The organism is Sphingomonas cavernae, from assembly GCF_003590775.1.
Taxonomy (GTDB): Bacteria; Pseudomonadota; Alphaproteobacteria; order Sphingomonadales; family Sphingomonadaceae; genus Sphingobium_A; species Sphingobium_A cavernae.
The window spans coordinates 1,250,319-1,305,658 of the sequence record NZ_QYUM01000002.1 but is presented as its reverse complement, the minus strand read 5'-3'; the positions used below and the strand labels follow the sequence as shown (position 1 = coordinate 1,305,658).

General features: G+C 64.6%; 54 protein-coding genes and 1 tRNA gene (2 of these 55 cut by a window edge). 24 read left to right on the top strand and 31 right to left on the bottom strand.

What is annotated here, in order from left to right:
• Positions 1 to 1,451, top strand: the final stretch of a protein-coding gene (locus tag D3876_RS06395) for an autotransporter domain-containing protein (protein ID WP_182911892.1). 4,204 nt of this gene lie to the left of the window's left edge; the window shows 1,451 of its 5,655 coding nt (coding positions 4,205-5,655); its start codon lies beyond the left edge, outside the window; the stop codon is at positions 1,449 to 1,451.
• A gap of 82 nt (positions 1,452 to 1,533) precedes the next feature.
• Here the strand turns inward: D3876_RS06395 and D3876_RS06390 are convergent, their stop codons facing one another.
• From D3876_RS06390 to D3876_RS20200, 9 genes are all read right to left on the bottom strand, one after another.
• A complete protein-coding gene (locus tag D3876_RS06390; protein WP_119760427.1) occupies positions 1,534 to 2,874 on the bottom strand; it encodes a DUF1552 domain-containing protein in 1,341 nt (446 codons plus the stop codon).
• The gene (locus tag D3876_RS06385; RefSeq protein WP_119760425.1) at positions 2,871 to 4,586 is read right to left on the bottom strand and encodes a DUF1592 domain-containing protein; all 1,716 of its coding nucleotides are present in this window, start codon (positions 4,584 to 4,586) and stop codon (positions 2,871 to 2,873) included. The genes D3876_RS06390 and D3876_RS06385 overlap by 4 nt, the downstream gene beginning before the upstream one ends.
• Entirely contained in the window at positions 4,583 to 5,797 is a 1,215-nt protein-coding gene (locus D3876_RS06380; RefSeq protein ID WP_119760424.1) for a hypothetical protein, read from the bottom strand. Before D3876_RS06380 ends, D3876_RS06385 begins: the two co-directional genes overlap by 4 nt.
• A 58-nt stretch (positions 5,798 to 5,855) precedes the next feature.
• Positions 5,856 to 6,671, bottom strand: a complete 816-nt coding sequence (locus D3876_RS06375; protein ID WP_182911891.1) for a COG4315 family predicted lipoprotein — start codon at positions 6,669 to 6,671, stop codon at positions 5,856 to 5,858.
• Between the two features lie 31 nt (positions 6,672 to 6,702).
• On the bottom strand, positions 6,703 to 7,173 hold the full coding sequence (locus tag D3876_RS06370; protein WP_238475267.1) for a c-type cytochrome: 471 nt from the start codon (positions 7,171 to 7,173) through the stop codon (positions 6,703 to 6,705).
• 72 nt (positions 7,174 to 7,245) lie between these two features.
• Complete coding sequence (locus D3876_RS06365) at positions 7,246 to 7,908, bottom strand: cytochrome b/b6 domain-containing protein (protein ID WP_119761116.1); 663 nt, start codon at positions 7,906 to 7,908, stop codon at positions 7,246 to 7,248.
• Between the two features lie 5 nt (positions 7,909 to 7,913).
• Positions 7,914 to 8,264: a high-potential iron-sulfur protein gene (locus D3876_RS06360; protein WP_238475266.1), complete on the bottom strand. Its 351-nt coding sequence runs from the start codon at positions 8,262 to 8,264 to the stop codon at positions 7,914 to 7,916.
• 13 nt (positions 8,265 to 8,277) lie between these two features.
• Positions 8,278 to 8,589 carry a hypothetical protein gene (locus D3876_RS06355; protein ID WP_119760419.1) on the bottom strand — a complete coding sequence of 104 codons (312 nt, stop codon included), beginning with the start codon at positions 8,587 to 8,589 and terminating at the stop codon, positions 8,278 to 8,280.
• Between the two features lie 233 nt (positions 8,590 to 8,822).
• Positions 8,823 to 9,011 (bottom strand): hypothetical protein, encoded by a 189-nt coding sequence (locus D3876_RS20200; RefSeq protein WP_147417597.1) that lies wholly within the window; start codon positions 9,009 to 9,011, stop codon positions 8,823 to 8,825.
• On the opposite strand from D3876_RS20200, the gene D3876_RS06350 reads away from it, so the two are divergent.
• From D3876_RS06350 to acnA, 3 genes are all read left to right on the top strand, one after another.
• Positions 9,010 to 9,750, top strand: a complete 741-nt coding sequence (locus D3876_RS06350) for a response regulator (RefSeq protein WP_119760417.1) — start codon at positions 9,010 to 9,012, stop codon at positions 9,748 to 9,750. The two genes, D3876_RS20200 and D3876_RS06350, sit on opposite strands and share 2 nt — an antisense overlap.
• Complete coding sequence (locus D3876_RS06345) at positions 9,750 to 11,123, top strand: sensor histidine kinase (protein WP_119761114.1); 1,374 nt, start codon at positions 9,750 to 9,752, stop codon at positions 11,121 to 11,123. The genes D3876_RS06350 and D3876_RS06345 overlap by 1 nt, the downstream gene beginning before the upstream one ends.
• A gap of 239 nt (positions 11,124 to 11,362) precedes the next feature.
• Positions 11,363 to 14,035, top strand: coding sequence for an aconitate hydratase AcnA (gene acnA, locus D3876_RS06340; protein WP_119760415.1), 2,673 nt, complete (start codon positions 11,363 to 11,365; stop codon positions 14,033 to 14,035).
• A 103-nt stretch (positions 14,036 to 14,138) separates the two neighbouring features.
• On the opposite strand, the gene D3876_RS06335 is transcribed toward acnA, so the two are convergent.
• Positions 14,139 to 14,684 carry a hypothetical protein gene (locus D3876_RS06335; protein ID WP_119760413.1) on the bottom strand — a complete coding sequence of 182 codons (546 nt, stop codon included), beginning with the start codon at positions 14,682 to 14,684 and terminating at the stop codon, positions 14,139 to 14,141.
• A gap of 66 nt (positions 14,685 to 14,750) precedes the next feature.
• Between D3876_RS06335 and D3876_RS06330 the strand changes: the two genes are divergently transcribed.
• The gene (locus D3876_RS06330) at positions 14,751 to 15,380 is read left to right on the top strand and encodes a hypothetical protein (RefSeq protein WP_119760412.1); all 630 of its coding nucleotides are present in this window, start codon (positions 14,751 to 14,753) and stop codon (positions 15,378 to 15,380) included.
• Between the two features lie 290 nt (positions 15,381 to 15,670).
• On the opposite strand, the gene D3876_RS06325 is transcribed toward D3876_RS06330, so the two are convergent.
• Together D3876_RS06325 and ygfZ are read right to left on the bottom strand one after the other, a co-directional pair.
• Positions 15,671 to 17,296, bottom strand: coding sequence for a M28 family metallopeptidase (locus D3876_RS06325; protein ID WP_119761112.1), 1,626 nt, complete (start codon positions 17,294 to 17,296; stop codon positions 15,671 to 15,673).
• 99 nt (positions 17,297 to 17,395) lie between these two features.
• Entirely contained in the window at positions 17,396 to 18,115 is a 720-nt protein-coding gene (ygfZ, locus tag D3876_RS06320) for a CAF17-like 4Fe-4S cluster assembly/insertion protein YgfZ (RefSeq protein ID WP_119760410.1), read from the bottom strand.
• A gap of 47 nt (positions 18,116 to 18,162) precedes the next feature.
• On the opposite strand from ygfZ, the gene pyrC reads away from it, so the two are divergent.
• The gene (gene pyrC, locus D3876_RS06315; protein ID WP_119760408.1) at positions 18,163 to 19,221 is read left to right on the top strand and encodes a dihydroorotase; all 1,059 of its coding nucleotides are present in this window, start codon (positions 18,163 to 18,165) and stop codon (positions 19,219 to 19,221) included.
• Positions 19,222 to 19,381: 160 nt separating this feature from the next.
• Positions 19,382 to 21,754 carry a TonB-dependent receptor gene (locus tag D3876_RS06310; RefSeq protein ID WP_119760407.1) on the top strand — a complete coding sequence of 791 codons (2,373 nt, stop codon included), beginning with the start codon at positions 19,382 to 19,384 and terminating at the stop codon, positions 21,752 to 21,754.
• Between the two features lie 55 nt (positions 21,755 to 21,809).
• Here D3876_RS06310 and D3876_RS06305 read toward each other — a convergent pair whose 3' ends face one another.
• Positions 21,810 to 22,580: a DUF1134 domain-containing protein gene (locus D3876_RS06305; protein ID WP_119761110.1), complete on the bottom strand. Its 771-nt coding sequence runs from the start codon at positions 22,578 to 22,580 to the stop codon at positions 21,810 to 21,812.
• A gap of 187 nt (positions 22,581 to 22,767) precedes the next feature.
• Here D3876_RS06305 and D3876_RS06300 point away from each other — a divergent pair.
• From D3876_RS06300 to D3876_RS06285, 4 genes are all read left to right on the top strand, one after another.
• Positions 22,768 to 22,860, top strand: a tRNA-Ser gene (locus D3876_RS06300).
• Positions 22,861 to 23,078: 218 nt separating this feature from the next.
• Positions 23,079 to 24,023 carry a UbiA family prenyltransferase gene (locus D3876_RS06295; protein ID WP_182911889.1) on the top strand — a complete coding sequence of 315 codons (945 nt, stop codon included), beginning with the start codon at positions 23,079 to 23,081 and terminating at the stop codon, positions 24,021 to 24,023.
• Between the two features lie 77 nt (positions 24,024 to 24,100).
• Positions 24,101 to 25,417 (top strand): hypothetical protein, encoded by a 1,317-nt coding sequence (locus D3876_RS06290; RefSeq protein WP_147417596.1) that lies wholly within the window; start codon positions 24,101 to 24,103, stop codon positions 25,415 to 25,417.
• Positions 25,414 to 26,535 carry an acyltransferase gene (locus tag D3876_RS06285; protein ID WP_119760401.1) on the top strand — a complete coding sequence of 374 codons (1,122 nt, stop codon included), beginning with the start codon at positions 25,414 to 25,416 and terminating at the stop codon, positions 26,533 to 26,535. The genes D3876_RS06290 and D3876_RS06285 overlap by 4 nt, the downstream gene beginning before the upstream one ends.
• A gap of 14 nt (positions 26,536 to 26,549) precedes the next feature.
• On the opposite strand, the gene D3876_RS06280 is transcribed toward D3876_RS06285, so the two are convergent.
• The 3 genes from D3876_RS06280 to D3876_RS06270 all read right to left on the bottom strand — a co-directional run bounded on the left by D3876_RS06280 (position 26,550) and on the right by D3876_RS06270 (position 30,653).
• Complete coding sequence (locus D3876_RS06280) at positions 26,550 to 27,953, bottom strand: lipopolysaccharide biosynthesis protein (RefSeq protein ID WP_119760400.1); 1,404 nt, start codon at positions 27,951 to 27,953, stop codon at positions 26,550 to 26,552.
• A 169-nt stretch (positions 27,954 to 28,122) separates the two neighbouring features.
• Positions 28,123 to 30,102, bottom strand: a complete 1,980-nt coding sequence (locus D3876_RS06275) for a hypothetical protein (RefSeq protein ID WP_147417595.1) — start codon at positions 30,100 to 30,102, stop codon at positions 28,123 to 28,125.
• A gap of 248 nt (positions 30,103 to 30,350) precedes the next feature.
• Complete coding sequence (locus tag D3876_RS06270) at positions 30,351 to 30,653, bottom strand: WYL domain-containing protein (protein ID WP_119760396.1); 303 nt, start codon at positions 30,651 to 30,653, stop codon at positions 30,351 to 30,353.
• Between the two features lie 148 nt (positions 30,654 to 30,801).
• Between D3876_RS06270 and D3876_RS06265 the strand changes: the two genes are divergently transcribed.
• Together D3876_RS06265 and D3876_RS06260 are read left to right on the top strand one after the other, a co-directional pair.
• The gene (locus D3876_RS06265) at positions 30,802 to 32,070 is read left to right on the top strand and encodes a metal-dependent hydrolase family protein (RefSeq protein WP_119760395.1); all 1,269 of its coding nucleotides are present in this window, start codon (positions 30,802 to 30,804) and stop codon (positions 32,068 to 32,070) included.
• Positions 32,067 to 32,753, top strand: a complete 687-nt coding sequence (locus tag D3876_RS06260) for a prolyl hydroxylase family protein (RefSeq protein WP_119760393.1) — start codon at positions 32,067 to 32,069, stop codon at positions 32,751 to 32,753. Before D3876_RS06265 ends, D3876_RS06260 begins: the two co-directional genes overlap by 4 nt.
• Positions 32,754 to 32,784: 31 nt before the next feature.
• On the opposite strand, the gene D3876_RS06255 is transcribed toward D3876_RS06260, so the two are convergent.
• On the bottom strand, positions 32,785 to 33,138 hold the full coding sequence (locus D3876_RS06255) for a DUF427 domain-containing protein (protein WP_119760391.1): 354 nt from the start codon (positions 33,136 to 33,138) through the stop codon (positions 32,785 to 32,787).
• A 173-nt stretch (positions 33,139 to 33,311) separates the two neighbouring features.
• On the opposite strand from D3876_RS06255, the gene D3876_RS06250 reads away from it, so the two are divergent.
• The 3 genes from D3876_RS06250 to D3876_RS06240 all read left to right on the top strand — a co-directional run bounded on the left by D3876_RS06250 (position 33,312) and on the right by D3876_RS06240 (position 37,024).
• Positions 33,312 to 33,815, top strand: a complete 504-nt coding sequence (locus tag D3876_RS06250) for an RcnB family protein (protein ID WP_119760390.1) — start codon at positions 33,312 to 33,314, stop codon at positions 33,813 to 33,815.
• Positions 33,816 to 33,925: 110 nt separating this feature from the next.
• Positions 33,926 to 35,764, top strand: a complete 1,839-nt coding sequence (locus D3876_RS06245) for a DUF885 domain-containing protein (RefSeq protein WP_119760388.1) — start codon at positions 33,926 to 33,928, stop codon at positions 35,762 to 35,764.
• Between the two features lie 150 nt (positions 35,765 to 35,914).
• Positions 35,915 to 37,024 carry a S41 family peptidase gene (locus tag D3876_RS06240; protein WP_182911888.1) on the top strand — a complete coding sequence of 370 codons (1,110 nt, stop codon included), beginning with the start codon at positions 35,915 to 35,917 and terminating at the stop codon, positions 37,022 to 37,024.
• A gap of 3 nt (positions 37,025 to 37,027) precedes the next feature.
• Here the strand turns inward: D3876_RS06240 and D3876_RS06235 are convergent, their stop codons facing one another.
• Positions 37,028 to 37,549 carry a GNAT family N-acetyltransferase gene (locus tag D3876_RS06235; RefSeq protein WP_119760385.1) on the bottom strand — a complete coding sequence of 174 codons (522 nt, stop codon included), beginning with the start codon at positions 37,547 to 37,549 and terminating at the stop codon, positions 37,028 to 37,030.
• The gene (locus tag D3876_RS06230; RefSeq protein ID WP_119760384.1) at positions 37,546 to 39,144 is read right to left on the bottom strand and encodes a lysine--tRNA ligase; all 1,599 of its coding nucleotides are present in this window, start codon (positions 39,142 to 39,144) and stop codon (positions 37,546 to 37,548) included. The genes D3876_RS06235 and D3876_RS06230 overlap by 4 nt, the downstream gene beginning before the upstream one ends.
• Before the next feature lie 108 nt (positions 39,145 to 39,252).
• Here D3876_RS06230 and D3876_RS06225 point away from each other — a divergent pair, with 108 nt between their 5' ends.
• Positions 39,253 to 41,979, top strand: coding sequence for an ATP-dependent DNA helicase (locus D3876_RS06225; protein WP_119760382.1), 2,727 nt, complete (start codon positions 39,253 to 39,255; stop codon positions 41,977 to 41,979).
• The gene (locus D3876_RS06220) at positions 41,976 to 42,524 is read left to right on the top strand and encodes a SixA phosphatase family protein (protein ID WP_119760381.1); all 549 of its coding nucleotides are present in this window, start codon (positions 41,976 to 41,978) and stop codon (positions 42,522 to 42,524) included. Before D3876_RS06225 ends, D3876_RS06220 begins: the two co-directional genes overlap by 4 nt.
• Positions 42,525 to 42,584: 60 nt before the next feature.
• Here D3876_RS06220 and D3876_RS06215 read toward each other — a convergent pair whose 3' ends face one another.
• The 5 genes from D3876_RS06215 to rpmF form a co-directional block, all read right to left on the bottom strand.
• Entirely contained in the window at positions 42,585 to 42,947 is a 363-nt protein-coding gene (locus D3876_RS06215) for a MerR family transcriptional regulator (protein ID WP_119760380.1), read from the bottom strand.
• Positions 42,948 to 42,954: 7 nt separating this feature from the next.
• Entirely contained in the window at positions 42,955 to 43,254 is a 300-nt protein-coding gene (locus D3876_RS06210) for an integration host factor subunit alpha (protein WP_119761108.1), read from the bottom strand.
• 69 nt (positions 43,255 to 43,323) lie between these two features.
• The gene (locus D3876_RS06205; RefSeq protein ID WP_119760378.1) at positions 43,324 to 44,283 is read right to left on the bottom strand and encodes a beta-ketoacyl-ACP synthase III; all 960 of its coding nucleotides are present in this window, start codon (positions 44,281 to 44,283) and stop codon (positions 43,324 to 43,326) included.
• Complete coding sequence (gene plsX / locus D3876_RS06200; protein ID WP_119760377.1) at positions 44,280 to 45,329, bottom strand: phosphate acyltransferase PlsX; 1,050 nt, start codon at positions 45,327 to 45,329, stop codon at positions 44,280 to 44,282. Before plsX ends, D3876_RS06205 begins: the two co-directional genes overlap by 4 nt.
• Positions 45,330 to 45,358: 29 nt before the next feature.
• Complete coding sequence (rpmF, locus tag D3876_RS06195; RefSeq protein WP_119760375.1) at positions 45,359 to 45,538, bottom strand: 50S ribosomal protein L32; 180 nt, start codon at positions 45,536 to 45,538, stop codon at positions 45,359 to 45,361.
• Between the two features lie 217 nt (positions 45,539 to 45,755).
• Here rpmF and D3876_RS06190 point away from each other — a divergent pair, with 217 nt between their 5' ends.
• Both D3876_RS06190 and D3876_RS06185 read left to right on the top strand, forming a co-directional pair.
• Positions 45,756 to 46,181 (top strand): MAPEG family protein, encoded by a 426-nt coding sequence (locus D3876_RS06190; RefSeq protein WP_119760374.1) that lies wholly within the window; start codon positions 45,756 to 45,758, stop codon positions 46,179 to 46,181.
• A gap of 15 nt (positions 46,182 to 46,196) precedes the next feature.
• Positions 46,197 to 46,619, top strand: a complete 423-nt coding sequence (locus D3876_RS06185; protein WP_119760372.1) for an MAPEG family protein — start codon at positions 46,197 to 46,199, stop codon at positions 46,617 to 46,619.
• 164 nt (positions 46,620 to 46,783) lie between these two features.
• On the opposite strand, the gene D3876_RS06180 is transcribed toward D3876_RS06185, so the two are convergent.
• Positions 46,784 to 47,452, bottom strand: coding sequence for an MBL fold metallo-hydrolase (locus D3876_RS06180; RefSeq protein WP_119761106.1), 669 nt, complete (start codon positions 47,450 to 47,452; stop codon positions 46,784 to 46,786).
• A gap of 137 nt (positions 47,453 to 47,589) precedes the next feature.
• On the opposite strand from D3876_RS06180, the gene D3876_RS06175 reads away from it, so the two are divergent.
• Together D3876_RS06175 and D3876_RS06170 are read left to right on the top strand one after the other, a co-directional pair.
• Positions 47,590 to 48,930: a dicarboxylate/amino acid:cation symporter gene (locus D3876_RS06175; protein WP_119761104.1), complete on the top strand. Its 1,341-nt coding sequence runs from the start codon at positions 47,590 to 47,592 to the stop codon at positions 48,928 to 48,930.
• 80 nt (positions 48,931 to 49,010) lie between these two features.
• Positions 49,011 to 49,823: a hypothetical protein gene (locus D3876_RS06170; RefSeq protein ID WP_119760371.1), complete on the top strand. Its 813-nt coding sequence runs from the start codon at positions 49,011 to 49,013 to the stop codon at positions 49,821 to 49,823.
• Here D3876_RS06170 and egtD read toward each other — a convergent pair.
• The 5 genes from egtD to gluQRS all read right to left on the bottom strand — a co-directional run bounded on the left by egtD (position 49,820) and on the right by gluQRS (position 53,991).
• The gene (gene egtD / locus D3876_RS06165) at positions 49,820 to 50,803 is read right to left on the bottom strand and encodes an L-histidine N(alpha)-methyltransferase (RefSeq protein ID WP_119760369.1); all 984 of its coding nucleotides are present in this window, start codon (positions 50,801 to 50,803) and stop codon (positions 49,820 to 49,822) included. The two genes, D3876_RS06170 and egtD, sit on opposite strands and share 4 nt — an antisense overlap.
• 1 nt (position 50,804) lies before the next feature.
• Positions 50,805 to 52,088, bottom strand: coding sequence for an ergothioneine biosynthesis protein EgtB (gene egtB / locus D3876_RS06160; RefSeq protein WP_119760368.1), 1,284 nt, complete (start codon positions 52,086 to 52,088; stop codon positions 50,805 to 50,807).
• Between the two features lie 75 nt (positions 52,089 to 52,163).
• Positions 52,164 to 52,733 (bottom strand): cob(I)yrinic acid a,c-diamide adenosyltransferase, encoded by a 570-nt coding sequence (locus tag D3876_RS06155; protein ID WP_119760366.1) that lies wholly within the window; start codon positions 52,731 to 52,733, stop codon positions 52,164 to 52,166.
• Positions 52,734 to 52,737: 4 nt separating this feature from the next.
• Positions 52,738 to 52,968 (bottom strand): twin transmembrane helix small protein, encoded by a 231-nt coding sequence (locus tag D3876_RS06150; RefSeq protein ID WP_119760365.1) that lies wholly within the window; start codon positions 52,966 to 52,968, stop codon positions 52,738 to 52,740.
• 129 nt (positions 52,969 to 53,097) lie between these two features.
• Positions 53,098 to 53,991 carry a tRNA glutamyl-Q(34) synthetase GluQRS gene (gene gluQRS, locus D3876_RS06145; protein ID WP_119760363.1) on the bottom strand — a complete coding sequence of 298 codons (894 nt, stop codon included), beginning with the start codon at positions 53,989 to 53,991 and terminating at the stop codon, positions 53,098 to 53,100.
• Between the two features lie 113 nt (positions 53,992 to 54,104).
• Between gluQRS and D3876_RS06140 the strand changes: the two genes are divergently transcribed.
• Entirely contained in the window at positions 54,105 to 54,671 is a 567-nt protein-coding gene (locus tag D3876_RS06140) for an HNH endonuclease (RefSeq protein ID WP_119760362.1), read from the top strand.
• A 4-nt stretch (positions 54,672 to 54,675) separates the two neighbouring features.
• Here D3876_RS06140 and D3876_RS06135 read toward each other — a convergent pair whose 3' ends face one another.
• Entirely contained in the window at positions 54,676 to 54,996 is a 321-nt protein-coding gene (locus D3876_RS06135; protein WP_119761102.1) for a DMT family transporter, read from the bottom strand.
• 172 nt (positions 54,997 to 55,168) lie between these two features.
• Between D3876_RS06135 and ppc the strand changes: the two genes are divergently transcribed.
• Positions 55,169 to 55,340, top strand: the 5' end (the start) of a protein-coding gene (ppc, locus tag D3876_RS06130; RefSeq protein ID WP_119760360.1) for a phosphoenolpyruvate carboxylase. It continues 2,504 nt past the right edge of the window; the window shows 172 of its 2,676 coding nt (coding positions 1-172); its start codon is at positions 55,169 to 55,171; its stop codon lies beyond the right edge, outside the window.

Here is a 55,340-nt window from a genome sequence, read left to right as displayed (position 1 = left end):
CCGTCACGGTCGACGACGGCGGCACGCTCGGCGGCAACGGCACCGTGGGCGGCGTGGTCGCCGTGTCCAACGGCACCGTGGCGCCGGGCAACTCGATCGGCCGGCTCCAGGTCGCGGGCAATGTCAGCTTCGCGGCGGGATCGGTCTATGAGGTCGAGGTCGAGGCCAGCGGCGCTGCGGATCGTATCGACGCAACGGGCACCGCAACGCTGAGCGGCGGCACCGTCGAGGTGCTCGCGGCGAACGGCCAGTATCGCGGCCGCACCGATTACACGATCCTGACCGCGGCGCAGGGCGTCAACGGCCGGTTCGGCACGGTGACGTCCAACCTTGCCTTCCTAACCCCAAGCCTCGGCTATTCGGCCAATGCGGTGACGCTGACGCTGCTGCGCAACGACATCGACTTCGCTGCGGTCGCCGCGACGTCCAACCAGACGAGCACTGCGAACGCAGTCGAAGCGCTGGGCGTGGGCAACACCCTGTTCGAGGCGGTTTTGGTTCAGAATGCTACGGGTGCGCGAACGGCCTATGACGCGCTGTCGGGCGAGATCCACGCAAGCGTCGCGTCGGGCCTGATCAACGACAGTCGCCATGTGCGCGATGCGTTGCTCGCCAATGGCGGTGGTGAAGGCGTTTCGATCTGGGGGCAGGGGCTGGCGAGCTGGGGCCAGGCCGACGCGCAGAACGGCACAGCCAAGGTCTCGACCGACCAGCGCGGGCTGATCGCGGGCGTCAATTGGGGCGGCAACGGCTTCAGTGTCGGACTGGCGGGCGGCATCGGCAACGCCGATTACCGCGCCGACGCCCGCTCGAGCGACGCGGATGCAGACAGCAGTTTTGTCGGCGGCCAGGCCGGTTACACGGCCGGGCGTTTCTCGATCCGCGCGGGTGCGGCCTTCGGCTGGCACGATATCAAGACCACGCGCTCGGTGATTTTCCCCGGCTTCAACGAAACTGCTGCCGCCAGCTACGATGCTACCAGCCGGCAGTTCTTCGGTGAGATTGCCCATGCGTTCGATACGGGTCCGGTCGCCATCGCGCCCTTCGCGCGCTTTGCGCATGTCCGTACGCATACCGAAGGCTTCACCGAAGCTGGCGGCGCGTCGGCGCTCACGGTTGAGGATGATGCCCGCAAGGTCGATTTCCTTTCGCTCGGCCTCAAGCTGGACGGCGCGGTCGAGCTCGGCGGCGGCGCCCGCTTCCTGCCGCGGCTGACCGCCGCCTGGCAGCATGGCTGGGGCGATCTCGAAGGCCGCGCCGGCTTGCGCTTCGCCGCTTCCACCAACGTCTTTACGGTCGTCGGCGCGCAATTACCGCGCAACGCGGTGATGATCGATGGCGGCTTCGCGGTCGAGTTCGGCGCATTCAGCATCGGCGCTGCCTATGTCGGATCTGCCGCCGAGCATTGGGCCGATCACGGCGGGAAGCTGAGCTTCGGCTGGCGCTTCTGATCTGATGGATTGGCGGCGGACCCGAGCCCGGGCCGCCGCCATGCCCCAGTCCGTGCCAGTGGAAAGGGCGTAGCGATACCCTTCAAATCATCAATTCTCTCAGCGGTTTGTTGGTTTCGAGGCTTTCGGTCCCCCAGCGATCGACCGCAACGCCCATCGCCTGCTGCAGCGTCAGCCCCACGCGGCTGACGGGGGTTCCCTCGCCGGCTATGTGCAGCCCGGTGCGGACACGCCCGCCGCCCGAACCGGCTGTCATCATCGGGATGTTGTCGATCGTGTGGAACTTGGCGAACTCGGTCTCGCTGTGCGCGAAGACCAGCGTGTTATCGAGCAGCGTCCGGTCGCCCTCCTTCACCGCGTCGAGCGCCTTGATGAAATAGACCCACGCCTCCATGCACTTGTTGACGAAGAAGGTCGCTTCGGGCTGGTAGCCCAGTCGGTTGTCGAGAACTTCCTCGTGCGTGAGTTGGTGATGCGTGATCGTGCTGCCGATCCGCGTCAGCGACGACGCGCCATTGTTGAAGTTCATGTTGAAGACACGGGTGTTGTCGCAGGCCATCGCCATGACGAGCAGGTCCGCCATGATTTCGTGGTTGCGCATCACATTCTCGATTTCGGCATTGACCGGCAGCTCGGGCACCTTGCCCGGCACCACGCAGCCCTGCATCGGCTCAGGTTTGGTGAGCTGGACGTCGAGCTGCTTTTCGAGCTGGCGCAGCGAAGTGAAATACTGGTCGAGCCGCTGGCGATCCGAGGCGCCCAGCCGCGATTCAATCGCCTGACGCTGTTCGGTGACGCCTGAAAGTACGCTGCGCCGCGCGAGCACCGCCGGGTCTGGCGTGAAGCTTGCGCTGTTGGGATCTCGAAAGCCGGGGCCGAAGATCCGCGTATAGAGCGCGGCGGGCGACACTTCCGCGGGATTGAGGTTGCCGTTGCCGCGCCCCGACAGCGAGTTGCGCGGATCGCCGGTCGCCGAAATCTCAAGCGAGCGGAAGCGCGTGCGCGTGCCGATCACGTCGCCGATCGAGACGTCGAAGGATGTTCCCGGCAGGCCGCGATCGGACGCGATCGCCATGCCCGTGCGGATGCCGATGCCACCGCTGATGTGCGGCAGGTTGGGTTTGCCGTCGAGCGGAAGCGTGAAATCGCTTAGGATATTGATCTTGTTCTTGAAGGGCTCGATCGGTGCGAGTTCTTCCTTGAGGTCGTAGTCCGCGCCGATCTTGCTGGGAAACCAGCGCGGCGGGTTGACGCCCAGCCCCCAGAACCATGTCCCGAAGCGGACGGGCACCGGCGCGCCCGTCGCCGCCATCGCCTCGCCATTGACGTCGAGGAATATGTCGAGAAGCGGCAGGCCGATGGCGACGGCCATGCCGTTGACTGCGCCTCTCAGCGCGGTCCTCCGATCGAGCGTGAAGGTCATGGCTTGGCTCCCGTCTTGCTGCGGTTGGGGGACATCATCGCTATCGTCGTGCTGCCGATCGGGCCGGACGTGATCCGATAGGCTTCGGGCATGGTGGCGACGCGCAGGAAAAGCGCCTGGATGCGATAGCCATCCGCCTCGAAACCCTGCTCGATCGCGCCAGCCAGCGCGCCTTCATCCTCGGGCACGCGCCCGGTCGCATACTGGAACGCGCGGCCGGCCACGCATTCGGTGGTGGATTTGCTCGCGGCCATTGCCTTGCCGAGGCCGGTATTGCCCTGGAATGCCGCGCCCTCGAATACGCCGCCGGTGTCGATGACGGCGCCGTTCTCGCGCGGACGAAAGGCGCCGATGCCGTCAAAGCGTTCGAGGGGAAGGCCGAGCGGGTCGGTTATCTTGTGGCAGGCGGCGCAGACCGGATCGGTGTTGTGCGCATCGAGCCGGATTCGCGCTGTCGGCATTGCCTTGCTGTGCACTTCCTGCACGGCGGTGAAATTGACGTTGCCGGGTGGATTGGGAACGGGCTGGCAGAGCAGCAGCTCCCGGATCGCGCGTCCACGCAACGTGGGTGAGCTCCGCCCCGAATGCGAATAGAGCGCAAGGAACCCGGCCTGACCCAGCAGGCCGGCGCGATCGTCATCGGCGTCCAGCTCAAGCGGCACCCAACCCTGTGAGGCGCTGACCTGCGTCTGGTAGAGCGGCCCCAATGCGCGATTGATGAAGGTCTTTCGCGTCGTGAACAGCTCGCGATAATCGCCCTGCCGCGCGACCAGATGGTCTACTATCGTCCGCAGCATCTGTTCGGGCATCGCCGCCGCGACATCGCCGTTGAATCGCGGATAGACGACCTGGTCCTTCGCCATCTCGTCGAACTTCTCGAACAGCAGCATGTCCGCGAAGAAGGCACGCACGCCGTCTTCCAGCCGGGGCGACCGAACCATGCGTTCGGCAACCCTTGCAAGTTCGGCCTGATCGGTAAGTCGCCCCTCTGCCGCCGCCTGAAGCAGCGCCTCATTGGGTGTCGTGTTCCACAACAGGAAGCTCAGCCGGGCAGCGCGCGCGTAGTTGTCGAGGCGAAGGTTGCCGGGGCTCGTCGGATCGGGTTCGGCGCTTTCGATGACATAGAGGAAATTGGGCGACACGAGCATCGCCGCGAGCGCGAGCTCCAGCCCCTTGTGGAACGACCCGGCGGGGGCGACCGCATCGCCTGCGATCTTCACATAGCCCGCGACCTCGCTTTCGGTAAGCGGCCTGCGGAACAGATAGCGACCGATCGGGACGAGGACCCGGGCGGCGCAATCGGGATCGGGCGCCGTCGCGTCCCTCGGCGTGCAGGCCATGAACTGCGCGCGATTTTCCTCCGCGAAGACCTGTAACGCGATGTTGCGTGCCATCGCGTCGAACTGCTCGAGGCCGGCGGGCGAGATCGTGGAGGCCGCGGCTCCCGTGGCGATCAGTTCGTGGACGGGCCGCACAATGGGCTCAAAGCGCCCGGCGACCGTGATGTCCGGGCCGAAGATGTCGGCGATGCTGTTGCGATACTGCGCCTCGGTCAGCCTCCGCATCGCCACGATCTGCCCGAGTGGGTCCTTGAGCGCGGCGAGCCATGGCTCGGTGGCTGCAACTTGCGGGGTATTTTCGGCGGTACAGGCCGCCAGCGCGAACGCTATGAGAAGTGCGCCGCGCGCGCGTTTGAAGCGAGTGAGCGTCATTTGCGCGCCACCTTCGCTTCGGGCAGCCGGTCGTTGACGAAGGCGGGGACCGCGGTCGCCTCCAATCCGCTGGAAATCGTCGTGCACTGGCCGGTGTTTGGATCGCGGTCGCCATCGGCCATGTTGCGGAGCGCCGCGTACATTGCCGCGCAGTCATAGCCTGCGGTCGTTGCCGCCCCTATGCCACCGATCGAGGCGCTGGCCATCACGTTCCAGAAAGGCTGGTAGCCGCCCACCAGCCCCTTGAGCGTCCCGTCGGGCTGGAAAGCGAGGCGAAGACGTCCGCGCCGCAGGTCCCATTCAGTACGCATGCCCCTTATATCGCGCGCCGATCCCTGACCCCAGGTCTGCCGCAGTCGGATGTCGGTGGGCTCGGTCATCAGCACGCCCTTCGCGATCCGCCCACGCAACACGTTGCGATGGCGCGCATTCCCGGTGACGGTGTAGCTGGCGCCGAAGATGAATTTCTGGCGCGAATCGACGATCGCGCGATCCTCGCTATTGGCGTAGATCACCTCGACATCAGGATCGTCGGTCAGGCTGTCGACACCACGCAGCAGCAGCACTTGCGTGTGCTCGCCACTCACCAGGAACTGGTCGAGCCCGCGGACGATATCTCCGCCCATGCCGTCGACCCCGCGCCAGGTGCGCACGCAGCCCATGGCGCGCCACATCTGGTTGTCTATTCCCGCTTCGCCCGCGGGGCTGGTGAAATTGTCGTGCGCGCAGCCCCCGGCATTCCCACCGCCATTCGCGCCGTCATTGCCGGTGTCGTCATCGAGGTTCAGCCCATAAGCCACTTTGCCCCGGACCGTGCGCTGTGGCGGCCGATCGAACTTGTCGGGATGCGAGCAGATGTTGAGCCCATCGGGACCGAATGCGGTGCGCTGCCAGTTGCTGGTCAGCTCCTTTTCGTTCGCCTTGTCGAGCAACCGCGTGCGCTCGGCCGGGGCGACGGTCTGCAGATAATTGTCGCGCAGCGTGCCGGCGAGCCCTTCGGGACAGTCGCCCTCGCCCTGATGGACGGCGGGGGCGAAATGGGTGACGATGAAGCCCATCTCGCCATTGGCGGGCGGCGCGGGCAAGGCCGGCGCGGCGGCGTGCGCGGACGTCGTCAATTCACCGCCGCCCGATCCGGGCGAGAGCGCAATCACCGCCACCGGGAACACGCCCAGCGCGATAGCTCCTTGCAGTTTCCTTCGCCGTTGCATCTCTTGCCATCCTCTTCGTTACTGTCGCCGCTTGCGGCGCTGTTCTGCGGGCGGTGCTTCAGGGATTGAGCAACACGGCTTCGGCAGGGATGTCAGCCAGGTTGCTACTCCTGATCCGGTAGACGGGCTTGCCGCCATACACCCATTGGGCATGGTCCTCGCCTTGCCGCACGGCCCATTCACCCATGCCCCGGCGCGCCATGCCCGATGCGAAGACCAGCCAGCCGGCGCATGGCTCGGCGCATGATTTCGCTTTGGGGCTGAAGAGCAGATTGCCTTGCGTATCGGCCAGAACATAGGCACCGTCGATGAAGCGCGCCTCGACATTCGGCGGTGCTGCAAACTCGGGCACGGGCGGAACATATTTCAGCGTGTTCCACGTATAGCTGTCATCGCCGTCATGCGCGGTTGAACCCGGCCGGTCGCCCTTGCGCGTGAAGACCAGATGGACGCGCTTGTAAGTCCATTGCGGTCCTGCGGGCCCCGGCATGACCGTCCAGTCACCGCCATCGCTCGCTTTTTGGGCGTCCTCTCCACCCGGAGCGATGCGCGATCCGCCGAATTCGGGAGACACGGGCGCTTGCGTTGATCCGGGCGGCGCCAGCAATGGCTGCCATTCGTCAAGGCACGGCCCCGAACAATAGACAAAGGGCTTGCCGGTGCGGCCGGTGACGGCGCGAACGTCCATGCCGTAGAGCGTCAGGCCCCGACGATCGACATAAACGCTGTCACCCTCGACTGCCTTCACCGATATGCCCTCGGGAAAGCGATCCGAGGCGGCCGCCAAAATGTCCATGTCCGACGCCTGCCCCCAAAGCTGGGCGGGCTGCGCGGCCATGGCGACCACCGCCAGACAATTGCGGATATTCTTCATCACGCGTCTCCTTCCTGCCCGACCGCGTCGATCAGCGCCGTTCCTCGATCCGGAAGCTGCGATGACAAACGGTGCAGGTTTGCCCCAGCGCCTTGGCCTGCGCGCGCATCCTGGCGACGTCGCCACTCGCGGCGACCGTCGCAAAGGCATTGGCCTGCTTCGCAAAACCGTCCTGCGCGGTCTTGAACGCCGCCGCCTGGCTCCAGATTTCGGGCTTGGCGGCGGTCTTCACACCCGGCTTTGAGCCGCTGCCCGCCGGAAACCAGCCATAATGCTGGCGCGCATAGTCCCTGATCTGGCGCGCCGAGAGCTGGATCACATATTTTTGCGGTGTGCTCGACTTCAACTCGTCATTAATGTTCTTGAACGCCGCGCCGACCTCCCGGAACCCCGCAACACGCATCGCCACGATATCGTTCGGTGCAGCAAGCAATGGTGCAGCCAACGCACAGATCACGACGAGAGCGCCCGCTTTCCAACCCGGTTTCATGCCTGCCGCCATTCGTCTCTTCCTTGTTTAACTTACTATTCTTGTTCGCATGCCCGGCCCGAGGCAGGCCGGTCCGCGCCACGTTCAGAAAGCGGGATCCGCAAATATCCACCAGGCAGCCGCGCCCGCCAGCGTCAGCGAGCAGAGCAACTGGACGACACCGCCACGACGAACGGGTACGGCTGGTTGCAAGGCAGCCTTGGTGCCCGTCAGCATCGGCCCGACCAGATTTTGGCGACGCACGAGGAGATAGAAGACGACCGCCGCGACGTGCAGCGCAATGAGCGCGAGCAGGATATTGAAGCTCGTGTCGTGAATCGCCGAGGCCAGCCGGCCCTGCTCGAAGTCGACAAGGTGGGAAAGCGGCCCGGACTCGATCCCGTCGATATCGACAGCGAACAGGCCGGTGACGACCTGCGCACCGAGCGCGAGAAGCATCGCGACCACGCTCCACCCGCCCAGCGGGTTGTGTCCGATTTGCTCCGGCGCGGACTGGTCCCCCTTCCACCACGCCCGGATTGCGCGGGGTCCTTTCAGGAAATGCCTGAAGCGCGCGGTCTGCGTGCCCAAAATTCCCCAGATTACCCGGAAAATGAGGAGAAACAGCACCGCCTGTCCCGACAGACGATGCCAGTCCATCCGGTAGTTTTCCGCGCTCCACCATGAGAAGGCCAGCAGTCCGACCAGCGACCAGTGAAAGATGCGGATCGGAATGTCCCAGACAAATTGCCGGTGCGGATCTGGCATGGCGATCAGCCTTTCGCCGCCCATGAATCGCACACCGCATCAGGCGACACGACGCCGCCGCTCAGCAACGCGCATTTGCCGCAGCCATTGCCCGACGCGGTAAAGAAGGAGCACGCGCCGCATTTCTTTTTCGGGTCGGGCGACGGCGCCTTGAAGCCGAGCGATTTGCGCATGCTTTTCTGCGCCGCGGAGAGCGTGGCTTGGTTGACGCAATCCGCCGCCCGAGCTGCCCCGGAAAGGCCGGCAAATCCCAGCGGCAGGCAAGCGAACAGCGTGAGCGCGGATCGGCGCGTCCACGACGCATTCGGGTCGCGCGGTGCTGCGTGCGGCTGATTTGTCATGGCTTGTCGTCCCATCGCCAACCTGTCCTTATTTGGCGGGCAGCTTGGCGAGTTCGACGTCGATCTTCGCGAGGACCATGTCGCTCAGATCCTCGGGCGCATAGCTTTGCAGCGCCTTGAGCGGCATCGATCGCACGGCATCGATCTGGGTGCTCGATGTGATCCGCGGCGCGTGTTTCGCAAGGATTTGTCGGGCGGCCGGATTGTCCAGCAGGTCGCCGACGGGGGTTTCTGCGGTCGAGTATCTGGCTGGCTGCTCATGCGGCGCGGCCTGTTGCGCAAGGACGGGGGACGGCGCCGCCATCATGGCCATAAGCGTTGCGAGAACGAGCTTGCGCATATCATCTCCCATATTCCTCCAGCCCATTTATTCGGGTCGGGACAAGCACGACCTTGGGCCTGCTAGCGCCGACTTTGACGGACTGGCTTGTTGGAGTGATATAGCAGCAACCTCGCTGATTTTTTTGTCGGCGCCGACACGAAACCCCGGAAATCTGGGGGAGCTCCGCCCATATGGGCTGGCAGCCTTGGCGACGGGCAGAGGTCGGCCGGCGCAATCGGGCCATCGCGCCATCATTTTGCATCAATTGTGTCAGCATTGGCAAAGAACGACAAACCGTTGCCGCTAAAGTCGCTATCATGTCCTGATGGAGAGGCGCGCTTGAACCGTAACCAGCCTTTTGCCGATTGTCCGTGGGCATGGCCGGGCCATGCCGAAGCGTGGCGCGGACCGGAAATATGAGCAATGCAGTTGGATGCCATGGATGAACCCCTCAGCACTGGCGGGCAGGAGCTGTTTCAGCCCAACATCCTGATCGTCGATGACGATCCTTCGCTGCGATCGCTTGTACGCAATTTCCTGGTCGATCAGGGTTATGCGGTTCTGGAAGCCGAAGATGCGCCTTCGATGCGCCGGGTTCTGGCGCAGTCGGAAGTGCACATCATCATTCTCGACGTGATGATGCCCGGGGAGGATGGCCTTTCGGTCGCCCGCTCGCTCGTGCAAAAGGGCGACCTCGGCATCATCATGGTTTCCGCGCTGGGCAGCGAGACCGATCGTATAATCGGCCTCGAGGTGGGGGCCGACGATTATCTGCCCAAACCCGTCTCGCCGCGCGAACTGCTCGCACGAATACGCGCGCTCCAGCGCCGTCGGCGCGCCTCCGCGGGTGCTCAATCGGCCGCTGTCCATTACTGCTTCGAAGGATGGCGGCTTGATCCGGTCAGACGCGTTTTGCGTGATCCCGGCGGCGTGATCATCAGCCTTTCGGAAGGCGAGTTCGGCCTGTTGCTTGCATTGGTCGAGCGCCCCCAACGGGTTTTGAGCCGCGACCAGCTTCTGGAGTTGTCGCGCGGCGATGATTCCGACGCCTTCGACCGTGCGGTCGACACGCAGGTCAGCCGCCTCCGCCGCAAGCTCGCGACACGGATGCATGGCGAAATCATCCGCACGGTCCGAAGCGAGGGCTATATGTTTCTGCCGTCGGTCAGCCGCGGATGATGGGCCGGATCGGCGGCTGGTTCGAGCGCTTCGCGCTGTGGATGAACTCTATCCAGGCATATATCCTGGCGCTCGTCCTTGGTGCGATAGTGGTGCTTACCGCGCTGAGCCTTTCCATCATGTTTTACGTGACGCCCGAAGTTGGTGCGCCGATTTCGGTCTATGAAATGTCTCGCATGGTTCGCGGTCAGCCGCTTGCGCAGGACACGCCTTCGATCCGCTCGCGGATACAGGCTGTTGAGCCGCGGCGATCGGACGACGATGCTGAAAAGCTGATCGCTGCCGCGTTGGCCCATCGGCTTGGAGTGTCTGGCGGCGACGTCCGCGTTTATCTCAACGACGGGGATCGCGGTCGTCACGACCTCATGGCGCGCGAGATGGCGTTATATGGTGGGGAAGGCGCCGCCGATCCGATCGTGTTGGGCAGCTTCACCATAGCGGTCAGAACATCATCGGGGCAGTGGCGGATGATTACGCGCGAGGCGCGCAACCCCGATACGCTCTGGCAGCATATCGGCCGGAATTCGGTCCCTATCGGGCTGCTGCTGATCCTTCCCTTGAGCCTTTGGGTCAGCGCCCTGCTGACGCGTCCCATCCGCGCCTTCGCCGCTTCGGCCGAAAGACTCGGCGCGGGGATCGAGGAAAGTCCGGTGCCCGTAGAGGGCCCGACCGAAATCCGTATGGCGGCGCGTTCGCTAAACGAGATGCAATCGCGCATCTCGCGCTACATACGCGAACGCACCTCTGTCGTCGGCGCGATCGCGCACGATTTGCGAACGCCTCTCGCCCGGCTTCACTTCCATCTCGCCTCGGCGCCCGAACATGTCCGCAAGGCGGCGGAAGAAGAAATCCGGCAGATGGAGCAGCTCATCGGCACCACGCTCGATTTTGTCGACAATGAAAGCAGGCCAAGGGTGATGGAACCGCTGGAGCTCGGCCTGCTGGTCGAAGGCGTCGTCGACGATTTCGCCGACATGCAGCACGATGTCGCCATCAAGCATGCAGAGCCCATCACGATCGACGGGGACATGATCCTGCTCAAGCGCCTGTTCACCAACCTCATCGACAATGCGGTGAAATATGGCGACGCCGCCAGCGTCTCCGTGCGACGCGAGGGTGAGGCCGCCATAGTCGAGATCGCCGACAAAGGTGCCGGCATGACCGACGAGCATATCGCGCGCGCCTTCGAACCCTTTTTTCGCGGCGAGCCCTCGCGCAACCGGAAGACGGGAGGAGCAGGCCTCGGCCTTTCTATCGTGCAGTCCGCGACCGAGGCGCATGGCGGGACGGTGGAACTGAAGAGGCTTGCCACAGGGGGCATGTGCGCGCGGATCGCCCTGCCGATTCCGGCGCAATCCCGCGAACGCGCCTGACGCGCGGCATCGCTGCGCCGGGGCGATCCATTCTGACCATCGGGCCAGCCGCCTGCCGGTTTTCGCGATACCTGACCGCCGGATCCGGTCGGCTCCCGGCAATTCGTTGCTGGCCGCTTCCCCCCGCGCGAATCCCTTGCTAAGGCCCCGCCCGACTCTCGCATTCGCGCGAACTTGACGGCATGGGCAAGCTCCCGGCTTCTCCCCAGTCCATGCCAGCCATTGGAAGGAGCCAAGACATGACCGCCATCGGCCAGGACACCCTCGCCACCCGTTCCGCGCTCAGCGTGGGCGGCAAGACCGTGCATTATTATTCGCTGGCCAAGGCGGCCGCCAAGATCGGCGATGTCTCGCGCCTGCCCTTCTCGATGAAGGTGCTGCTCGAAAACCTGCTCCGCTTCGAGGATGGCGTCACCGTGACGGTCGACGACATCAAGGCGATCGCCGACTGGCAGAAGGATCCCAGCGCCACCCGCGAGATCCAGTATCGCCCCGCGCGCGTGCTGATGCAGGATTTCACGGGCGTTCCCTGCGTCGTCGATCTGGCGGCGATGCGCGACGCGATGAACAATCTCGGCGGCGATGCGCAGAAGATCAATCCGCTCGTCCCCGTCCATCTCGTCATCGATCACTCGGTAATGGTCGACGAATTCGGTTCGCCCAAGGCCTTCCAGGATAACGTCGATCTCGAATATCAGCGCAACAATGAGCGCTATGAATTCCTCAAATGGGGTTCGAAGGCGCTCGACAATTTCAAGGTCGTCCCCCCGGGCACGGGCATCTGCCACCAGGTGAACCTTGAAAACATCGCGCAGGCGGTGTGGACCTCGGTCGATGTGAATGGCGAAACCGTCGCCTATCCCGACACCTGCGTCGGCACCGACAGCCACACCACGATGGTCAACGGCCTCGGCGTGCTCGGCTGGGGCGTCGGCGGCATCGAGGCCGAGGCCGCGATGCTCGGCCAGCCCGTCTCGATGCTCATCCCCGAAGTCGTCGGCTTCAAGCTGACGGGCACGCTGGGCGAAGGCATCACCGCCACCGACCTCGTGCTCACCGTCACGCAGATGCTTCGTGCGAAAGGTGTTGTCGGCCGCTTCGTCGAATTCTTCGGCCCCGGCCTCGACGCGCTCTCGCTCGCCGACCGCGCGACGATCGCCAATATGGCGCCCGAATATGGCGCGACCTGCGGCTTTTTCGGCATCGACGACGCGACGCTCGACTATATGCGCCTCACCGGCCGATCGGACGAGCAGGTCGCGCTCACCGAAGCCTATGCCAAGGAGCAGGGCTTCTGGCGTCATGCGGGCGCGCCCGACCCCGTCTTCACCGACACACTCGAACTCGACATGGCGAGCGTCAGGCCGTCGCTCGCGGGACCCAAGCGCCCGCAGGACAAGGTCGTGCTCGATCAGGTCGACGACGTGTTCAACGCCGATCTGCTTTCGGTCTACAAGAAGGCCGCCCCCGCGCGCGTCGCGGTCGAGGGCAAAAGCCACGACATCGGCGACGGTGACGTCGTCATCGCCGCGATCACGAGCTGCACCAACACCTCGAACCCCAGCGTTCTGGTCGCCGCGGGCCTCGTCGCGCGCAAGGCGCATGCGCTTGGCCTCACCCCCAAGCCCTGGGTCAAGACCTCGCTCGCGCCGGGTTCGCAGGTCGTCACCGACTATCTCGACAAGGCGGGGCTGACCGCGGATCTGAACGCCATCGGCTTCAACCTCGTCGGTTATGGCTGCACCACGTGCATCGGCAATTCGGGTCCGCTCGCGCCGACGATCTCGTCGGCGATCAACGGCAACGACATCGTCGCGGCCTCGGTGCTCTCGGGCAACCGCAACTTCGAGGGCCGCGTCTCGCCCGACGTCCGCGCCAACTTCCTCGCCTCGCCCCCGCTCGTCGTCGCCTATGCGCTGAAGGGCACCGTGACCGAGGACATCACCACCACCCCGCTCGGTCAGGGTTCGGACGGGCAGGACGTGTTCCTCAAGGACGTCTGGCCCTCCAATGCCGAAATCCGCGCGGTGATGGACGCCAATATCGACCGTGGCATGTTCCAGTCGCGCTACGCGCACGTCTTCACCGGCGACGAGAAGTGGCAGGCGATCAGCGTCGAGGGTTCGGACACCTATAGCTGGCGCGCGGGCAGCACCTATGTCGCCAATCCGCCCTATTTCGAGGGGATGACGATGACCCCGGCGCCGACCGCGGACATCATCGAGGCCAAGCCGCTCGCGATCTTCGCCGATTCGATCACCACCGATCACATCAGCCCCGCGGGCAGCATCAAGGCGGACAGCCCCGCCGGCCTCTACCTCCAGAACCATCAGGTCTCGAAGGCCGACTTCAACAGCTACGGCGCGCGTCGCGGCAACCACGAAGTCATGATGCGCGGCACCTTCGCCAATATCCGCATCAAGAACGAGATGCTGCCGGGCGTCGAGGGCGGCTATTCGGCCTATAAGGGCGAGCAGATGGCGATCTACGACGCCGCGATGCGCTACAAGGCCGACGGCACGCCGCTGGTCGTCATCGCGGGCAAGGAATATGGCACCGGCTCGTCGCGCGACTGGGCGGCGAAGGGCACCAACCTGCTCGGCGTCCGCGCCGTCATCGCCGAAAGCTTCGAGCGTATCCACCGCTCGAACCTCGTCGGCATGGGCGTGCTCCCGCTGCAGTTCGCCGAAGGCGTCGACCGCAAGACGCTCAAGCTCGACGGCTCCGAGACCTTCACGATCGACAATGTCGCGGGCCTGAAACCCCGGCAGACCGTCAGCGTGAAGCTCACCCGCGCCGACGGCTCGAGCGAAACCTTCGAGACGCTCTGCCGGATCGATACGATCAACGAGTTCGAATATTTCCTCAACGGCGGCATCCTGCAGTACGTGCTCAGGAAGCTGGCGGCTTGATCTCTAGATCCTCCCCGAGCTTGCTCGGGGAGGGGGACCGCCCGAAGGGCGGTGGAGGGGTCTGGCACCGAACTACCCCTCCACCACCCCGGTTGGGGGACCTTTACTGTCCGATGATGATCCCGTTCTCGCTGATTTGAACGTCAATTCCGTACGTCAGATTTGCCACTCGCGCAGCAGCCTTCAGGCGCTGTACGACTTGCTCCTTTGAAAGATTTGTGTCGACGTACCAACCGGCGATCAGTTCTCGCGCGTGATCCTTCGCGAGTTGGGGCGACTTATCATACAGCGCGCTCGGATCCTTCGATACATAGCGCCGACTTCGAGATCGCTCTTCGGCGAAACGCGCCAGAAAGCCGCTGTCATCATTGGCGAGCGCCAACAGCAGAGAGCGATAAGCATCTATCATATTAGCGGCTGCGCCCCTTTTTCCCTTATAAGTAATCTCCCAGTTGCCGCGCGATCGCTGGACAGCGGTAGAATCCGTGCTTAGCTTTATAGTGACATCCGGCTTGGCCACCGCCGAAGATGCAGGCGACGCCAGTAAGCGCTTTAGAATATCGTTTTCCGTTTCGGAGAAGGCTATACGCTGCCCTTCAATGATCCGATAGACGTCGACATCAATCTGAATTTGCTTATATTTTGCCATATCAGCTTCCTTATAAGATACTTCCTTATAAGGAAGCTGACGCCCCCGCGTCAAGGAGCGATGGTCATGCGCAAACCCCAAAGCGTCGACGCCCTCAGCAATTTCGGCCGCGTCCGGCTCTCCAGGAGCTTCTTCATGCGCGATTTCCTCTATTCGGAGATCGCGCAGATCCACGGCCTTCCCAACATCCCCGACGATCCCGACCTCGCCATCGCGGCGGGTACGCGGCTGTGCGAGGAATTGCTCGAACCCTTGCAGGACGCATTCGGCCGGATCGCGGTGCGCGGCTCGCTGCGCTCGGCCGAGGTCAACGGCCTCGGCAACCAGATGATGCGCAAAGGCGGCAAGGGCTATAATTGCTCAATGAACGAGAGCAGCGCCGCGGGGCATATCTGGGACCGTCGCGACGCACTGGGCTTCATGGGCGCCACCGCCTGCGTCATCGTTCCGGGCTTTATCGACCGTTATCGCGAGCCCGGCGACTGGCAGAAGCTCGCCTGGTGGATCCACGACCACCTCAACTATTCGAGCCTGTGTTTCTTCCCGATCAATTGGGCGTTCAACATCACATGGCACGAAATGCCCGTGCGCCGCATCGACAGCTTCGTCGCCCCGCGCGGCTGCCTCACCAAGCCCGGCATGGCCAACCATGAAGGGAGCCATGAGGAACATTGGGCGGGGATTATGGAGCGCTGAGGCGCAGCGTCGCCCCCTGAAGGCGGAATCCGATGCCAGCGCGATCGCTATCCGTGCTCCGGGCTTGACCCGGAGCCCATGTTCGGAGCGATTGTGCGCCGCCGATATGGGCTCCTGCTTTCGCAGGAGCGCTGATTCGGACCCCCTGTCCTACACGCAATGTTCCTGTCATGTTCCCCGCAAGCGCCGGTTGCCACGCCGCGCCGGGAGGCCAAATCAACATGGACGTTTGTGGGAAGTTTGCGAAGTTAAGCCTGTCCCGAGCATCGTCGAGGGGTGAAGCTAAGGCCTCACCGCCGCCCCGCCGCGCTCTTGTCGCGGATATCCTTGAACTCCGATCCGGCCTTCCACTCGGGCCAGCGGTTCGAATTGGCGAGTTCGCTCGCCATCGAACGCACCAGCTCCATGTCCATCACCGCGCCGTCGAGGTTCCAGTCGGGGCTCCACGCATCGCACGCCTGATGATAGCAATTGGTCGTATAATCGCTGACCCATTTTTCGCCCGCGGCGCGGCCGCCCTCCACGAGATCGGCGCCGCCTGCCAAGCCCATCATCAGCAGCACGGGCACGCCGCGCTTCGCCAGCGGGAAATGATCGGCGCGGTAGAAGAGCCCGCGTTCGGGCGCGGCATCGGGGGTGATCGTCCGCCCCTGCTTCGCCGCGAAACGCGCCAGATCGTCCTCGAGCGTGTTCTGCCCCTTGCCGATCAGGATCACGTCCTTTGCGCGCCCCGCGGTCTGGAGCACGTCGACGGTCAGATTGGCGACGGTCTTCTCATGGGCATAGACGGGGTTGGCGGCATAGGTCTCCGAGCCCAGCAGCCCGCGCTCCTCGGCCGACCACATGCCGAACACGATCGTCCGCTCAGGCTTCGGCCCCGCCCTGAACAGTCGCGCCATCTCCAGCAGCGCGGCGACACCGATGCCGTCGTCATTCGCGCCCGCGCGGATCGTGCGGCCCTGCGCGTCGGGCTTGCCCACGCCGTAAGCGTCCCAGTGCGCGCCCAGCATCACCACCTCTTGCGGACGCTTGGCGCCGCTGATCTTTCCAAGCACGTTGCGGCTCTGGACCACCTCGCGCGTCACCGGGATATCGGCAGAGAAGGTGACGCCCGAAAGCGGCACGGGCCTGAAGTCCCTGGTTCTTGCCTGCACGCGGAGCGCCGCGAGATCGAGCCCCGCTTCCTTGAACAGCGCGGTTGCGGCCTCGCCACTCAGCCAGCCCTGCAGCGCGACGCTGGTGATCTTGTCGGCAGGCCGCACCATGTCGTAATTCTCGCCGCCCGGGCTCAACACGACATTCCAGCCATAGCCAGCGCCGGGCGTGTCGTGGACGATCAGCGCGCCGATCGCACCCTGCCGCGCCGCCTCCTCGAACTTGTAGGTCCAGCGGCCATAATAGGTCATCGTCCGGCCACCGAAGCTGTCCTTGACCGCCTCGCCCTCCTTCGCCTCGAAATCGGGATCGTTGATCAGGAAGACCGCGACCTTGCCCTTGAGGTCGACACCCTTCAGGTCGTCCCAGCCGCGCTCGGGCGCCTTCACGCCATAGCCGACGAACACCATCGGCGCGTTCGCGATCACCGCGCGGTCCCTGGGCTGCAGCGTGCTGAGATAGATGTCCTTGCCCGTATCAAGCGGCTGCGCCGCGCCGCCGCGCGCCACCTCCAGCTTCGCGGGTGTACCGAGCCTGGTGTGGAGCAACGGTACCGGCTGCGTCCACTGGCCGTCTGGCCCGCCGGGCTCGAGCCCAAGCGCCTTGAACTGCGCGACCAGCCACGCGATCGTCTTCTCCTCGCCCGGCGTTCCCGGCGCGCGGCCCTCGAACTCGTCGGCGGTGATCGCCTTGACCGTCGCCTCGATATGCTTGGGATCGATGCTGTCCCTGGGCGCGGCAAGAGCGGGCTGCGCCAGCATCAGGGCGGCAGAGGCGAACAGGGCGATACGCGAGACCACGGCAAAACTCCGGCAGCGGGAAGGATGCGCCACCCTAGCCCCATGGCCGGAGTGCGCCAACTATTGCACGGGCTGTTCGGCGAGCGCGTCGGCCAGCCAGTCGGGCAGGGTGAGACTACCAAGATCCTCGACGCGGCGATGCTCGACCGAGAGGCCGAGCTCGGGATAGGCGATGCGCTGGCGGCTGGGATCGGCCTGCGCCAGCGGCACCACGACGAGCCGGCGGTTGACCTTCTGCCGCCAGTTCATCCGCGCGGTGTTTTCCTGGCCCACATAGCAGCCCTTGGCGAAGCTCACGCCGTTCAATTCGGCGGCATTGCATTCCAGCCAGAGCGTCTTGTCCTGCCCCAGTTCGGCCGCACCCTCGGTCACGCCGAGCGCAAGGCGATGCGCAAGCCACCCCTGCGCCGGCTCGGTCGACGCAACGATCCAGCGCTTGCCAAGCGCGGCAAGGCGCGGGTCGTCGATGCCTTCGCCTTCAAGCGCCCAATGCACCGCCAGCGTCTCGTCGCGCGCGATCGTGATCGGCCGGCGCAGGCGATAGAGTGTCAGCCGTTTCGCCAGCGCATCGGCCTGTTCCGCCTCGCAATCGACCAGCACATCCTCGCCATCCGCCCAGATAATGAAGTCGAACAGCGCCTTGCCCTGCGCGGTCAGCAGCGCCGCCCAGACGGGGAGTACGCCGGTCACGTCATTGGTCACAAGGCCTTGGAGAAATCCGCGGACATCCTCTCCCGAGAGGCGAATCACGGCACGGTCGACAAGGGTGGTGTTGCTCATGCCGAACAGTTAGGGATGCCAGCGCCGAATCCCAAGCCGGAGCTTGCATGACCTCGACCGAAATCACGCGACTGGAGATCAGGCGTCCCGACGACTGGCACGTCCATCTGCGCGACGGCGAGATGCTGGCGCGCGTCGCGCCCTACACCGCGCGCCAGTTCGCGCGCGCGATCGTGATGCCCAACCTCAATCCCCCGGTGACAACCGTCGAGGCGGCAAGCGCCTATCGCGAGCGCATCCTCGCAGCATTGCCTTCGGGCACCGCGTTCACGCCGCTCATGACGAGCTACCTCACCGACCGAACGGATCCCGCCGATCTCGAGCGCGGCCATGCCGAGGGCGTCTACACCGCCGCCAAGCTCTATCCGGCGCACGCCACCACCGGCGCCGCGCATGGCGTGACCGATGTGAAGAACATCTATCCCGCGCTCGAGGCGATGCAGCGGATAGGCATGCCGCTGCTCGTGCACGGCGAGGACACCGATCCGCAAGTCGACGTTTTCGACCGCGAGGCGGTGTTCATCGAGAAGACGCTGACCGGCCTCGTTCGTGATTTCCCCGCGCTCAAGATCGTGTTCGAGCATATCACCACCGAGGACGCCGCCGATTTCGTGCGCGACGGCGGCCCCAATATCGGCGCGACGATCACGCCGCAGCACCTGATCATCAACCGCAATGCGATCTTCGCGGGCGGCATCCGCCCCCACGCCTATTGCCTGCCGATCGCCAAGCGCGAGCGCCACAGGCTCGCGCTGCGCCGCGCCGCGACCTCGGGCTCGCCCAAATTCTTCCTCGGCACCGACACCGCGCCGCATGCGGTGAGCGCCAAGGAGAATGCCTGTGGCTGCGCGGGCATCTTCAACGCCCCCTTCGCGCTCGAAAGCTACGTCAAGGTGTTCGACGAAGAGGGCGCGCTCGACCGGTTCGAGGCCTTCGCCTCCGAAAACGGCCCGCGCTTCTACGGACTGCCGCTCAACGAGGATCGCGTCGTGATAGAGCGTGCCGAAACCGTGGTGCCCGAGCGTCTGGGCGAGGGCGGCGCGGCGCTGGTGCCCTTCCATGCCGGCGAGACATTGGGATGGCAGTTCGCGCCGGCGTCAGGCTGAACGGATCGACGACTTTCGGCTGGCTGGCGCGCGATTTGGGCGACATTGCCATTGTTTGCACAAATTCTGCTTTTATGTGACCACCCCATGACACCGGCATCCGTGCACAGAGCGGAGCCGTCAGTGGAGACCTGAAACGGCTTTCCATCAGGGGGACAAAATGGCCAAGCCTCAGCAATTCAAAACCAATTCCGCGTTTCTTTTCCGTGCGGGCGCCTCGGCGTTCGCCCTCGTGCTCGCCGCTGGCACCGCCCATGCGCAGACGCCCGATTCGCAGCAGCCGCAGGCCGAAGAGGATGCCGGGCTCGACGTCATCGTCGTCACCGCGCAGCGCCGCGAGGAAAATCTGCAGGACGTGCCCATCTCGGTTACCGCGGTCGGCGGCGAGAAGCTCGACGTGATCTCGTCGGGCGGCGCGGACATCCGCTTCCTGTCGGCGCGTGTTCCCAGCCTGGTGGTCGAATCGTCGTTCGGCCGAACCTTTCCGCGCTTCTACATCCGCGGCCTCGGCAACACCGATTTCGATTTCAACGCGTCGCAGCCGGTCAGCCTCGTCTATGACGACGTCGTTCTCGAAAACCCGATCCTGAAGGGATTCCCCGTGTTCGACCTCGACCGGGTCGAGGTGCTGCGCGGACCGCAGGGCACGCTGTTCGGGCGCAACACGCCCGCGGGCATCGTCAAGTTCGATTCGGTGAAGCCGGGGCAGGACCTCAACGGCTATGCCGAGCTCAGCTATGGCAGCCACAATGCAGTGACCGCACAGGGCGCGGTCGGCGGCCTGCTCGCGGGCGATGCGGTGTCGGCGCGCCTTTCGGTGCTCTATCAGCGTCAGGACGACTGGGTCGACAACACCAATCCCAGTGCGCCCGAAAAGGACGCGCTTGAGGGGTATGACGAGTTCGCGGCGCGCCTGCAGTTCCTGTTCAGGCCAAGCGACGATCTCGACATCCTGCTGTCGGGCCAGCTTCGCTCGCTCGACGGCACCGCGCGCGTGTTCCGCGCCAATGTCTTCGAGCGCGGGCAGAAGGGGCTGCGGCCTGGTTTCAAGCGCGGCGAGGTCGCGACCGACGGCCAGAACGAGCAGGAGGTCAACACCTATAACCTGTCGGCTAACATCACCTATGATTTCGGCCCGCTGTCACTGATCTCGGTGACCAGCTATTGGGAAGGCGACGCCACTTCGGTCGGCGACGTCGATGGCGGCTTCGGCGCATCGTTCCTGCCGCCCGCGCTCACCGGCCCCGGCTTCATCCCCTTCACCGCCGAGACGCGCGACAGCGTCCCTAATCTTCAGCAGTTCACGCAGGAAATCCGCATCGCCAGCAATGGCAACGGCCCGCTCAGCTATCAGGCTGGGTTCTTCTATTTCGACGAGGATCTCGACATCGTCAGCGAGAACTACTCGACGCTGGGCGATCCGCTGAATCCGCCGGGCGGGGTCAACATCGCGGTCGACCAGCACCAGAACAGCAAGGCCTACGGCATTTTCGGGTCGGTCACCTACAGGTTCACCGACCAGTTCAGCCTGACGGGGGGCATGCGCTACAACAATGACGAGCGCGACTATGTCGTGAACCGCACGCGCGATACGCAGTTCCCGGCGTTCCTGCAGAACCCGCTCGGCACGGTCACGCGCCATGTCGAGGACGACAATCTGACCTGGGACATCAGTGCGACGTTCGAGGCCAGCGATGACGTCAACCTCTATGCGCGCGTCGCCAAGGGCTATCGCGCGCCAAGTATCCAGGGGCGCATCCTTTTCGCACCGGCCACGCCGACGCCGCTCGAATCGGGCGTCACGGTCGGCGATTCGGAGACGATCCAGTCGTATGAGGCTGGCATCAAGGCTACCTTCCTTGACGGCAGAGGCCGCTTCAACCTCAATGGCTTCTATTATGACCTCAACGACGCGCAGCTCACCGCGGTGGGCGGCGGGGTCAATGCCAACCGGCTGATCAACGCGGACAATGTGCGGGGCTATGGCTTCGAGATGGACGCCGAACTGAAGCCGATACCCGAATTGCTGCTCACCGTCGGCCTCAGCTACAACAATACCGAGATTCAGGACTCCGACCTGACTACCGCGGCGTGCGGTGCGGTGCGCACCGACACCTTCCCCAATGTATCGCTGTGCACCCCGCTCGATCCGATCGTGGTTCCGGCGGCGCCGTTCTCGCCCGCGATCGTCTCGATCGACGGCAACAGCCTGCCGCAGAGCCCGCGCTGGATCGCCAACTGGACCGCGCGCTACGCGATCCCGATCGGAGACGGCGAAATCTACGCCTATACCGACTGGGCCTATCGCTCGAAGATCAACTTCTTCCTCTACGAGTCGGTCGAGTTCCAGGATTCGAGCATGCTCGAGGGCGGGCTTCGCATCGGCTACAAGACCGATAGCTGGGAGATTGCGGGTTATGTCCGCAATATCACCAACGACGCTTCGGCGGTCAGCGGCATCGACTTCAACAATCTGACGGGAATGGTGAACGAACCGCGCATCTACGGCATTTCAGGCCGGATCACCTTCTGATGCAGAGGGCCGGCGGATCGCTCCGCCGGCCCGTTTCTTCTGAAATGTAACCCGTTCAGAAGGGCAGCCAGCGGCCCTTTTCGCTGAACTTCATATAGCCGACATTGGCCCCCAGCCTGAGCCCCGCGCCAAGCCGCACGGGGATTAGCACCACGTCCCCGCGGCGCAGATAGCTCGCGCTGAATCCGCCGACGAAATAGCCCGCGCCCTCGCCTTGCGGATAGCGGCGGTAGAGGTCCTGGCTGTCGTGGAGATTATAGACGAGCACGAAGCTCTTGGATGCATTGGCGCCCGCGTCGAAGCCGATCGACGGGCCTGTCCAATAGACCGGGCGGTTGCCCTCGATCTTGTGGTGGAGCGTGCCCGATCCGTAGCGCAGCCCGACGACGAACGCGCCCGAGGCCTCTTCGCCCGTGATATAGGCGTTGGGTTCGCCCTGATCCTTGAGGATGTTCTCGATCAGCCCGGCGAGCCCCTCGGCGCCCTTGCCGAACACGCCCTCGGCCGCGCCGATCAGGTCGCCCCTCTCATAGGTTTCCTGTTGCTGCGCGGTGCGCGACGTCGTGGCGGCGGGGGGTGCGGGTGTAGCGGTGGCCGGGGGTAGCGGATCGCTGTTGACCGGCAGTCCGGAATCGGGCGTCGCGGAATTGTTCGGGGTGGCGGGTGTCGAATCACCCTGCTGCACGCCATCCTGTTGCACGGGCGCGAGGTCGGCGTCGATCGCCTCATTGGGATCGATCGAGCGGATCTGAGCGGCCGCGGGCAATGCCCCCGTCGAGAGCGCTGCGGCGAGCAAAATGCCCTTGAATGCATGAATCCTGATCATATCGACCCCCGGCAATGACTTGCCTGAATAGCGCTTCGTCGCATGAGCCTGCAATGAACGGCGCGGCGACCCGAGTCGATCTTGCGGCCATCCGAGTCGCTTGCTGCAAAAAACCATATGCTGAATCGCAATAGCGCTGTTGATATGCCCCGATTCGCCCGCTATAGCCGCGCTTCGCCGAACATCCGGAGACGTGGGTGAGTGGCTGAAACCAACGGTTTGCTAAACCGTCGTACGGGTAAATCCTGTACCGAGGGTTCGAATCCCTCCGTCTCCGCCATGGCTTTTCCAAGCCTTATGAAAGCCGCTGTCGACGGGCAGGCATTCATTCATGCGCGTGCCGCATCGCATATCGAAAGACCCGAACCGATCCGCACCGCTGCGTTGGGTTGACGCGCTCCCCGCAAGGTCGGCCGGTTGACTTGCGAAATCTCAAAATAGCGAGGTAACTCCAATGCGTAGCAAATGAATGCGCGCAGCTCGCGTTACAGTTTCGTCATGAATCGAGCGCAGCGAAGCAACACCCTGGACAACAAGGCACAGGCTCAGGTTCCCGGCACGGGACTTTTGGGTCTGGCCCGCGACGCGCTCATGCTCATGCGGGTTCATCACTGGCAAAAGAACATCCTCGTCTTTGTGCCGATGCTGGTCAGTCGCGAATTCGGCATGGCATCACTCGGGGCGTCGATCACGGCCTTCCTCGCTTTCTCGCTCGCGGCGTCGAGCGCCTATGTGCTTAACGATCTGATCGATGCCGAGGCGGATCGACTGCACCAGTTCAAGCGTGAGCGGCCTATCGCGCGCGGCGCGATCAGCCGCGCCGTGGCAATCGGGCTGATCCTTGGCCTTGCCGTCGCCGCCTTTGCCGTTGCGGCCCTCCTGCCGATCGAATTCGTCGTGGTTCTCGGCGTCTATTATTGCGCAACCTGCCTGTATTCGGTGATCGTGAAGCGCATGCTTGGCCTTGACGTCGTGGTCCTGGCGCTCCTCTACACGCTGCGCGTGATCGCCGGAGACGAAGCGATCGGGTCCGATTCCTCCGAATGGATCATCGCTTTCTCGCTGTTCTTCTTCCTCGCCCTGGCGCTGGTGAAGCGCTTCACCGAATTGTCCTATCTGCTCGATGCAGGGGGCACGCGCGCGCCCAGCCGCGCCTACCGGGTCGAGGATCTGCGCGTGATGGTTCCGCTTGCGGCTGCCTCGGGCTTCAGCGCGATCACAATCTTCACGCGGTTCATTGGCTCTGAAGACGTCCTGCTCACCTACAGCCATCCAGAAAGGCTGTGGTACATTGCGCCTGTCCTGATCTATTGGCTGATCCGGCTGATGCTGCTGGCCAATCGGCTCAAGGTGAGGGACGATCCCGTCGTCTACGCGACCGGCGATCTCAAGAGCCTGTTGTGCGGCGGAGCCGTGGCCGGGATCCTGGTCTGGGCGTGGTAGGGTCGGTCGCGCCAGCGCCGCCGCCTGGTCGGTGGCCGGTACCGCGCGACAAGGGGACGGGCGCAGGCGCGGTCGACATGCGCGCCGTTCTCTGCGCGCTCGTGCTGATGGCCGCGATATTCTGCCTGTCCTTCACAAGACTTGAGTTCAGCCGTGAGGCGATCGGGACAAACAACTGCGTCCTCGGCGCGGACACTGCCAGTTATGCAAGGGCGTTGGCGCACCAGAAATATTCGGGGCTCAAGCCGCGCAAGCACCCGCTTGCGGTGGCGCTGGTCTCCGGCATCGCGAGGCCCCTGATAGCTATGGGCATGTCGGCGGCGAGCGCGGCTTCGGTCGCGCTCGCACTGATCCAGGCGATCGCCGCGGGCCTGATCTTCGCCTTTCTGCGGCGTCTGCATGCGGGCAGCGTCATGGCGATGCTGCTCGCCGGCCTTGCCCTGTCCGCGTTCGGGACGATTACGATCTTTGGCGTCGTCGAGACGTACGGCGTGACGATCATGGCTGTGGCGCTGGCGTGTCTGGTGTTCACGATGCTCGCTCCGCACGTGACGCGCGCACCGTGGCTCACCGCTGCGGGAGCAGGGGCAGCGGGCGCGGTCGTCGGGCTGGCAAATCCGCCGGCGCTGGCCTTCCTGCTGGTCCATACCGGGATGGCATGGCGCCACGCGCGCGGCTCCTGGATCAGGCGGCTGGGTTTGACGCTGCTGGTCCCTGCGGCGATTGCGTCGATCTGTGCGATGCTTCCCGCCATCGTTTTCGATCCTGTGTCGGGTCTGCTATGGCAGGAGCAATATCTGCAGCGCTATGCCGCGCTCTCGAATTTCACCGATCCCCGCATCCTCCAGGATTATCTCGCGAGCTTCTTCCTGTTCGCGTTCGTCGCGCCGATCGAGCATGTGCAGTGTCGCTATGTCGCTGCGGATGCCGCGGCGCTGTTCGCCGATCCGATGCGGGCGGCGGCACTGGTCGGCAGCTACGCGATATACCTGACGGGCATCGTTCGCGGGCTGGCGGGCGCGCAACGTCCCCTGGTTCTGGCTTCGCTTGGCTGTGTCGCAGTGCTGTTCGTGTTCTATCTTTTCTTCAATCCCGACGAAGCGCTGCTCTATAGTTCGCAATGGACGCTCGCGCTGCCGATCGCGGCTGCCCCCGGGCTGGTGGCGGGCGGGCGGGGCTCCGCCGCGATCGCAGTCGCGCTTGCCCTCAGCCTCGCCGTCAACCTCGCGCCGCTCCACGATCGCGCCAGCGCTGATCGCGGCGCGTGCTGTCCCGCACCGCCCGCCACGATGCTGGACCGCGAGCATCCCTTGCGGCAGCCCTTGGCAGGCGCCGGCCAGTCGACGCAGAGCCGAGCGGTCTGTGGCCCCCTGAAGGCACGGGCAGGACCATGACGGCCGATGCGCTCTCACCCGCAATGGCCCGCGATCCGGTCGCAGCGCAGCCGGCGGACGCGACATATGTCGGCTATCTGGATCTCTTGCGCGGCGTCGCGATCCTGCTGATCGTGATGCTGCACGCCGGTAACGCGTTTCTTCTACAGGGTGTCGGCGCACTCACACCGTCATCGACCGCGGCACTGGCGATCAACCACATCCTCTTTCATGATTCGACGCTCTATTTCAGCATTATATCGGGCGTGCTTTACGGCCATCTGTTCTGGCGGCGCGCGCATTGGCCGTTCTTCAGGGCGCGGTTGCTGAATATCGGATCACCTTATGTCGTCGTGTCGTTCGTGCTGACCGCGATTGCCTGGGCGCTGGCGGTCCGTCGCGGCGACGAGGCAACGGGCCTGACCGCTTTCGCGCGAGAACTCGGCTTCAACATCGCGACGGGAGATGCGTGGAATACGCTGTGGTATATTCCGGTCATCCTTGGCCTCTACGCGATCAGCCCGCTGCTTTCGAGGCTGGCGCGGTCGAGGCGATGGCGGTGGGCCGTCGTGGCGATCATTCTGCTGCCATTGCTGATCTCACGCACCGGAACCGTGCTGACGCCCTCGATCTTCGTCTATTTCGGCGGAGCATATATGTTCGGCCTCGTGCTGGGCATCCAGCTTGACCGGTCGCTCGATCTTCTGACGCGCTGCATGCCCTGGCTCTGCGGAGTTGCGCTGCTTGCCACGGCGGCGCTTGCGATGCTGCATATCGCCGGGATCGACAGGATCGGATTTACCTCGCTGCGCGAAACCTTCTTCTACATTCAGCGCCTCGGCATCGCATCGATGCTGCTCGTCGCGCTGCGCGCCTGGTCGGGGCGGCCCGCGTCGGTATGGCGTTCGATGCTTGCCGTCGCAGCGTCCGCGTCTTTCGGGATCTATTTCGTCCATGGCCCGATATTGCGGCCGATCGCGCGGCTGGTCGGGGGAATGGTCCCGCCCGATCAGCCATGGTGGGCGCTTCTCGCGGGCGTAGTTGCGACCTTTCTGGCGGGTTTTGCGCTGTCGCTGGCGATTATCGCGCTGGTTCGACGGGCGCTTGGCAAGCGATCGCGGCTCGTAATCGGATCCTGACGGTTTATCCTGGTCTAGCCGCGCGGCGCTTCCTCGGAGGTCAACGGCTGATTCCTCGTCCCCTTCGCGATGCTCGGCGAGCCACCGTCGCTGCCGCGCTGAAAGGCGCGCCGAAACATAACGTGCAGCACGATGATCCAGAGTGTGGCCATGATGAGGTGCGCCAAATTGGCGCCCATGGGACCCATCCGGGGGATCAGGAGAATCGCCGAGGCGTGGAATATCGGCACCACGACCAGTACGGCGACGAACAGTTGTCTCGCCTGGCCCATCGACATCAGCGCTGCGCGCTTGATCGAGCTGGTGAGTGCCAGCGTCACCGCAAACATCTGGACGATCAGCAGCGGTGCCGCCGCCGCGAACTCGGGTCCTACAAAGGCCCTGATCAGCGGCCCGGCAAACAGGGCGATGAAGGCCCAGGCGGCAAGTCCGAATGCGGCCAGCATGAACTCGGATTGGAGCACCACGCGGCGAAACTCGCCGAGCTTGTCGGTATTCCAGAGACGCGCGATCTCCGGATAGACCACCGCCTGCAACTGTGCGCCGGCCTGAAGGAAGGTTTTGCTGATGCGTTTTGCGATGTGATAAAGGCCCGCCCCCGCCGGGTCGGCGAGCGCACCAACAAGCAGCGTGTCTAGCTGCTGCGCGCTCGACCAGAGCGTCAGCGAGAAATTTGTCGACCAGGTGAAACCCCAGATACCCGGAAATCGCTCGGTTATCCCGGCGACCCGTGCATGGAAGACACGCTTGAGGCCCCGTCGCGCCAGCTCGCGCAGCGATGTCGCGATAAGCAGCAGCGACCCCAGTATCTGTGTGCTCGCCCAGATCAGGACGAATGTCAGCATTCCGGCGCCCTGGAGGAAGGCGACAACACAGAGTGAAAGCCGTACCGCCATGCTCACGGCCTGGAGATAGGCGACCGAGCGGAACCGCCCCGTCAGGCGCAATATCCCTACCGGAGCACCGTTGACCTTGAAGAGCAGCGTGGCCGAGTAGATGAGGATGAGCGTGTAGATCTCGCCCGACCAGCCATAGAATTGTCCTGCGGCCAGCATCAGCGCCAGCGCCACGATCCAGCTTGCGGCTGCAGCGCTGAAATCGAGCAGGAAACCGAATTTGCAGAGCGCCGCGAAATCGTCGTCGCGCCCCGCCTCTTCGAGCCCGGCGCCGAAGCGGATCACGGGCTGCCATGTCTGGAAGCTGACGAGCATCTCCATCGCCTGCGCAAAGCTGATGATCAGGGCGAGCATGCCGTATTGGGTAGGGCCGAGGGTTCGCGCGGTCAGCGCCACCGCGCCGAAGCTCAGGACCAGCGTCACCATGTTGCCCGACAGCAGGTGCCCGACATTGACGAAACGCTGGCGTGCGGGTCCCGCAGCGAAAATCTGGAAGACCCCTCTCACATCGGTCAGCCGCATCGACGATCAATCCGCGCTTCGCGCTGGCTACTCATGTTCTGCTCATCCGCGCCGTTTCCACTGCCCCGTGAGCCGCCATTGTCGTGCAAAAATGCGCCCAGGGCGCGCCGGTCACCGGGCGTACCTCGAAATTCCCAGACGCGGCCGCGGAAGCTTGTCCGGCTTTCGGTCAGTACATGGCGCGTCCGCAGTTATAGGCGGGGATGGAGCCGGTGGCGTTGGCGGCGAAGCCTGAATAGCGGGCGTCGTCCTGGGCGAGGGCGTTGAGATATTCCTCGATATTGGGATAGCCGTCGCCGTCCTTGTCGTCATTGGCGTCCCAGACATTGGGATTGGTGTTGGTGAAGCGCTTCTCCCAGTCGTCGGGCATGCCGTCATTGTCGGTGTCGGCCTTGGACGCACCCGGGGAGAGCTGCGCCCAGCCGCCGAGATCGGCGATCGAGCCCGGCCAGTCGGCCTCGAACAGATAAGGCGATTTGTCGCAGGTGCGGACATCGTCGATATAGCGCGCATCGACATTGTCGCGGCAGGTGCCGTCGCGGCAGCGATCGGCGCCGGCATAGGCGAGCACCGCGCGCAGCGCCTGTTCGGGTGCGACGAGGCGCGCGGGGTCGAAGCTGAGCGCCTTGCCCGGGGCGATCGCGTAACCGAGATTCTGCACGACGCCGAGCCCCGCGCGCGCGCAGTCCTTGGCGCCGACAGGGGTGACGCCGCAGATCGTCGAGGCCACGACATGCGCCATGAAGCCCGCGGCCTGGACGAAGGGATCGGAGACGCTCTGCCCGAACTGCCCCGCGACGCGCGTGCGCGGCGTCACATTGTCCTTGGCATAGATGTTGAAGCCATAGTTGAGCGCGCCGCCCGGGGTGTAGAGCCCGATCAGGTAGTTGCCGTCGCTGGCATTGTAGCGCGGGCCCCTCAGCGCGACATTGCCGACATAATTGGCATAGACGCTGCCGAACTGGTTGGAGACCAGCCCCGTCTCGGAGACGAAATTGTAGAAGACGTTGCTGATGATGTCGGCCTGGCCGACGGTGCCCGCGGCCGCGGGTGCGGTGCCCACCGCGATGTTGATGCCGCGCTGCTCGCCATGCTGCGAGAGGTTGTGCGCGATGGTGATGTTGGAGGCGGGCTTGAGGAAGAAGCTCTTGCAGTGGAGCGACGAGGTGTGGCCGCCATTGCGGCACAGATTGGGCCCGACGATCGACCATTGCAGCGTACAGTTGGTGCAGCCCATGTCGAGGCTCTCGTCGGTGCCGAACATCGTCGAGACATGGTCGAGGATCTGGTTGTTGGTCCCCGACATGCGAATGGGATCGCCGTTCAGCGAGCTGCGTCCGGGATGCGGGCCGGTGCGCGTGCGGACATGGCGCAGGATCATGTCGTTGCCGCCCGAGCGCGTGTCGATCAGCGAATCGACGGGGTTGTAGTTGGCGCCGAGGCGGAACTCGATACCCCCCGGCGAGGTCTGGCCCGCGATATAGATTTTGGGCGTCCTGATATAGGCGGCCGACTGGATCTCGATCGCGCCCGAGACATCGAACACGCAGTAGCGCGGACGCCCCGCGGGGATGCTGTACGGGCTGGTCACCTGCAGCGCGAGCGCGCATTCGCGGTAGGTGATCTTGCCGTCGCCGGGGACGGCTGTGTCCTCGAGCGAGTTGATCTTGTAGACGACCGCATTGGGGCCACGCACGCTCGTGTTCTTGCCGAAGCCGATCGCGGTGGGAAAGGCGATGGGATGCTGCGCGCGATCGGGGATCGCGCCGTTATCGGGATTGCCGAACGCACCCGACGCACCACCGCCGCCCGGCGTTGCATCGACGGTCACCGTCGCGCTGGCCGTCAACGGCGCGCCAGAAAAGCTGCATTCGAGCTCGTAGCTCGTCGTCGCGACGGGCGTCACCACCGCCGAACCGGTTGTGGCCTTGCTGCCCGCGAACTGCCCGTCCCCGCTGGCCACGCAATTGGCCGCGCCCGAAGATGCACTCCAGTTCAACGTGCTCGATCCGCCCGTAGAGATCGTGGCGGGGGATGCGCTCAGGCTCACCGTCGGGGTGGGGGTTGGGGTGGGCGCGCCGCCGGGCACATTGGGCGCGGGCGTCGAGCCACCGTCGCCGCCACAGCCAGACAATGCCAGTAACGCCAAGAAATATATGCGAAATTTTGGACGTGCGTCAAAAGATGCGCCACAGATCATCGCGACCCCCCTGTCTGGGCTATGATCGCGCCAATCAGTGAAATTCAGGTTTCGGTCAACTGCAATCCACGTAATTTACTCTACGATCTGGCGCGTTTGCAGAACGTTTCACCTGCGAGATGACAAAATATTTATTGGTTATTGTGCACGATCAATATGTTAGTCATTTTGACTTGGCGATGACTGAATCTTGGCGGTCAGCTCTGGACCGCGAACAACGCCACACCCGCATATTTCTCGGCGTCCGCGTCAAAGCCCGGCTCGGGCGCAAAGGGTTCGTCGTCGAGCGCGAGGTCGCTCAACCCGGACACCTTGAAAGTGCCGATCTTGATCTCGCGTGGCGGTTTGCCATCGCGCGAGACGGTGACGGCATCGATGAACAGCTCGTCATGGCGCGTGTAGAGGATATGCGGCGCCAGCTTGACGGTTCCGCGATTATAGGTGGCCGTAACGCATTTCCTGAGCGCGATGGCCTCGAGCAGCAGCTTGTTGGAACTCATGGCCGCCAAGATGGCCAGCGATCATGTGTCGCGCAACGATTTTGTGCGTCGCAGCATCACTTTCCGTCCATCCTGCGCGAAATGTTGCGCGCCCCTTGCGCCGCCCGCCCGGCTTTTGCACTGTCGCGCAACAGGGAGGAATGGTTTGATGATCATACGTTTGATGGGCGTTGCCGCGCTCGCTATCGCCGCGCCAGCCTATGCCGAGACTCAGGTCATCCATGCAGGCCGCGTGATCACTGCGGCGGGCAGCGCGCCGCTCGGCGAATCGACGATCACGGTTACCGACGGGCGGATCGTCTCGGTCACGCCGGGGCGTGTGCCCGCGCCCGCGGGCGCGACCGAGATCGACCTTTCAGGCAAGACCGTGCTGCCCGGCCTGGTCGACATGCACGTTCACCTGTCGGGCGATCCCGGCGGAGATTTCTGGAAGGAAGCGGTCGAGCCCGACGAATGGGGCGTCGTCGTCGGTGCGAAAAACGCGCTCGTCACCGCGCGCGCGGGCTTTACGACAGTGCGCGACCTCGGCTCGGCGCGCGACGTCGGCTTCGTGCTCCGCCGCGGCACCGCCGAAGGCATGATCCCGGGGCCGCGGATCATATCGTCAGGGCCCGCAATCTCGATCATCGGCGGGCACGGCGACGTCTCGGGCTTTCGTCCCGAGGTCAACGCGGTGCTCGACGCGGGCAATACCTGCACCGGTCCCGAACAATGCGCGGCGCGCGTGCGCGAAGCATCGAAGAACGGCGCAAACGTCATCAAGATCACCGCCACCGGGGGCGTGCTGTCGCAGCAGGGCAGAGGGCTCGGCCAGCATTTCACCGATCCCGAGATGAAGGCGATCGCGGACACCGCGCACGGCCTTGGCCTGCGCGTCGCGGCGCACGCACATGGCGCACGCGGCATCGAGGGCGCGGCGCGCGCGGGGATCGACACGATCGAGCACGGCACCTTCGCCGACGCCGCGGCGATCAAGGCGATGAAGGAAAAGGGCACCGCCTATGTGCCCACACTGATGGCGTTCACCGGCATCCGCGACCGGCTGGGCAAGGGCGTCTATACGCCGACCGTCGAGGCCAAGGTGCGTGAGACGCTTGGCACCATCGGCAAGGCGCTGAACGCCGCGCACGAGGCCGGGGTCACGATTGTCTTCGGCACCGATGCCGGCGTGTTCGAGCATGGCCGCAATGCCGAGGAATTTGCGCAGATGGTGGAACTCGGGGGAATGACGCCGACCGAGGCGCTCGCGAGCGCGACGACCACCGCTGCGAAGCTGCTCGATATGGAAAATGAGATCGGCCGGATTGCGCCGGGCTATTCGGCGGATATCATCGCGGTTTCGGGCGATCCGCTGGCCGATATCCGCACGCTCGAAAAGGTCGATTTCGTGATGGTGCGGGGAAAGCGCATTCCGTGACCGGGGCGGCCGAGGACGATGATTACGAGGCGGGGCCACCCTCGCAGCGGCTCGCACAGATCGGCGAGATCGTGGCCGCGCGGCTGACCGCGGCGCAAGGCGTGCAGACGATACCCGTCGATGGGATCGAGATGTTCGTGCGCCCCGATTTTCTGACCGTCGAGGAATGTGCGCGGCTGATCGCAATGATCGACACCGACAGCCAGCCCTCTTCACTCTTCTCCGAAGGCGCGGACAACAGCTTTCGCACGAGCCATAGCTGCAATCTCGATCGCTGGGACGAAGAAGTCGAGGCGATCGACATCAGGGTCTGCGAGCTCATGGGTATCGACCCAAGTCACGGCGAGACACTTCAGGGGCAGCGTTACCGGATGGGGCAGGAGTTCAAGCCGCATCACGATTTCTTCCACATCAACCAGTCCTATTGGGCCGACATGGAGGCCACGGGCGGACAGCGAAGCTGGACCGCGATGATCTATCTCAACATGCCCGAAGCAGGCGGCGCCACCGATTTTCCGATGGCGGGCATCTCGGTAAACCCGCGCTCCGGCCTGCTGTTGGCGTGGAACAACATGGGCCCCAATGGCGCACCCAATCTGCGAACGCTGCATGCGGGCGCGCCGGTAATCGCGGGCACCAAATACATCGTCACCAAATGGTTCCGCGAGCGGCCGTGGATCTAGAGCGGTTGATTCAACCGGAAACGATCAAGGTCTAGCCCGGCGGCAGCCGCTCGATCTTCACCTTGTCGGGATAAAAAGCGAGATGTCCCGCGATCGCTGCTACTGCGGTATTGGGCGTCTCATAACTCCACACCGCATTCTTTATTTCACCAATATCGAAATAGCTGGCCTCACCCTTGTACGGGCAGGTCGTGTGATGGCTCGACGGCGTCAGCGAGGCCATGTGCGTATCGCCGCGTGGGACGTAGAGCACCGGCGGATAGTCAGCCTCGGCGAGCGACAGCGCGTGGCTCGTATCGACGATCACATTGCCGTCGGCGACCACGCGGACGCGCCCGGCAAATGGGGTGATGGTGATCGGGTGGTCGGGTCCGGGCTCTTTCATCGCCGCGCTCCTTCGCGTGAGCCCATGATATAGGTGCCTGTTCCCTCGTTACAATTTGCGACACAGGCTTTCATATCGCTGACGAAACCGTTCGTCCGCGATTCAGGACGAATCGGCCATCCCTTCTCCTGCCGGCGCACATGGTTTTTGCCGGGCGAGTCAGGAGTTCGATTATGCGCAGTTTCATTATTGCCGCACTGATGGCCGCGACGATCATGCCATCGGCAGCGATGGCCCAGTCGCAGGGCGAACTGCGGCGTGATCGCCAGGATATCCGACAGGAACAGCGCGAACGAAATCGTGCGATCGATCGCGGCGCGCCGCGCTACGAAGTCCGCGATCAGCAGCGCGATGTGCGCGACGCAAAGCGCGAGTATCGCGAGGATCTGCGCGACCGCAACTGGAGCCGCAATGACTGGCGCGCCTGGCGCAACGACCATCGCGCGCTCTATTCCCGCGGTAACTGGAAGGCACCTTATCGCTACCAGAGCTTCCGCCCGGGTGCGCGGATCAAGCCGGTCCATTACACGCAGCGCTACTGGATCGCCGATCCCTGGCGTTACCGGCTGCCCAAGGCCAGCGGCTATCAGCGGTGGGTGCGCAACTATGACGATCTGATGCTCGTCGACATCCGGCGCGGCGTCGTCATCGATGTGATCCGCAACTTCTACTGGTAAGCCCCGGCCGAGCGGGCGCAGCAGCCCCGGCGCAGTCCATGTGCCGGGGCTGCTTGTTTTATCCAGGGCGGCGCTATACTCCAGTAATACAGATGATATCGGAGACCCCCATGACGCTTTCGAAGACGGTTCGCGCGGCGCTTTTCCTGTCGGCAGCCGCGCTGGTTCCACTGATGCCCGCCGCCGCGCAGCAGGCGACGCCCGCCGCCGCCGCCGCCGCCAACAGCGCCCATGCCCAACTTCACAAGCTCTTCGCCGACAGCGATGAAGCGAGCCTCAAGCGCAACCCGATCAGTGCGCTTTTCCGGGGCGACATGCGCTATGCCGATCGCTTGGGCGACTATGTCAGCGATGCCTATTTCGATGCCGAACGCACGGCTGCCGAGGCCGATCTCAAGGGGCTGCACGCGGTCGACCGCAACAAGCTCAATGCCACCGACCAGATCGCCTATGACGTCTTCGAGTGGCAGACCAGGCTGACGCTCAAGAACCTCACACCCGAAATGCTCGCGCTCACCGCGGTGCGCCCGATCGACCATTTCACGGGCTTTCACACCTTCTACCCCAGCTTCGCCTCGGGCAAGGGCGCCGCGCCGTTCAAGACGCTCGCCGACTATGAGAATAATCTGAAACGTCACAAGGACTATGTCCTCCTCCTCGATCGCTCGATCGGTCGCTTCCGCGAGGGCATGAAATCAGGCGTCGTCCAGTCGAAGATGACGGTCAACAACATGATCGGCCAGCTCGACAATCTGATCGCGCAGGGCGTCGAGGGCTCGGTTTTCTACGGACCGGTCCAGAAGTTTCCCGAGGGCATTTCGACGGCCGATCAGACGCGCCTGAAGGCCGCCTACGCCGCCGCGATCCGCGACGAGTTGCTCCCTGCGCACACGCGCCTGCGCGACTTCCTCAAGAACGAGTATCTGCCCGTTGCACGCGAACAGGTCGGTATCTCGGCGATGAAGGGCGGCGCCAAGGTCTATCAGGCCGCGATCGAACAGCTCACCACGCTGCCGCTCACCCCCGATTATGCCCACAATCTGGGGCTCAGCGAAGTCGCTCGGATCAAGGGCGAGATGGAGAAGATCAAGGACCAGGTCGGCTTCAAGGGCACGCTCACCGAGTTCTTCGAGTATCTCCGCACCGACCCGAAGTTCAAGCCGGCGACGAAACAGGCACTGGTCGACGGCTATTATGCGGTGGGCAAGAAGGTCGATGCGCGCATCGGCGAGCAGTTCTCGACCATCCCCAAGACGCCGCTTGAGATCCGCTTCTATGAGCCCTGGCGCGAAAAGACGCAGGCGGGCGGCTCCTACGAACCCGGTCTCTACGACCCCAAGAACCCGTCGCAGAACCGGCCGGGCATCTTCTACTTCAACACCTATGACCTCCCGTCGCGCACGACGCCGGGCATGGAAACGCTTTACCTGCACGAAGGCGCGCCGGGACACCATTTCCAGATCAGCCTTGCGCAGGAGAATGACGCGCTGCCTTCGTTCATGCGCTATGGCGGGAACACCGCCTACTCCGAAGGCTGGGGCCTCTATGCGGAGACGCTCTGGAAGGAATTGGGCATGGAAACCGATCCCTATCAGCGCTTCGGCGGTCTCGACGACGAGATGCTGCGCGCGATGCGGCTGGTGGTCGACAGCGGCATCCATGCCAAGGGTTGGACCCGCGAACAGGCGATCCAGTACATGCTGGACAATTCGAGCATGGGTAAGACCGACGCCACCGCCGAGGTCGAACGCTATATCGCATGGCCGGGCCAGGCGCTTGCGTACAAGGTCGGCCAGCTCAAGATCTCCGAGCTGAAAAAGCGCGCGCAGGACAAGCTCGGTGCGAAGTTCGATCCGCGCGAATTCCACGCGCAGGTGCTGATGACGGGCGCGCTGCCGCTCACCGTGCTCGACAAGAAGATCGACGACTGGATCGCATCGAAGCAGTGATGCTGGCTATGGCGCCGGCCGGAGATCGTTTCGGCCGGCGTCGCGTTTCGTCGCACCTCGTTGGCCGTTGATGGAAAATCGGCGGCGTGCGGCGCAGGGCTTCGGCATCGCGAATCGGTAACATGTAACGCATCAATCGAAAGGATGCCGATGCGCTTCGCTTTGCCATTTGCTCTCTCCGTCGCCGCGCTGTCGAGCGGCGCACTCTTTGCCCAGGCCGAGACCGCGAAAGCCGAGGCTCCGTCGCCGGTGCCGACTGCGTCCGAGGCGCGCGCGCTTGCCGAGGAGTTCGCCAGGAAGCTCGAAGACAATTTTGTCTTCCCCGAAACAGGCAAGCGTTACGCGGCCGCGCTGCGCGTCAAGGCTGCGGCAGGCGGCTATGACAAGACCATCAGTCGCGAAGCGTTGGCCGAGATGATGACCGCCGACGTCCAGGCGATCGCGCCCGATGGACATCTGCGGGTCTTTGCGAGCCCGCCCGATCTTTCGCGCCCCGCTGTGCAGCCGGGTTCCACGCCGCCGTCTGCGGTCGAAAAGGCGCGTTGGGTTGCGCCCGGCGTAGCGTTTATCCGCTTCAACGGCTTTCCCGGCTCCGAGGAGTCGGTCGCCGCGAGCAGGCAGTTCGTGCGCGACTATGCGACGGCCAAGACGCTCATCATCGATGTCCGCACGCATCGCGGCGGCGGGCTCGACGAAATGGACGTAATGTTCCCGCTGCTGTTCGCCCAATCGACCCAGCTCGTTGCGATGGAGACGCGCGCAGCGGTGGTTGCTGCGGGCAACGAGCCGCTGGACGATCGCGCAACGCTCAAACGCGTCGCATCGGCGCCGGAAGTCGTCCGCCAGGATCACTGGGCATTGGCCGCAAGCCCCGCGAGCCCGCTCGCCTCGGCCAAGATCTACGTGCTGACCTCGGGCGGCAGCGCCTCAGCCGCCGAGCATTTCGCGTTGACGATGAAGCGCACGCATCGCGCCACGCTGATAGGTCAGCCGACCGCGGGCGCGGGGCATTATGGGGGCATGGTGCCGCTGCCCTCCGGCTTCACCGCCTTCATTCCCGTCGGCCGCACGTACGACCCCGACACCGGCCAGGGATGGGAAGGCCCCGGCGTTGCGCCCGATGTCGAGGTTCCGGCTGAGCAGGCGCTGGTCGAGGCGCTGAAGCGCGCAGGCATCGCATCCGCCGACGCTGAGCGGCTGTCCGCCGAACTCGCGCCGCAGGGCCGAATGCACCGCCGCGTGCGCGCGGCTTCGCGGTAGAACCTAGCCGAGCCTTTTATAGAAGAAGGTCGTCGGGCAGAGGGCGCCGTCGGGATACAGCGCGAAATCGGGGATCTCACCCACGCGCTGCCAGCCAAGGCCCACATAAAGGGCTTCGGCGGCGCTGCCCGTCACCGTGTCGAGCACGAGCAAAGTGAGCCCCATGGCGCGCGCCTCGCGCTCGGCCGTCTCCATCAGCAGCCGCGCCACGCCGCGCCTGCGCGCGCGGCTATGGACGAGCATCTTGGCGACATCGCCGCGGTGCGGCTGATTGTCGGGCCCCGCGCGCGCAACGGTGACCGTGCCGAGCATAGCGCCGTCCGCTTCGGCCGCGAGCAGGCGGATATCGTCGCGCGCGACCCCCTCGGCCTTGCTCCGCCAGAAATCCTCGGCGCGTTCGCGCGTCAGGTCGGCCATGAAGCTGACCGACGCTCCGCCCGCCACGCAATCGAGCAGGATCGCGCCGAGCGCTTCGGCGTGCGCGTCGATGTCGTCCGCGGCGAGGCGCGCGACGCGGATCGTCATGCCGCGGCCAGCGCCCCGGCGATCAGCTTGCGGCTGTTCTCGACACCATAGAGCGCGATGAAACTTCCCATGCGAGGCCCCTGTTCCTGGCCCAGCAGTGTCTCGTAGAGCGCCTTGAACCAGTCGCGCAGCGATTCGAACCCATAGCTCTCGACCTTGCCGACCGCATAGACCTCATTCTGGATTGCTTCGGCATCGGCATCGACGGGCAGGCCCGCCAGCCGTGCGTCGAGATCCTTGAGCGCCTCGGCTTCGGACGCGGTTGGCGCGCGGCGCTTGAGCGTGGGCGCGATGAAGTCGCGGTGATAGGCGAGCGCATAGCCGATCAACCGGTCGAGCGCGGGGTATTTCACAGGGTCGGCATCAGGCACATAATTGGCCAGATAACCCCAGACCTGCGTCTTGTTCGCCTCACCCATAACGCCGACCAGATTGAGCAGCAGCCCGAAGGTCACGGGCAGCGACTCCTCGGGCACCTCGCCATCATGGATATGATGCACGGGGTTGCCGAGCCGCTCCTTGAGCGCCTGGTCCTTCCAGTTGCCGCGGAACTGCCAGTAATCGTCGATCGCGCGCGGGATCACGCCCATGTGGAGCGACTTGGCCTTTTTGGGTTCACGATAGGCGTAGAATGCCAGGCTCTCCTCGGGGCCGTAGGTCAGCCACTGTTCCATCGACAGGCCGTTGCCTTTGGACTTGGAGATCTTCTCGCCCTTTTCGTCGAGGAACATCTCGTAGTTGAAGCCCTCGGGCGGGCGGGCGCCCAGCGCGCGGCAGATCTTCGACGACTGCGTCACCGAATCGATCAGATCCTTGCCCGACATTTCATAGTCGACGCCCAGCGCGACCCAGCGCATCGCCCAGTCGACCTTCCATTGCAGCTTGGCCGCGCCCGACAGGATCGACTGCTCGACGGTCTCGCCTTCATCCTCGAAGCGGACGACGCCCGCATCGGCATCGACCACGGTGACGGGCACCTGCAGCACGATCCCCGATTTCCTGGAGATCGGCAGCACAGGCGAATAGGTCGCCTGACGCTCCTTCCTGAGCGTAGGCAGCATGATGCCCATGATGTCGTCATAGTGCTTGAGGACGAGCTTGAGCGCCGCGTCGAAGCGGCCCGAATGATAGCATTCGGTCGCCGAGAGGAACTCGTATTCGAAGCCATAGCGATCGAGGAAATCGCGCAAAATCGAGTTGTTGTGGTGTGCGAAGCTCTCGAACTTGCCGAAGGGGTCGGGGATCTGCGTCAGCGGCTTGCCGAGATGCCCGGCCAGCATTTCCTTGTTGGGAACGTTGTCGGGAACCTTGCGCAGCCCGTCCATGTCATCCGAAAAGGCGATCAGCCGCGTCGGAATGTCCGACAGCGCCTCGAACGCCTGACGCACCATCGTCGTGCGCAGCACCTCGTTGAACGTGCCGATATGCGGCAGCCCCGATGGGCCATAGCCCGTCTCGAACAGCACATGGCCTTTCTCAGGCGCGCCATTGGCGTAGCGTTTGAGCAGCTTGCGCGCTTCCTCGAAAGGCCAGGCCTTTGATTCCATCGCGGTTGCGCGCAGTTCGCTCACGTACGTTGCCCTTTCGTTCTTCATCTCATAGAACCGGCCCGCCCCGATGCGCTCGCCCTGAGCTTGTCGAAGGGTTTTTGAAAGGCTTCGACAGGCTCAGCCTGAGCGCCAAGGAAGCAGTAGACCGAGTTCGTGGCCGCCTCATTGCCCTATCCCGCGCTCTATGCAAGCCATGGCGGCATCTGGATCGCCACGCCCGACGGCGAAACCCGGGGTCTCGGGCGAGGCGAGGCGATTGCGTGCGCCGCCGAAACCCCGCTGATCGTGCTCAACGCACCCCTGATTGGACAGCGGCTGGGGTATCCCGAGCTTTCGGGGCTCGATCTGCTCGAACTCTTCGCCTTCATCCATCCCGCGCGCTTCGCGGTGCCGACGCCCAAGGGCCTGGCGCGTGCGATCGGGCTGGCACCGCCCGAGCAGGATTCGGAAGTCGCCGACTTCCTGCGCAGCGCCGCTGGTGCATTGCTCGCGCGCGCCGATGATCCACACTGGGCCGAGCGCGAGGGCGCTTGGACTGCGGCGCAGACGCTCACGCGGATGCGCTGGCCGTGGGCGGCGGCGCTGGTCGATCGCCTTGACGCGCCCGCGCGCGCCGAGCGCTGGCTGTTTTCCAGATTGCCCGAATGGGAGGACGCGCCACCGCGCACGCCGCCGCGCGCAATCTCGCTCGATCCTGCAGACGTTGCGCAGCGGCTTGACGACCTCACCGGCCACGGCGCCGAGATTCGCCCCGGCCAGCAGGACTATGCCGCCGCCGTGTTACAGGCCTTCGCGCCGCGAACGCGCGTGGATGAGCCGCAACTGATCCTCGCCGAGGCGGGAACCGGGATCGGCAAGACGCTTGGCTATCTGTCGCCCGCGTCGCTCTGGGCCGAGCGCGCCGACGGCCCGGTGTGGATATCGACCTATACCAAGACGCTGCAGCGCCAGCTCAGCCGCGAAAGCGAGCGACTCTTTCCCGATGCGCGTGTGCGGCGAAAGAAGGTCGTGCTCCGCAAGGGGCGCGAGAACTATCTCTGCCTGCTCAATCTCGAGGATGCGCTTCAGGGCGGTTTCGCCGGGCGCGCCGCGATCCTTGCACAGCTCGTGGCGCGCTGGGCCGCATATAGCGCCGACGGTGACATGGTGGGGGGCGACCTTCCCGGCTGGCTGCCCACGCTCTTCCGCCGCGCGGGCGCGACCGCGCTCACCGACCGGCGCGGCGAATGCATCTATGCGGGCTGCCCGCATTACCGCAAATGCTTCATCGAGCGCGCGAGCCGCGCCAGCGCTGATGCGGATATCGTCATCGCCAACCACGCACTCGTAATGGTCAATGCAGCGCGCGGGCGCGAGGCCGCGAACCGCCCGACGCGGCTGGTCTTCGACGAGGGGCATCACCTGTTCGACGCCGCCGACTCGATGTTCGCGACCGCGCTCACCGGGCAGGAAGCGATCGAGCTCCGCCGCTGGGTGACGGGCCCCGAGGGAAAGTCGCGCGGGCGACGGCGCGGGCTTTCGGCGCGCTTGTCGGATGTCGCGAGCTACGACATGGAGGGCGGGCTGGCGATCGCCGAAGCGACCAACGCCGCGCAGGCGCTCCCTTCGGACGGTTGGCTCCAGCGGCTGGGCGAAGGCGCACCCTTCGGCCCCATAGAAGTGCTGCTCGCCGCGGTCCGCGGCACCACCTATGCACGCGGCGCGGGAGAGGATGCGGGCTATGGCCTCGAAACGGAGATGGCCGAACTCGATGGCGCGCTCGTCTCTGCCGCGCAGCCTGCGGCCGAGGCGCTCGATGCGCTGCTGCGCCCGCTGGTCAGGCTTGGACGAAGGCTCGAGGCGCTGATCGAGGACGGTCCCGACTGGCTCGACGGACAGGCGCGTGCGCGTGTCGAGGGCGCGATCGCAAGTCTTAGCTGGCGGACCGATGCCTTGTCGGGCTGGCTGGCGCTGCTCTCACGCATCGGCGGGCCCGCCGATCCCGATTTCGTCGACTGGCTCGCCGTCGACCGAATCGAGGGACGCGACTATGACGTCGGCCTGCACCGCCACTGGCTCGATCCGACGCGCCCCGTCGCGCAAATCGTACTCAAGCCGGCGCACGGCGTGCTTGTCACCTCTGCAACGCTCAAGGGCGGTGGCGACTGGCATGTCGCCGAGGCGCGCAGCGGCGCGCTGCACCTGGCGCAGCCCGCGACGCGCTTCGAGGCGCCCAGCCCCTTCGACTATGCCGCTCAAGCCGAGGTGCTGATCGTCACCGACGTCAAAAAGGGCGACATCGCCGCACTCGCCGGGGCCTATGGCCGGCTGGTCATGGCGGCGGAGGGCGGAACGCTCGGCCTGTTCACCGCGATCCGGCGGCTGCGCGCGGTCCATGCCCGGATCGCCGACCGGCTGGCGCGCGAGGGCCTGCCGCTCTACGCGCAGCACGTCGATCCGATGGATACCGGGACGCTCGTCGACATCTTCCGCGACGATCCGCGCGCCTCGCTGCTCGGCACCGATGCGCTGCGCGACGGCGTCGACGTCCCCGGCCATTCGCTGCGGCTCGTGCTGATGGAGGGCGTGCCCTGGCCCAAGCCCTCGGTGCTCCACGCCGCACGGCGGCTCGCGGGGGGCGGTGGCGCCTATGACGACCAGATCATCCGCGCGCGACTGGCGCAGGCGTTCGGGCGCTTGATCCGGCGGGCCGATGACCGCGGTCTTTTCGTCATGCTCTCCGCAGCCATGCCCTCGCGGCTGCTCTCCGCCTTTCCGTCGGGGACGCCCGTTCACCGCGTCACGCTGGACGAAGCGGTCGCGCACGTTAAAGACCGTCTTGGTCCTGTCATCGAACCGCGGCAGGAGACCGCCGGGATCGCGCCAACGGAGAAGGCATGAAGACGCTGACATTGCTGCGCCACGCCAAATCAAGTTGGGATGATCCCGTCGCGCGCGATTTCGATCGTCCGCTCAATGCGCGCGGGATCCGGGGGGCGAAGCGCATGGGCCGCTACCTGCGCGATGAGGGGCTGCAATATGATCATCTCGTCTCCTCGCCCGCGATCCGCTGCACTGAGACGCTCGATTATCTCTGGGAAGGGATGGGCCGCAGCGTGACGCCGAGCTGGGATCGACGCATCTATCTCGCTTCAGCGGCAACGCTGCTGGATGTGGTCCACGATGCGCCCGACAGTGCGAAGGCGGTGCTGATGTGCGGCCATAATCCCGGCTTCGAGGACCTGATCCTGATGCTCGTGCCCGATCGGCAGGGCGACCCCTTGCGCGATGCGGTCGAGGAAAAGTTCCCGACCGCTGCGCTGGCGGCGATCGAGTTTGATGTTGAACACTGGAGCGACGTCAAAGGCGACAGCGGCCGGTTCGTCCGCCTCATGCGCCCGCGCGATCTCGATGCCGAGCTTGGCCCCGTGCCGCATGGTCATTGACGGGCTGATCCGCCGTGAGTTGTCGAAACCTCGCGTGCTGGCGCGACAGCTAGCCCGAGGTCAGGCGCTGGCGAGCGCGTCTGCAAGCTGAGCGCGTATGCGCCGCAACGCACCGATATCGGTGAAGGAACCCGTTTCGGCCGGTGCGGGCGCGGGCGCCGCCGTGGCGGTCGCGCCGTTTGCCTTGTTGCCCAACAGTTTCTGCACGCCCTTGATCGTATAACCTTCCTGGTTGAGCAGGCTGTGGATCTTTCGGGCGAGCGCGACGTCTTCGGGCCGGTAGTAGCGTCGCTTGCCTGCGCGCTGGAGCGGGCGGAGCTGCGGGAACCGCGACTCCCAATAGCGTAGTATATGCTGCGGCAGGCCGAGGTCATCGGCAAGCTCGCTGATCGTCAGAAACGCCCCCTCGGCCTTGTCCGCCATGCGGCGGTCAGCCCGCCTTGACGATTTGATCGCGCAGCATCTGGCTGGCGCGGAAAGTCAGCACGCGTCTGGGTGCGATCGGAACCTCGACGCCGGTCTTGGGATTGCGACCGATGCGCTGCCCCTTGTCGCGCAACACGAAACTGCCGAATCCCGAGATTTTGACGTTCTGCCCTTCGGCAAGCGCGTCGCACATATGGTCGAGTATCTGCTCCACCAGCTTCGACGATTCGGCGCGCGAAAGCCCGATCTCGCGGTGTACCGAATCGGCCAGATCGGCGCGGGTCAATGTAGGTGCGGAAGCCATATTCATCCCCTTCTCTACGGCTTTGAAATCATTCTATCGTTTCGCGGCCGAAGATTCAATTGACGGAGATCAATAGCGTACCACGGCCGCCCCCCACGTAAAGCCGCCGCCCATGGCCTCGAGCACCACTATATCGTCCTTTTTGATCCGTCCGTCGCGGACGGCCTGATCGAGTGCGAGCGGCACCGACGCAGCCGACGTGTTGGCGTGCTGGTCCACGGTGACGACGACCTTGACCGGGTCAAGGCCGAGCTTGCGTGCGGTGGCGTCAAGGATTCGCGCATTGGCCTGATGCGGGACGAGCCAGTCGATATCATCGGGGGCCAGTCCCGCAGCCTCCAGCGTCTCGCCGAGCACATTGGCGAGGTTAACCACCGCATGGCGGAACACCTCACGTCCCTTCATCCGGATCTTGCCGATCGTGCCTGTGGTTGAGACGCCGCCGTCGACATAGAGCAGCTCGTTGTGACGGCCATCGGCGTGGAGCCTGGCGGAAAGCACGCCCTGTTCGCCGTCCCGCGCCGCGAGCACAATCGCGCCCGCGCCGTCGCCGAAGAGCACGCAGGTGTTGCGGTCTTCCCAGTCGAGGATTCGCGTCATCGTCTCGGCGCCGATCACCAGAGCATTGGTCGCCGCACCCGAACGAATCATGCTGTCGGCGACGGAGAGCGCATAGAGGAAGCCCGAACAGACCGCCTGGACATCGAAAGCGACGCAGTCGTTGATGCCTAGCGCAGCCTGCACGCGCGTTGCGGTCGCAGGAAAGGTTTGATCGGGCGTGGCGGTCGCAAGGACGATCAGGTCGATATCGCGCGCGTCCATGCCCGCGGCGTCAAGCGCATGCTGCGCTGCCGCCGTGGCGAGCGTAGAGGTCGTTTCGTCGGGACCGGCGACATGACGGAAGCGGATGCCGGTGCGCTCGACGATCCACTCGTCCGACGTGTCGACCTGGGCTGCCAGCTCATGATTGCTCATGCGGCGCGCCGGAAGAGCAGAACCCGTACCCAAAATCGCCGCGCGACGCGTCATGCCTCAGCTACCTCTGGCCCGATATGGGCCTTGAAATTGTCCAGATCCTCGGTGATTCGCCGCGCCAGATCTGCGCGCACCATCTTGGCCGCGACACCGATCGCGTTGGCGACGCCGACTTCATTGGCGCTGCCATGGCTTTTCACCACAAGCCCGTTGAGACCAAGGAAGACCGCGCCATTGTGGTTGTTCGGATCGAGATGATGCTTGAGCAGCTCGGTCGCTGGGCGCGAGATCAGGAAGCCGATCTTGGAGCGCAGCGAACTGGTGAAGGCGCGCTTGAGCAGGTCGCCCACGAAGCGCGCGGTGCCTTCAGCGGTCTTGAGCGCGATATTGCCCGAGAAGCCGTCGCAGACGATGACGTCGACCTCGCCGCGCGAGATGCGGTCGCCCTCGATAAAGCCGTTGAACTGCATGGGCAGATAGGTCGCCGTGCGCAGTGCGGTGGAGGCGTCCTTGATCTCGTCGGTGCCCTTGAGTTCTTCGGTGCCGATGTTGAGCAGCGCAACGCGCGGGCGGTCGAGTTCGAGCACGGTGCGCGCATAGGCCGCGCCCATCACCGCGAACTGGATCAGGTTCTGCGCGTCGCACTCGGTATTGGCGCCGAGATCGAGCATGACCAGATCGTTCTCGCCAAGGCTGGGCAACAGCGCGGCGAGCGCGGGACGATCGATCCCCGGCATGGTGCGCAGCGAGAGCTTGGACATGGCCATCAGCGCGCCGGTATTGCCCGCAGACACGGCAGCGGCGGCGTCGCCGCGTTTCACCGCGTCGATCGCGAGCCCCATCGAGGTCGTCTTGGCACGCCGGATCGCCTGACTGGGCTTGTCGGTGGCGGTCACCACTTCGGGCGCGTGCAGGATTTCGGAGGCTGCGCTCAGATTGGGGTGTTTCTCGAGCCCCGCCCTGATCTGTGCCTCGTCACCGACGAGCAGGAAGCGCATGCCGTCATTCTGGCGGCGCGCACGCGCGACGCCAGCCAGCATGACCGCCAGGCCCTCATCGCCGCCCATCGCGTCGACTGCGATCCGCGGCGAACTGCCCACCGGTCCCGACTCCTCGGAAAGCGCTTGTGTCAGCCTTCGGCCGAAACGATCTCGCGGCCGTTATAATGGCCGCAGGCCGGGCACAGATTGTGCGGGCGCTTCAGTTCGCCGCAGTTCGGGCATTCCTGAAAGCTCTCGACGCTGAGCGCGTCATGGCTGCGGCGCATGCCGCGCTTGGACGGCGTGGTTTTTCTCTTGGGGACAGCCATTCCGGCACCTGTTCCAGTTCTTCAAAAATACAAATCTGCGGTTACGCCCTTGATGCCATGCTGGCAACCGACAGCCTGGTAAGGCCGCGGACCATCGCGGCCGGGCTCATCGCGAGCGAAGCCGGGCGTATAGCGATTCTCCGACGAGTTGCAAGGCCGTTGCTTGGGGCGATCAGGCATGACAGTTTCCCACCGCCACGAAATATGGGGGAACGTCATGATTTTACCGATCACGCTTACAATTGCGGGTGCCGCCGCGATCGTCAACATCTGGCTTGCGATGCGCGTCGGGCGCGTGCGCACTGCCGAAAAAGTGTCGATCGGCGATGGCGGAAATCCCCGGCTTACCGCCCGAATGCGCGCGCACGCCAATTTCGTCGAATACACGCCCTTCGTCCTGATCCTGATCGGCCTGATCGAATTCGCGCAGGGGACTTCGCTCTGGCTGTGGATCGTCGGCGCGCTTTATATACTGGCGCGCGTCGCGCACGGCTTTGGCATGGATGGCGTCGGCAAGGCACGGATGGCAGGCACGCTGGTCACGATGCTGACGCTGCTCGGCCTCGGCCTCTATGCGATCGCGATTCCCTATCTGGCGGGGAACGCCGACCCGATCGTCACCGATATCCAGGCCGTCGGCTGAACGAAAGGACGCGCCATGCCTGTGCTCAAGATCACATTGCTCTACGCCGCGATCCTCGCGATCATCAATCTCTGGCTGTCGTGGCGCGCGGGCAAGATCCGCGTCGCGGACAAGATCATGATCGGGGACGGCGGCAATGAGTTGCTCCGCGCCCGCATGCGCGCCCACGCCAATTTCAGCGAATATGTGCCGCTCGCGCTGATTCTGATGGGGCTGATCGAAGTCCATGCGGGCGCGGCGCTGGGATTGTGGGTGCTCGGCGGCCTGCTCGCGGTAGCGCGGTTGGCCCACCCCTTCGGCATGGAGCGTCCCGCGCCCAATGCGCTGCGCGGGGGCGGCATCCTTGTGACCTATCTGGTGACGATCGCGCTGATCGTCTGGGCGATCTACGTCGTCTTCACCCCCGCGGGGCAGCCGATCGATCCACGCTTCGCCTGAACGCGACGGCGCATTTCCATTGGTATCCGCAACCTCAACCGTCACCCTGAACTTGTTTCAGGGTCTATGGTGCCGCTTGCGGAATATGAGCGGCTTCAGCCTGGATGCTGAAACAAGTTCAGCATGACCGCAAAAAACGCACTTGGGGTAGCCGTCAAGCGCGCTCAGCCGCCAGCCATCGCCTGATCGCTCACGAAGGGGTTGGTCCGGCGCTCGTGCGCGAAATTGCTCATCGGGCCGTGTCCGGGCACGAAGGCGGTGTCGTCGCCCAGCGGCCAGAGCTTCTGCGTGATCGCGTCGAGCAGGTCCTGATGATTGCCCATCGGAAAATCGGTCCGTCCGATCGAGCCCTGGAAGAGCACGTCGCCGACGATCGCGAGCTTTGATTCGGGGTGATGAAACACGACATGGCCCGGCGTGTGGCCAGGGCAGTGGATCACGTCGAAGGTGAGATTGCCCACAGTGCAGGTATCGCCGTCCTCCAGCCAGCGGTCGGGCTCGAACACCCTGCCGTCGACGCCATATTTGCGGCCGTCATCCTCGAGCCGCGCAATCCAGAAGCGGTCGGCCTCATGCGGCCCCTCGATCGGCACGCCCAGTTCCTTCGCGAGGGTGCCCGCCTGCCCGCAATGGTCGATATGGCCATGGGTAACGAGGATCTTCTCGATCTCGACGCCCGTTTGCCGCATCGCATCCTTGAGCTTGTCGAGGTCGCCGCCGGGATCGACAAAGGCGCCCTTGTTGGTCTCGGTGCACCAGAGCAGCGTGCAGTTCTGCTGCAACGGAGTGACCGGAATGATCGCGGCTTTCAGAGGGGGCGTGGGCTTGTCCATGGCGCTGGACATGGCGGCGCGGACGGGGAGATGCAAGCCCGGCACGGAGATGTGCTGCTGGCGCATGCCGACAGACCGCTTTTCGAATGGCGAACCGCTGGCTAGTGAACGGTGATGAGGATGAAAGGCGCACCAAGATGATCATCGCCCCTGACGCGGAGATCCTGCCGCCGCCCCCGCCCGCAAAGCCATGGTATGCGCAGCTCTATTTGCAGGTGCTGGTCGCGATCGCCGCGGGCGTGCTGCTCGGCCATTTTGCGCCCGCGACGGGCGAGGCGCTGAAGCCGTTGGGCGACGCCTTCATCAAGCTGGTCAAGATGGTGATCGCGCCCGTCATCTTCCTGACGATCGTCACCGGCATCGCGGGGATGCGCGACCTCGCCGCCGTCGGCCGCGTGGCTGGCAAGGCCTTTGCCTATTTCCTGTTCTTCTCGACGCTGGCGCTGGTCATCGGCCTGGTCGTCGGCAATGTCGTGCGTCCCGGCGCGGGGCTCAACATCGACCCAGCGACGCTCGACGGCTCCAAGGTCAGCGAGTTCGCGGCCAAGGCGCATGACAGCACGATCACGGGCTTCCTGAGCTCGATCATCCCCGACACCTTCCTGTCGGCGATGACCGGGGGCAACCTCCTCCAGGTGCTGTTCGTGTCGATCCTGTTCGGGATCAGCCTCGCGCTGATCGGCGATCGTGGAACCAAGCTGCTCGATCTGCTCGAAGACGTCTCGATCGCCTTCTTCAAGCTCGTCGCGATCGTGATGAGGGTCGCGCCGATCGGCGCGTTCGGCGCGATGGCCTTCACCATCGGCAAATATGGCGTCGGCACGCTCGCCAATCTCGCGGCACTGGTCGGCACTTTCTACCTCACCTCGCTGCTGTTCGTGATCGTCGTGCTCGGCCTTGTCGCGAAGCTGTGCGGCTTCTCGATCTTCAAGCTGATCGCGTACCTGAAGGCCGAGCTGTTGCTCGTGCTGGGCACTTCTTCGTCGGAAAGCGCGCTGCCAAGCCTGATCGAGAAGATGGAGCGCGCGGGCTGCCCCAAGTCGATCGTCGGGCTCGTCGTCCCCACGGGCTACAGCTTCAATCTCGACGGCACCAATATCTACATGACGCTCGCCGCGCTGTTCATCGCGCAGGCATGCGATGTCGAACTGACGATCGGCCAGCAACTGCTGCTGCTCGGCGTTGCCATGCTCTCGTCCAAGGGCGCGGCGGGGGTGACGGGCGCGGGCTTCATCACGCTCGCAGCCACGCTCTCGATCGTGCCCTCGATCCCGGTGGCGGGCATGGCGCTGATCCTCGGCATCGACCGCTTCATGTCCGAATGCCGCAGCCTCACCAACTTCATCGGGAACGCGGTGGCGACGGTGGTGGTCTCCAAATGGGAGGGTGTGCTCGACAAGCCGCAGTTCGATGCGGCGCTCGCGGGCAAGATGCCGCGCGTCGAGGATCTGCCGAAGGGGATTGTGGCGGCGGAGTGAGGCGAGGGCGGCGGCGTGCTGGACAGGGCGACGCAAGCTGTGGGAAGCATGTGTGATGCGACTTTCGGGGGAGGGACGCCATGGGATTGTTCGGGCCGAAATTGCCGATCGACGCCGACGAGTTCGAATGGCAACTCGCCTGCTTCAAATGGATGCTCGAGGATTTCGAACAGGTCGGGCGTCATCGCCAGACGCCGCTTGTCACGCCGACGATCGATTATTTTCCCGACAGCCGACTGACCGGCCACGCCCGAGCGCGCGAGCTTTTCGATCAGGTCCGGTCACACGCCGGGCTTGAAGATGTTGCCTTCAGGCTGGAAGCCGGAGCCGCCAATCGCCCGGACCGCGTTCAGCCCGGCTTCGGGCTTCGGCACGAAGCCGCGCCCCCGCTCGGCACGTATCACCTCGAAGATCGCGGGCAGGGGCAATACGAACCCGTCATCACCTACAATCCTTCGTCGCTTGCGGATCCCGCGCGGCTTGTGGGCACTTTTGCACATGAGCTGGCGCATTACGTGATCGACGGTGCGAGGCGTCTGCCACCCGGCGGTGCGGACCTCCATGAACTCGCAACCGATCTGGCCGCGGCGTTCATGGGCTTCGGCGTCTTTCTGGCCAATGGGGCAAAGACCTTCGAGGCCTTCAATTCCTTCGACTCGATGGGCTGGTCATCGAGCCAGTCGGGCTATCTCAGCGAAAAGGCGCTGGTGACCGCCCTCGCCGTTACCCAGCGGCTCGCAGGTCGCGATCCGCTGGATGCCGCGCGCTGGCTCAAGCCGCATCTGGCTTCGGACCTCAGGAGGGCAGCTTCCTATCTCGTCAAACGACACCCCGATATAGAGGCCGACATCATGGCCATCGATCTGGGCGACTACGGCATGGAGCCGGCTTAGGGCGCCGTCCTGAGCGGGTGCGCGCCTGCGAGAATCAGCGCGAACATGTTATCGGCGTCGGTCCATTCGCGAAGTGGCGTCCAGCCGCCCGCTCGGAGCAGGAGGCGCGCGTCGCGCTGGCCGTATTTGTGGCTGTTTTCGGTATGGATCGTCTCGCCCCTGCGCATCGAGAAGCTCGCACCCTCTATGCCGAAGGTGACGTCGCAGGTCGCCTCCAAATGCATCTCGACCCGCGCATAGAGATCGTTCCAGATCGCGCGGTGGCGGAAGGCCTCGACGGGGATCGTGCCGCCCAGCTCGCGATTGATGCGGTGGAGCAGGTTGAGATTGAAGCGCGCGGTGACGCCCGCGGCATCGTCATAGGCGCGCACGAGGATCGCGGGATCCTTCACCCGGTCCATCCCGATCAGCAACAGCGATCCGACCCCAAGCGATTCGCGCATTGCGCGCAGCAAATCGACCGAGGTGCGCGCGATCATGTTGCCGATAGTGGAGCCCGGAAAGAAGCCGAGCTTGGGCAGCTCGCCCACGCTCATCGGCAGGTCGATCGGGTGCATGAAATCGGCCTCGACGGGCTCGACCTTTACCCCCGGAAAGTCCGCGGCCAGCGCGGCGGCGGATTCTCGCAGAAAATCCCCCGATATGTCGATCGGGACATAGGCTGCGGGGTTCACCGCGCGGAGCAGATGCGGCGTCTTGATCGAAGATCCCGATCCGAACTCGACCACCGCGCGTCCCGGCCCCGCAATTTCGGCCACCTCGGACGAATGCCTTGCAAGCAACGCGGTCTCGACACGCGTCGGGTAATATTCGGGGAGCTGCGTGATCTCCTCGAACAGCTCGGAGCCCGTCTTGTCGTAGAACCAGCGCGCGGGGATCGCGCGCCTGCGCGTATCGGCGAAACCCTTCAGCACGTCGGCGCGGAAGGCGGGATCCGCCTCTTCGGCGGGGAGCGGCGGCGCATCCTGTTCGAGCAGCATCTCAGAGGTCCTTTGCCAGCCGGAGTCCGGTGAACTGCCAGCGCTGATGCGGGTAGAAGAAATTGCGGTAGCTGGCGCGCGCATGGCCGCGCGGCGTTGCGCAGCTCGCGCCCTTGAGGACGAACTGGCCGCTCATGAACTTGCCATTATATTCGCCCACCGCGCCCGGTGCGGGGCGGAAGCCGGGATAGGCGAGATAGGCGCTCGCGGTCCATTCCCAGACATCGCCGAACATCTGGCGTAAACCCTCGCCGTTGGTCGCGGCGCGCGGGCGCGCCGGGCCCGCGGTATCGAGCTGATTGCCCCCCAGTGGATCGAGCGTCGCCGCAGCGCTTTCCCATTCGGCCTCGGTCGGCAGCCGCGCGCCCGCCCAGCGCGCAAAGGCATCGGCCTCATAATAGCTGATATGCGTGACGGGTGCGGCAGGCCGAACCGGATGCAGGCCGTCGAGCGCAAATTGCGCCCATTCTCCGTCCGGCTGGTGACGCCAGTAGAGCGGCGCCTCGATCCCCTCGCGCTGCACCCAGGTCCAGCCGTCCGAAAGCCAGAAATCGGGGCGTTCATAGCCGCCGTCGTCGATGAAGCCGCGCCACTCGGCATTGGTCACCAATCGATCGCCCAGCGCATGGCGCGGCAGCAGCACGGGATGGCGCGGCCCCTCGCAATCGAAGCCGAAACCTGCATTCACGTCTGTGCCATCATGGCCGATTTCCACGATGCCGTGCGCGCCCTCGATCCAGCGCAGCGGGGCGGGCGCCGGGGCGGGCGCGCCGCGGGGCATGTCCCATATCGCGGGGGCGAGCGGATTGAGCGCGAACAGGCTCAGGATATCGGTCAGCAGCAATTCCTGATGCTGCTGCTCATGATGGCAGCCAAGTTCGACCAGCGCGCGTGCCCTGTCGCCGAGCTCGGGCAGCGCTTCGATCAGCGCCGCATTGACATGCGCGCGCCAGCACAGCACCTCCGCAAGCGAGGGGCGCGTGATCATTCCGCGCCGCGGTCGCGCATAGCGCGGGCCCTCGACCTCATAATAGCTGTTGAACAGAAACGGCCAGCGATCATCGAACAACTGGTAACCCGGCACATGATCGCGCAGCACGAAGCTTTCGAAGAACCAGGTCGTGTGCGCCAGATGCCATTTGGCCGGGGAAGCATCGTCCATCGACTGAACGGTCGCGTCGGCATCCGACAGCGGCGCGACGAGCGCCTCACTCAGCGCGCGGACGTTGCGGAAAAGCGAGGAGAGCGCATCGGGAGCTGCGGTCGATTTAAGCAGTGTTGCCATAATGTTCTCAACATCGCGATATATCGGGCCGGGTCAAGGCGACCCAGTGTCAATACGTGTCAGCAGTGAAACAGTTCAGCGCGAACCGCCGGGCACCCATAATATGTCGCCTTCGCCCGCGGCATTGAGCATGCGACACATGACGAAAAGATGATCCGAAAGTCGGTTGAGATAGGCCAGCGCTTGCGGGTTGAGAGTCACGGTTTGCGCCGCGGTCACCGCGGTCCGCTCCGCGCGTCGCGTCACTGCGCGCGCAAGGTGCAGCGCAGCAGCGCCCGGATTGCCGCCGGGCAGGATGAAGCTGCGGAGGGGTTCGAGGGCAGCATTCATCGCGTCGATCTCTGCCTCCAGCCGCGCAACCTGAGTCGGCACGATGCGCAGCGTCATTTCGCCGGGCGTGAAATCCTCCCCCGGGGTTGCGAGATCGGCGCCAAGGTCGAACAGATCGTTCTGGATCCGGCGCAGCATCGCCGCATGGTCGCCCCCGCCGATCGCGGCCACCGCGATGCCGATCGCGCTATTGGCTTCGTCGACATCGCCGATCGCCTGCATCCGCGGATCGTGCTTCGTCGTCCGCGATCCGTCGACAAGACCCGTTGTCCCGTCATCGCCGGTGCGCGTGTAGATCTTGTTGAGCTTGACCAAAGTCTCAGCTTCCGCCGCTGTAGAGGGCCAGCAACAGCACCACGAGGAGGATCGCGATCGCCTGGAACAGGATGCGCATCTGCATCGCCTTGTTCTGTTTCAGGCTCGAGGCGCTGGGCCCCGTGCCCTTCAGATCCTGCTCGGTCGTGCGCAGAAAGGCGACGATGCCGCGCACGAGTGCTACCACGGTGGCGATCATCGCGACGATGATGAGGATGGTGAGGACGGTGCTCATAATCCATTCTCTCTAGAGCCTGATCGGTTGAAGTGGAAGCGCTACGCGCTCCCACTGAAAGCGTGAATCAGGCTCTATTCAACAGTTGGGACCTTGATTTACGGTTCAGGCTAATTCAGCCTGAGCGGATCAAGGTCCAAGCGCATCGACTGGCAAATCCAACGGGCGATAGCCGTCGGGAAATTGTCCGGCGCGCATGCCCTCGATCAGCGCAACGGGATCTACGCCCGCCGCGCGCAGGTCAGCGATCGCGGGCGCGGCATTCCGCTTCGCGAGGCGCTCGCCCGATGCGGTGGCGAGCAGCGCGTGATGGAGGTACACAGGCGTGGGTAGATCGAACAGCGCCTGAAGCAGCCGGTGGACATGCGTCGCGTGCAAAAGGTCCGCGCCACGCACGACATGGCTGATCGCCTGATCAGCATCGTCGATGGTGACTGCAAGATGATAGCTGACGGGCGCGTCCTTGCGGCCGAGCACGACATCGCCGTGCATCTGCGGGTGCGCCCGATGGTTCATGCCGGCGCCGTCGGTCCAGCTTAGCGGTCCTGCCTCGGCGCACGCCCTTGCCGTGTCCAGCCGCCAGCAATGCGCCTCGTGGACGGCGCGCTCGGCGGCGGCTTCGGCGGGGATGCCGCGGCAGGTTCCCGGATAATGCGGCCCGTCGGGGCCATGCGGCGCCGAGGCACTTGCCGCGATCTCCCTCGCGATCTCCGCGCGCGTGCAGAAACAGGGATAGACCAGCCCGCGCTCCTTCAGGTCCTCGAGCGCCATCGCGTAGAGCGCCAGCCGCTGCGACTGGAAGACGATCTCGCCCTCCCAGGTCAGCCCCAGCCAGAGCAGATCCTCGATGATCCCCGAAACATGCTCTTCGCGCGCGCGGCCGGGATCGATATCCTCGATGCGCAGCAGGAAGTGGCCGCGTCTTTCGGTCGCGAAATCATGCGCCTGCAGGGCCGACCAGCCATGGCCGAGATGCAGCCTGCCGGTGGGGCTCGGCGCGAAGCGTGTGGCGATCTCAGTCATTCTGCGCTGCAATCCGAAATCAAGGGTTGACCACGAGTCGCGACATATGGTGTCATGACCACGTCATCATTTTCCGCGAGGGGAGTGCAGGCAATGGGAGACAGCGTGACGCCATGTATCATCCCGATCTGATCCGCCATCCGGACAGTTGCCCCGCGCTTGTGCTCAACGCGGACTTCAAGCCGCTGAGCTATTATCCCTTGAGCCTGTGGCCCTGGCAGACCGCGGTCAAGGCGGTGTTTCTCGACCGGGTGACGATCGTCGATCATTACCAGCGGGAAATCCGAAGTCCCAGCAGCGCGATGAAGCTGCCCTCGGTCATCGCGCTCAAACAGTATGTCAAACCTTCCGAATATCCTGCCTTCACCCGCTTCAACCTCTTCCTGCGCGATCGTTTCGAGTGCCAATATTGCGGCGTCTCGCGCGATCTCACCTTCGACCATGTCATCCCCCGCGCGCAAGGTGGCCGCACGACCTGGGAGAATGTCGCGACAGCCTGCGCGCCGTGCAACCTTAAAAAAGGCGGTCGTACTCCGCAGCAGGCCGGGATGCAGCTCCATATTGCACCGATCAGGCCGACGAGCTGGCATCTTCAGGAACATGGCCGCAGCTTTCCGCCCAACTATCTTCACGATACCTGGCGCGACTGGCTTTACTGGGACATCGAGCTGCTCGCCTGAACGATCAGTCGGCGGCGCTCAGCTTCATCAGCACCAGTCCGGCGACGATCAGCACCGCGGCGAAAATGCGCATCGGCGTCGCCTGTTCACCGAGCGCGATCACGCCCAGCACAAAGGCGCCGACCGCGCCGATGCCCGTCCAGATTGTATAGGCGGTGCCAAGCGGAAGCGCGCGCATCGACATCGACAGCAACGCGAAACTGGCAATCATCGCGACGATCGTCACCGCGCTCGCGCCGAAGCGGGTAAAGCCTTCCGACTGCTTCATCGAAAAGGCCCAGACGATTTCGAGAATTCCCGCGAGGATAAGATAGACCCAGGCCATGATCGGCTCCTGCAAAACGTCGGGTCGTCCCGACGGTTTTGGCCCGTAATGGGGGAGGTCGTCCTCGCGCAGGCCATATGGGACCGCCGCGCTGCGAGACAAGGGCGCGTAATTAAATTACCCAAATACGGCAGTTGACGAAAGTCTCGCTGCGGTGCAGCACTCGCTTCCTATGGCCAGCGCACCCCCCATCACGCAGAACCCCGATATACGCTATCTCGGCAAGCTCCTCGGCGACGTCATCCGCGCCTATGGCGGCGAGACGCTGTTCCGCCGGACCGAATATATCCGGGCCGCATCGGTGGACCGGCATCGCGGGGTCGCGAGCGCTGATGCGATCGACA

What these genes read in the sequence shown, in the direction of transcription:
- D3876_RS06390 (WP_119760427.1), bottom strand. Translation starts at nt 2,874, where the DNA reads ATGACCTTCACGCTCGATCGGAGGACCGCGCTGAGAGGCGCAGTCAAC.
- D3876_RS06385 (WP_119760425.1), bottom strand. Translation starts at nt 4,586, where the DNA reads ATGACGCTCACTCGCTTCAAACGCGCGCGCGGCGCACTTCTCATAGCG.
- D3876_RS06380 (WP_119760424.1), bottom strand. Translation starts at nt 5,797, where the DNA reads ATGCAACGGCGAAGGAAACTGCAAGGAGCTATCGCGCTGGGCGTGTTC.
- D3876_RS06375 (WP_182911891.1), bottom strand. Translation starts at nt 6,671, where the DNA reads ATGAAGAATATCCGCAATTGTCTGGCGGTGGTCGCCATGGCCGCGCAG.
- D3876_RS06370 (WP_238475267.1), bottom strand. Translation starts at nt 7,173, where the DNA reads ATGGCGGCAGGCATGAAACCGGGTTGGAAAGCGGGCGCTCTCGTCGTG.
- D3876_RS06365 (WP_119761116.1), bottom strand. Translation starts at nt 7,908, where the DNA reads ATGCCAGATCCGCACCGGCAATTTGTCTGGGACATTCCGATCCGCATC.
- D3876_RS06360 (WP_238475266.1), bottom strand. Translation starts at nt 8,264, where the DNA reads ATGGGACGACAAGCCATGACAAATCAGCCGCACGCAGCACCGCGCGAC.
- D3876_RS06355 (WP_119760419.1), bottom strand. Translation starts at nt 8,589, where the DNA reads ATGCGCAAGCTCGTTCTCGCAACGCTTATGGCCATGATGGCGGCGCCG.
- D3876_RS06350 (WP_119760417.1), top strand. Translation starts at nt 9,010, where the DNA reads ATGGATGAACCCCTCAGCACTGGCGGGCAGGAGCTGTTTCAGCCCAAC.
- D3876_RS20200 (WP_147417597.1), bottom strand. Translation starts at nt 9,011, where the DNA reads ATGGCATCCAACTGCATTGCTCATATTTCCGGTCCGCGCCACGCTTCG.
- D3876_RS06345 (WP_119761114.1), top strand. Translation starts at nt 9,750, where the DNA reads ATGGGCCGGATCGGCGGCTGGTTCGAGCGCTTCGCGCTGTGGATGAAC.
- acnA (WP_119760415.1), top strand. Translation starts at nt 11,363, where the DNA reads ATGACCGCCATCGGCCAGGACACCCTCGCCACCCGTTCCGCGCTCAGC.
- D3876_RS06335 (WP_119760413.1), bottom strand. Translation starts at nt 14,684, where the DNA reads ATGGCAAAATATAAGCAAATTCAGATTGATGTCGACGTCTATCGGATC.
- D3876_RS06330 (WP_119760412.1), top strand. Translation starts at nt 14,751, where the DNA reads ATGCGCAAACCCCAAAGCGTCGACGCCCTCAGCAATTTCGGCCGCGTC.
- D3876_RS06325 (WP_119761112.1), bottom strand. Translation starts at nt 17,296, where the DNA reads ATGCTGGCGCAGCCCGCTCTTGCCGCGCCCAGGGACAGCATCGATCCC.
- ygfZ (WP_119760410.1), bottom strand. Translation starts at nt 18,115, where the DNA reads ATGAGCAACACCACCCTTGTCGACCGTGCCGTGATTCGCCTCTCGGGA.
- pyrC (WP_119760408.1), top strand. Translation starts at nt 18,163, where the DNA reads ATGACCTCGACCGAAATCACGCGACTGGAGATCAGGCGTCCCGACGAC.
- D3876_RS06310 (WP_119760407.1), top strand. Translation starts at nt 19,382, where the DNA reads ATGGCCAAGCCTCAGCAATTCAAAACCAATTCCGCGTTTCTTTTCCGT.
- D3876_RS06305 (WP_119761110.1), bottom strand. Translation starts at nt 22,580, where the DNA reads ATGATCAGGATTCATGCATTCAAGGGCATTTTGCTCGCCGCAGCGCTC.
- D3876_RS06295 (WP_182911889.1), top strand. Translation starts at nt 23,079, where the DNA reads ATGAATCGAGCGCAGCGAAGCAACACCCTGGACAACAAGGCACAGGCT.
- D3876_RS06290 (WP_147417596.1), top strand. Translation starts at nt 24,101, where the DNA reads ATGCGCGCCGTTCTCTGCGCGCTCGTGCTGATGGCCGCGATATTCTGC.
- D3876_RS06285 (WP_119760401.1), top strand. Translation starts at nt 25,414, where the DNA reads ATGACGGCCGATGCGCTCTCACCCGCAATGGCCCGCGATCCGGTCGCA.
- D3876_RS06280 (WP_119760400.1), bottom strand. Translation starts at nt 27,953, where the DNA reads ATGCGGCTGACCGATGTGAGAGGGGTCTTCCAGATTTTCGCTGCGGGA.
- D3876_RS06270 (WP_119760396.1), bottom strand. Translation starts at nt 30,653, where the DNA reads ATGAGTTCCAACAAGCTGCTGCTCGAGGCCATCGCGCTCAGGAAATGC.
- D3876_RS06265 (WP_119760395.1), top strand. Translation starts at nt 30,802, where the DNA reads ATGATCATACGTTTGATGGGCGTTGCCGCGCTCGCTATCGCCGCGCCA.
- D3876_RS06255 (WP_119760391.1), bottom strand. Translation starts at nt 33,138, where the DNA reads ATGAAAGAGCCCGGACCCGACCACCCGATCACCATCACCCCATTTGCC.
- D3876_RS06250 (WP_119760390.1), top strand. Translation starts at nt 33,312, where the DNA reads ATGCGCAGTTTCATTATTGCCGCACTGATGGCCGCGACGATCATGCCA.
- D3876_RS06245 (WP_119760388.1), top strand. Translation starts at nt 33,926, where the DNA reads ATGACGCTTTCGAAGACGGTTCGCGCGGCGCTTTTCCTGTCGGCAGCC.
- D3876_RS06240 (WP_182911888.1), top strand. Translation starts at nt 35,915, where the DNA reads ATGCGCTTCGCTTTGCCATTTGCTCTCTCCGTCGCCGCGCTGTCGAGC.
- D3876_RS06235 (WP_119760385.1), bottom strand. Translation starts at nt 37,549, where the DNA reads ATGACGATCCGCGTCGCGCGCCTCGCCGCGGACGACATCGACGCGCAC.
- D3876_RS06230 (WP_119760384.1), bottom strand. Translation starts at nt 39,144, where the DNA reads ATGAAGAACGAAAGGGCAACGTACGTGAGCGAACTGCGCGCAACCGCG.
- D3876_RS06220 (WP_119760381.1), top strand. Translation starts at nt 41,976, where the DNA reads ATGAAGACGCTGACATTGCTGCGCCACGCCAAATCAAGTTGGGATGAT.
- D3876_RS06215 (WP_119760380.1), bottom strand. Translation starts at nt 42,947, where the DNA reads ATGGCGGACAAGGCCGAGGGGGCGTTTCTGACGATCAGCGAGCTTGCC.
- D3876_RS06210 (WP_119761108.1), bottom strand. Translation starts at nt 43,254, where the DNA reads ATGGCTTCCGCACCTACATTGACCCGCGCCGATCTGGCCGATTCGGTA.
- D3876_RS06205 (WP_119760378.1), bottom strand. Translation starts at nt 44,283, where the DNA reads ATGACGCGTCGCGCGGCGATTTTGGGTACGGGTTCTGCTCTTCCGGCG.
- rpmF (WP_119760375.1), bottom strand. Translation starts at nt 45,538, where the DNA reads ATGGCTGTCCCCAAGAGAAAAACCACGCCGTCCAAGCGCGGCATGCGC.
- D3876_RS06190 (WP_119760374.1), top strand. Translation starts at nt 45,756, where the DNA reads ATGATTTTACCGATCACGCTTACAATTGCGGGTGCCGCCGCGATCGTC.
- D3876_RS06185 (WP_119760372.1), top strand. Translation starts at nt 46,197, where the DNA reads ATGCCTGTGCTCAAGATCACATTGCTCTACGCCGCGATCCTCGCGATC.
- D3876_RS06180 (WP_119761106.1), bottom strand. Translation starts at nt 47,452, where the DNA reads ATGGACAAGCCCACGCCCCCTCTGAAAGCCGCGATCATTCCGGTCACT.
- D3876_RS06175 (WP_119761104.1), top strand. Translation starts at nt 47,590, where the DNA reads ATGATCATCGCCCCTGACGCGGAGATCCTGCCGCCGCCCCCGCCCGCA.
- D3876_RS06170 (WP_119760371.1), top strand. Translation starts at nt 49,011, where the DNA reads ATGGGATTGTTCGGGCCGAAATTGCCGATCGACGCCGACGAGTTCGAA.
- egtD (WP_119760369.1), bottom strand. Translation starts at nt 50,803, where the DNA reads ATGCTGCTCGAACAGGATGCGCCGCCGCTCCCCGCCGAAGAGGCGGAT.
- egtB (WP_119760368.1), bottom strand. Translation starts at nt 52,088, where the DNA reads ATGGCAACACTGCTTAAATCGACCGCAGCTCCCGATGCGCTCTCCTCG.
- D3876_RS06150 (WP_119760365.1), bottom strand. Translation starts at nt 52,968, where the DNA reads ATGAGCACCGTCCTCACCATCCTCATCATCGTCGCGATGATCGCCACC.
- gluQRS (WP_119760363.1), bottom strand. Translation starts at nt 53,991, where the DNA reads ATGACTGAGATCGCCACACGCTTCGCGCCGAGCCCCACCGGCAGGCTG.
- D3876_RS06140 (WP_119760362.1), top strand. Translation starts at nt 54,105, where the DNA reads ATGTATCATCCCGATCTGATCCGCCATCCGGACAGTTGCCCCGCGCTT.
- D3876_RS06135 (WP_119761102.1), bottom strand. Translation starts at nt 54,996, where the DNA reads ATGGCCTGGGTCTATCTTATCCTCGCGGGAATTCTCGAAATCGTCTGG.